Origin of the sequence: Methylomonas sp. (assembly GCF_023228165.1) — a bacterium.
Lineage (GTDB): Bacteria > Pseudomonadota > Gammaproteobacteria > Methylococcales > Methylomonadaceae > Methylomonas.
Genome location: NZ_JALOBS010000009.1, coordinates 114,748 through 159,967 on the forward strand (window position 1 = coordinate 114,748; position 45,220 = coordinate 159,967).

The 45,220-nt window shown below is 50.0% G+C and carries 44 protein-coding genes and 3 pseudogenes (1 of these 47 cut by a window edge); 23 read left to right on the forward strand and 24 right to left on the reverse strand.

Annotated features, from left to right (window positions below):
- A protein-coding gene (locus M0R33_RS08700) for a GGDEF domain-containing protein (RefSeq protein ID WP_292567870.1) crosses the window boundary here: on the forward strand, positions 1 to 247 show its final stretch. The gene continues 788 nt to the left of window position 1, outside the view; the window shows 247 of its 1,035 coding nt (coding positions 789-1,035); its start codon lies off the left edge, out of view; its stop codon occupies positions 245 to 247.
- Positions 248 to 321: 74 nt separating this feature from the next.
- On the opposite strand, the gene fabG is transcribed toward M0R33_RS08700, so the two are convergent.
- From fabG to M0R33_RS08730, 6 genes are all read right to left on the reverse strand, one after another.
- Positions 322 to 1,050: a 3-oxoacyl-ACP reductase FabG gene (fabG, locus tag M0R33_RS08705; protein WP_292567872.1), complete on the reverse strand. Its 729-nt coding sequence runs from the start codon at positions 1,048 to 1,050 to the stop codon at positions 322 to 324.
- The gene (fabD, locus tag M0R33_RS08710; protein ID WP_292567873.1) at positions 1,043 to 1,993 is read right to left on the reverse strand and encodes an ACP S-malonyltransferase; all 951 of its coding nucleotides are present in this window, start codon (positions 1,991 to 1,993) and stop codon (positions 1,043 to 1,045) included. The genes fabG and fabD overlap by 8 nt, the downstream gene beginning before the upstream one ends.
- 9 nt (positions 1,994 to 2,002) lie before the next feature.
- Positions 2,003 to 2,971 carry a beta-ketoacyl-ACP synthase III gene (locus tag M0R33_RS08715; protein WP_292567875.1) on the reverse strand — a complete coding sequence of 323 codons (969 nt, stop codon included), beginning with the start codon at positions 2,969 to 2,971 and terminating at the stop codon, positions 2,003 to 2,005.
- Entirely contained in the window at positions 2,968 to 3,996 is a 1,029-nt protein-coding gene (plsX, locus tag M0R33_RS08720; protein WP_292567877.1) for a phosphate acyltransferase PlsX, read from the reverse strand. Before plsX ends, M0R33_RS08715 begins: the two co-directional genes overlap by 4 nt.
- A 203-nt stretch (positions 3,997 to 4,199) precedes the next feature.
- Complete coding sequence (rpmF, locus tag M0R33_RS08725; protein WP_292567879.1) at positions 4,200 to 4,385, reverse strand: 50S ribosomal protein L32; 186 nt, start codon at positions 4,383 to 4,385, stop codon at positions 4,200 to 4,202.
- 2 nt (positions 4,386 to 4,387) lie between these two features.
- A complete protein-coding gene (locus tag M0R33_RS08730) occupies positions 4,388 to 4,981 on the reverse strand; it encodes a YceD family protein (RefSeq protein WP_292567881.1) in 594 nt (197 codons plus the stop codon).
- Here M0R33_RS08730 and M0R33_RS08735 point away from each other — a divergent pair.
- Entirely contained in the window at positions 4,976 to 5,554 is a 579-nt protein-coding gene (locus M0R33_RS08735) for a nucleoside triphosphate pyrophosphatase (RefSeq protein ID WP_292567883.1), read from the forward strand. The two genes, M0R33_RS08730 and M0R33_RS08735, sit on opposite strands and share 6 nt — an antisense overlap.
- Positions 5,555 to 5,562: 8 nt before the next feature.
- Here the strand turns inward: M0R33_RS08735 and M0R33_RS08740 are convergent, their stop codons facing one another.
- The 8 genes from M0R33_RS08740 to parC form a co-directional block, all read right to left on the reverse strand.
- On the reverse strand, positions 5,563 to 6,414 hold the full coding sequence (locus M0R33_RS08740) for an HDOD domain-containing protein (RefSeq protein WP_292567885.1): 852 nt from the start codon (positions 6,412 to 6,414) through the stop codon (positions 5,563 to 5,565).
- A gap of 2 nt (positions 6,415 to 6,416) precedes the next feature.
- Positions 6,417 to 6,992 carry a transglycosylase SLT domain-containing protein gene (locus tag M0R33_RS08745; RefSeq protein ID WP_292567887.1) on the reverse strand — a complete coding sequence of 192 codons (576 nt, stop codon included), beginning with the start codon at positions 6,990 to 6,992 and terminating at the stop codon, positions 6,417 to 6,419.
- A gap of 22 nt (positions 6,993 to 7,014) precedes the next feature.
- Positions 7,015 to 8,217, reverse strand: a complete 1,203-nt coding sequence (gene purT, locus M0R33_RS08750) for a formate-dependent phosphoribosylglycinamide formyltransferase (RefSeq protein ID WP_292567951.1) — start codon at positions 8,215 to 8,217, stop codon at positions 7,015 to 7,017.
- Positions 8,217 to 9,812 carry a DNA mismatch repair protein MutS gene (locus tag M0R33_RS08755; RefSeq protein WP_292567889.1) on the reverse strand — a complete coding sequence of 532 codons (1,596 nt, stop codon included), beginning with the start codon at positions 9,810 to 9,812 and terminating at the stop codon, positions 8,217 to 8,219. Before M0R33_RS08755 ends, purT begins: the two co-directional genes overlap by 1 nt.
- Before the next feature lie 28 nt (positions 9,813 to 9,840).
- The gene (gene hemH / locus M0R33_RS08760; protein WP_292567891.1) at positions 9,841 to 10,818 is read right to left on the reverse strand and encodes a ferrochelatase; all 978 of its coding nucleotides are present in this window, start codon (positions 10,816 to 10,818) and stop codon (positions 9,841 to 9,843) included.
- A gap of 5 nt (positions 10,819 to 10,823) precedes the next feature.
- Entirely contained in the window at positions 10,824 to 11,369 is a 546-nt protein-coding gene (folE, locus tag M0R33_RS08765) for a GTP cyclohydrolase I FolE (RefSeq protein WP_292567893.1), read from the reverse strand.
- A gap of 39 nt (positions 11,370 to 11,408) precedes the next feature.
- The gene (dusA, locus tag M0R33_RS08770) at positions 11,409 to 12,380 is read right to left on the reverse strand and encodes a tRNA dihydrouridine(20/20a) synthase DusA (protein ID WP_292567895.1); all 972 of its coding nucleotides are present in this window, start codon (positions 12,378 to 12,380) and stop codon (positions 11,409 to 11,411) included.
- 197 nt (positions 12,381 to 12,577) lie between these two features.
- On the reverse strand, positions 12,578 to 14,824 hold the full coding sequence (parC, locus tag M0R33_RS08775; RefSeq protein WP_292567953.1) for a DNA topoisomerase IV subunit A: 2,247 nt from the start codon (positions 14,822 to 14,824) through the stop codon (positions 12,578 to 12,580).
- Between the two features lie 180 nt (positions 14,825 to 15,004).
- On the opposite strand from parC, the gene prsT reads away from it, so the two are divergent.
- Both prsT and xdp1 read left to right on the forward strand, forming a co-directional pair.
- Positions 15,005 to 17,830 (forward strand): XrtA/PEP-CTERM system TPR-repeat protein PrsT, encoded by a 2,826-nt coding sequence (gene prsT, locus M0R33_RS08780; RefSeq protein ID WP_292567897.1) that lies wholly within the window; start codon positions 15,005 to 15,007, stop codon positions 17,828 to 17,830.
- A gap of 233 nt (positions 17,831 to 18,063) precedes the next feature.
- Positions 18,064 to 18,954 (forward strand): exosortase-dependent surface protein XDP1, encoded by an 891-nt coding sequence (xdp1, locus tag M0R33_RS08785; RefSeq protein WP_292567899.1) that lies wholly within the window; start codon positions 18,064 to 18,066, stop codon positions 18,952 to 18,954.
- 114 nt (positions 18,955 to 19,068) lie between these two features.
- On the opposite strand, the gene M0R33_RS08790 is transcribed toward xdp1, so the two are convergent.
- Positions 19,069 to 19,485: a DUF2721 domain-containing protein gene (locus tag M0R33_RS08790; protein WP_292567901.1), complete on the reverse strand. Its 417-nt coding sequence runs from the start codon at positions 19,483 to 19,485 to the stop codon at positions 19,069 to 19,071.
- A 207-nt stretch (positions 19,486 to 19,692) separates the two neighbouring features.
- On the opposite strand from M0R33_RS08790, the gene M0R33_RS08795 reads away from it, so the two are divergent.
- A complete protein-coding gene (locus tag M0R33_RS08795; RefSeq protein ID WP_292567903.1) occupies positions 19,693 to 22,092 on the forward strand; it encodes an ATP-binding protein in 2,400 nt (799 codons plus the stop codon).
- A gap of 64 nt (positions 22,093 to 22,156) precedes the next feature.
- Here M0R33_RS08795 and M0R33_RS08800 read toward each other — a convergent pair whose 3' ends face one another.
- The 3 genes from M0R33_RS08800 to M0R33_RS08810 form a co-directional block, all read right to left on the reverse strand.
- A complete protein-coding gene (locus M0R33_RS08800; RefSeq protein WP_292567904.1) occupies positions 22,157 to 22,516 on the reverse strand; it encodes a hypothetical protein in 360 nt (119 codons plus the stop codon).
- 762 nt (positions 22,517 to 23,278) lie between these two features.
- Positions 23,279 to 24,205 carry a PilZ domain-containing protein gene (locus tag M0R33_RS08805; protein ID WP_292567906.1) on the reverse strand — a complete coding sequence of 309 codons (927 nt, stop codon included), beginning with the start codon at positions 24,203 to 24,205 and terminating at the stop codon, positions 23,279 to 23,281.
- 256 nt (positions 24,206 to 24,461) lie between these two features.
- A complete protein-coding gene (locus M0R33_RS08810; RefSeq protein ID WP_292567908.1) occupies positions 24,462 to 25,307 on the reverse strand; it encodes an aldo/keto reductase in 846 nt (281 codons plus the stop codon).
- Positions 25,308 to 25,522: 215 nt separating this feature from the next.
- Between M0R33_RS08810 and nifE the strand changes: the two genes are divergently transcribed.
- The 7 genes from nifE (at position 25,523) to M0R33_RS08845 (ending at position 30,136) form a co-directional block, all read left to right on the forward strand.
- On the forward strand, positions 25,523 to 26,962 hold the full coding sequence (gene nifE / locus M0R33_RS08815; protein WP_292567910.1) for a nitrogenase iron-molybdenum cofactor biosynthesis protein NifE: 1,440 nt from the start codon (positions 25,523 to 25,525) through the stop codon (positions 26,960 to 26,962).
- Position 26,963: 1 nt separating this feature from the next.
- The gene (gene nifN, locus M0R33_RS08820) at positions 26,964 to 28,361 is read left to right on the forward strand and encodes a nitrogenase iron-molybdenum cofactor biosynthesis protein NifN (protein ID WP_292567912.1); all 1,398 of its coding nucleotides are present in this window, start codon (positions 26,964 to 26,966) and stop codon (positions 28,359 to 28,361) included.
- Positions 28,362 to 28,405: 44 nt separating this feature from the next.
- Positions 28,406 to 28,837 carry a nitrogen fixation protein NifX gene (gene nifX, locus M0R33_RS08825; protein ID WP_292567954.1) on the forward strand — a complete coding sequence of 144 codons (432 nt, stop codon included), beginning with the start codon at positions 28,406 to 28,408 and terminating at the stop codon, positions 28,835 to 28,837.
- Positions 28,838 to 28,900: 63 nt separating this feature from the next.
- Positions 28,901 to 29,374, forward strand: a complete 474-nt coding sequence (locus tag M0R33_RS08830) for a NifX-associated nitrogen fixation protein (protein ID WP_292567914.1) — start codon at positions 28,901 to 28,903, stop codon at positions 29,372 to 29,374.
- An 11-nt stretch (positions 29,375 to 29,385) separates the two neighbouring features.
- Entirely contained in the window at positions 29,386 to 29,601 is a 216-nt protein-coding gene (locus M0R33_RS08835; RefSeq protein WP_292567916.1) for a CCE_0567 family metalloprotein, read from the forward strand.
- 10 nt (positions 29,602 to 29,611) lie between these two features.
- The gene (gene fdxB / locus M0R33_RS08840) at positions 29,612 to 29,929 is read left to right on the forward strand and encodes a ferredoxin III, nif-specific (RefSeq protein ID WP_292567918.1); all 318 of its coding nucleotides are present in this window, start codon (positions 29,612 to 29,614) and stop codon (positions 29,927 to 29,929) included.
- Positions 29,930 to 29,956: 27 nt separating this feature from the next.
- A complete protein-coding gene (locus M0R33_RS08845; protein WP_292567920.1) occupies positions 29,957 to 30,136 on the forward strand; it encodes a hypothetical protein in 180 nt (59 codons plus the stop codon).
- A 188-nt stretch (positions 30,137 to 30,324) separates the two neighbouring features.
- Here the strand turns inward: M0R33_RS08845 and M0R33_RS08850 are convergent, their stop codons facing one another.
- Positions 30,325 to 30,576 (reverse strand): hypothetical protein, encoded by a 252-nt coding sequence (locus M0R33_RS08850; protein WP_292567922.1) that lies wholly within the window; start codon positions 30,574 to 30,576, stop codon positions 30,325 to 30,327.
- Positions 30,577 to 30,634: 58 nt separating this feature from the next.
- On the opposite strand from M0R33_RS08850, the gene M0R33_RS08855 reads away from it, so the two are divergent.
- The 6 genes from M0R33_RS08855 to M0R33_RS08880 are packed head-to-tail and all read left to right on the forward strand — an operon-like array spanning position 30,635 to position 34,531.
- Complete coding sequence (locus tag M0R33_RS08855; protein ID WP_292567924.1) at positions 30,635 to 30,958, forward strand: (2Fe-2S) ferredoxin domain-containing protein; 324 nt, start codon at positions 30,635 to 30,637, stop codon at positions 30,956 to 30,958.
- A 3-nt stretch (positions 30,959 to 30,961) separates the two neighbouring features.
- Positions 30,962 to 31,468, forward strand: a complete 507-nt coding sequence (locus M0R33_RS08860) for a hypothetical protein (protein WP_292567926.1) — start codon at positions 30,962 to 30,964, stop codon at positions 31,466 to 31,468.
- A complete protein-coding gene (locus tag M0R33_RS08865; protein ID WP_292567928.1) occupies positions 31,465 to 31,842 on the forward strand; it encodes a hypothetical protein in 378 nt (125 codons plus the stop codon). The genes M0R33_RS08860 and M0R33_RS08865 overlap by 4 nt, the downstream gene beginning before the upstream one ends.
- 8 nt (positions 31,843 to 31,850) lie before the next feature.
- A complete protein-coding gene (locus M0R33_RS08870; RefSeq protein ID WP_292567930.1) occupies positions 31,851 to 32,825 on the forward strand; it encodes a DUF364 domain-containing protein in 975 nt (324 codons plus the stop codon).
- Positions 32,826 to 32,829: 4 nt separating this feature from the next.
- Positions 32,830 to 33,273 (forward strand): hypothetical protein, encoded by a 444-nt coding sequence (locus M0R33_RS08875; RefSeq protein ID WP_292567932.1) that lies wholly within the window; start codon positions 32,830 to 32,832, stop codon positions 33,271 to 33,273.
- A gap of 1 nt (position 33,274) precedes the next feature.
- Positions 33,275 to 34,531 (forward strand): (Fe-S)-binding protein, encoded by a 1,257-nt coding sequence (locus M0R33_RS08880; RefSeq protein ID WP_292567934.1) that lies wholly within the window; start codon positions 33,275 to 33,277, stop codon positions 34,529 to 34,531.
- 63 nt (positions 34,532 to 34,594) lie between these two features.
- Here the strand turns inward: M0R33_RS08880 and M0R33_RS08885 are convergent, their stop codons facing one another.
- A complete protein-coding gene (locus tag M0R33_RS08885) occupies positions 34,595 to 34,891 on the reverse strand; it encodes a hypothetical protein (RefSeq protein ID WP_292567936.1) in 297 nt (98 codons plus the stop codon).
- A gap of 540 nt (positions 34,892 to 35,431) precedes the next feature.
- On the opposite strand from M0R33_RS08885, the gene M0R33_RS08890 reads away from it, so the two are divergent.
- From M0R33_RS08890 to M0R33_RS08905, 4 genes and pseudogenes are all read left to right on the forward strand, one after another.
- Positions 35,432 to 37,837, forward strand: coding sequence for an EAL domain-containing protein (locus tag M0R33_RS08890; RefSeq protein ID WP_292567938.1), 2,406 nt, complete (start codon positions 35,432 to 35,434; stop codon positions 37,835 to 37,837).
- A gap of 396 nt (positions 37,838 to 38,233) precedes the next feature.
- On the forward strand, positions 38,234 to 38,938 hold the full coding sequence (locus tag M0R33_RS08895) for an MASE1 domain-containing protein (protein ID WP_366043432.1): 705 nt from the start codon (positions 38,234 to 38,236) through the stop codon (positions 38,936 to 38,938).
- Positions 38,939 to 39,033: 95 nt separating this feature from the next.
- A complete protein-coding gene (locus tag M0R33_RS08900; RefSeq protein WP_292567942.1) occupies positions 39,034 to 39,459 on the forward strand; it encodes a PAS domain-containing protein in 426 nt (141 codons plus the stop codon).
- A 12-nt stretch (positions 39,460 to 39,471) separates the two neighbouring features.
- Positions 39,472 to 39,870: pseudogene (locus M0R33_RS08905) on the forward strand (PAS domain-containing protein); the annotation flags it as partial.
- Positions 39,871 to 40,099: 229 nt separating this feature from the next.
- Here M0R33_RS08905 and M0R33_RS08910 read toward each other — a convergent pair.
- Positions 40,100 to 41,468 (reverse strand): annotated as a pseudogene (locus tag M0R33_RS08910) (IS1380 family transposase).
- Positions 41,469 to 41,663: 195 nt separating this feature from the next.
- The gene (locus M0R33_RS08915) at positions 41,664 to 44,198 is read right to left on the reverse strand and encodes a glycogen/starch/alpha-glucan phosphorylase (RefSeq protein WP_292567944.1); all 2,535 of its coding nucleotides are present in this window, start codon (positions 44,196 to 44,198) and stop codon (positions 41,664 to 41,666) included.
- Positions 44,199 to 44,415: 217 nt separating this feature from the next.
- Between M0R33_RS08915 and M0R33_RS24400 the strand changes: the two genes are divergently transcribed.
- Positions 44,416 to 44,511 carry a PAS domain-containing protein gene (locus M0R33_RS24400; protein ID WP_366043439.1) on the forward strand — a complete coding sequence of 32 codons (96 nt, stop codon included), beginning with the start codon at positions 44,416 to 44,418 and terminating at the stop codon, positions 44,509 to 44,511.
- Between the two features lie 125 nt (positions 44,512 to 44,636).
- On the opposite strand, the gene M0R33_RS08920 is transcribed toward M0R33_RS24400, so the two are convergent.
- Together M0R33_RS08920 and M0R33_RS08925 are read right to left on the reverse strand one after the other, a co-directional pair.
- Positions 44,637 to 44,909, reverse strand: a complete 273-nt coding sequence (locus M0R33_RS08920) for an ATP-binding domain-containing protein (protein WP_292567956.1) — start codon at positions 44,907 to 44,909, stop codon at positions 44,637 to 44,639.
- Between the two features lie 24 nt (positions 44,910 to 44,933).
- Positions 44,934 to 45,038, reverse strand: a pseudogene (locus M0R33_RS08925) (hypothetical protein); the annotation flags it as partial.
- Between the last annotated feature and the right edge of the window lie 182 nt (positions 45,039 to 45,220).

The following is a 45,220-nucleotide window of genomic DNA, read 5'->3' on the forward strand; positions in this document are numbered from 1 at the left end:
GGAATTAGCCATCATCATGCCGAATACGCCGAAGCAGAAAGCGATTGAGATCGCCGAAAATATCCGCCTTGAAATGGAGAAAAGCCGCTTAAAACGGAAAACAGATAACTTAACCTTAGGCCGGATTACCATTTCAGTCGGTATAGCCGAATTACTTGCCAATGACGACCCGGAAAGTTTTGTTACCCGCGCCGACACGGCCCTTTATCAAGCCAAGGAAACCGGTCGAAATAAAGTGATGCATTAATCGACATACAAAAAAACCGGTTGCGCTCAAGGTGAAACCGGTTTTTAGCCACACTGCGCCTAGCCCAGGATGTCTTAAGGCATGTACATGCCGCCATTCACATGCAAGGTCTCGCCGGTAATATAAGATGCTTGCTCGGAAGCCAGGAAAGATACCGCATTAGCAATTTCTTCCGGCTGCCCCAATCGGCCCAATGCAATTGAACTCAACAAGGCGTTTTTAATCTCTTCCGACAATTCCTTGGTCATATCGGTATCGATAAAACCCGGGGCTACGGTGTTGACGGTAATGCCGCGGGAACCCACTTCCTTGGCCATCGATTTTGCAAATCCGACCATCCCGGCTTTAGCGGCCGCATAATTGGTTTGTCCGGCGTTACCGGTGGAACCGACCACTGAAGAAATATTGATGATACGTCCGTAACGCACCTTCATCATGCCGCGCAGAACGGCTTTACTCATTCTAAATATCGAGGTCAGATTGGTGGAGATGATGTCATCCCATTCCTCATCCTTCATTCGCATCAATAAATTATCGCGGGTAATACCGGCGTTGTTCACCAACACGACTGGTGTGCCGTGAGCATCACCGATGGTTTTGATGAAACTTTCAATATCGGCGGCATCGGCCACATTCAATTTATAGCCTTTGCCGTTTTCGCCCAGATAGGCGGAAATCGCTTCCGCACCGTTACCGGACGTGGCGGTCCCTACTACAAAAAAGCCGTCCGCAACCAATTTTTCCGCAATGGCACGCCCGATGCCCCGGCTGGCGCCGGTCACAATAGCCAGTTTTTTATCCATGAAATTGCTCCACAACAGTATTCAATGAGTCAGGGTCAAACATCGTGAAATGCACCGCATCCGGGGAAATACGTTTATTTAACCCCATCAATACTTTGCCGGGCCCACATTCGACAAATTCGGATACGCCTTGCTCGTGCATGAATTTAACAATTTCAACCCAGCGTACCGGGTTAAAAAGCTGCTCTTTCAAAGCATTGCGAATCACTTCGGGCGAACCGTGGGATTTGACATCTGCATTGTGAATCAAGGTGACATCCGGCATCTCCACGTTGATATCCTGCAATATCTCATTGAGTTTATAGGACGCATCCTCCATTAACAGGCAATGCGAGGGTACGCTTACCGGTAATTTTAAGGCCCGCTTGGCCCCCAAGGCTTTCAGTGCATCGATCGCTCTATCAACAGCCGCTGTATTGCCGGCAATCACAACTTGGCCAGGCGCATTAAAATTGGCCGCCGCCACCACTTCACCATTCGCCACATCCAAGCAGGCGTTCACGACTTGATGATCTTGCAAACCTAAAATCGCCGCCATGGCGCCGACTCCAACAGGTACTGCTTCCTGCATCAACCGCCCGCGCGCTACGACTAATTTTAAAGCATCTTCAAACCCAATGGCCCCCGAACAGACCAACGCCGTATATTCACCCAAGCTGTGTCCGGCCATCCAGGCTGGGCGAATCTTTGATTTATCGCACCAGACTCGCCAGAAAGCCACACCCGCGGCCAACATGGCGGGCTGGGTATTTTCGGTTTGATTTAAGTCCGCTTCAGGCCCGTTTTCAACCAAATGCCACAGATCGAATCCCAGCGCATCGGAAGCCTGTTCGAAGGTTTGCTTGACTTGCGGAAACGCTGCCGCCATGGAGGACACCATGCCGACCGATTGCGATCCCTGCCCTGGAAATACAAATGCTAAGTTATAATTTTGTTCGCTCATAGTCATGTTTTAGTATTTGATTAATGCTGAACCCCAGGTAAAACCAGCTCCAAACGCCTCCATCAGAACCATCTGGCCTTTTTTGATCCGGCCATCGCGCACGCCTTCGTTAAATGCCAACAATACGGATGCCGACGACGTGTTGCCTTGGTTTTCCAGGGTCAAAATTACTTGATCCATATCCATGCCCAATTTTTTGGCCGTTGCGGCTATGATTCTGGTATTGGCCTGATGCGGTACCAGCCAGTCTATATCGCTCTGCTGCAAATCATTGGCTTCCAAGGTTTCATCCACAATACGCCCCAGGGTATTGACGGCCACCTTAAAAACTTCGTTGCCGCGCATGTTGATATATCCGGGTTCTTGTTGATTGACTAGCGCGGCCACTTGCGGATTGGGGCAAAAAAGTAAGTCTTCGTACCCGCCATCCGAATGAATGTGCGTCGACAAAATTCCGGGTCGCTCCGAGGCAGACAGCAATACAGCCCCCGCGCCGTCGCCAAACAAAATACAGGTACCTCTGTCCGTCCAGTCAACGATACGCGAGCATACTTCCGCACCCACCACCAGCACTGTTTTGCAAAAACCAGTTTTGATGTATTGATCGGCAATGCTTAACGCAAATACCGACCCAGAACAGGCCGCCTGCACGTCAAACGCCACGCATTGCTTAATGCCCAAACGTTGCTGCAAAAGACAAGCCGTACTGGGATAAACCCTATCCGGCGTGCCGGTAGCGACAACAATCAGGCCGATATCGTCCGCATCGATACCCGCCATGTCCATGGCTTGCCGCGCGGCAATTTCAGCCATGCTGGACGCGGTTTCTTCGGGACCGGCAATCCGCCGGCTTTTAATGCCGGTACGTTCGTAAATCCAGCTATCCGAAGTATCCACCATGGCCGATATATCGTCGTTGGTGCGGACGGTGGACGGCAGGTAACCACCAGTGCCGATTACATTACTCCAGCTACTCATTCCGCTTCCTTCCGGGCAAGGGCGATTTGCAGCTTTTCGCTGATTTTGCGAATAACATCTTTCTCAACCTCTACTTCCGCCAAGTGAATAGCTGTTTCAAAGGCAAGGGCATCGGCACCGCCATGACTTTTAATGACTAAACCGCGCAAACCAATAAAGCTGGCCCCATTATAAAGTCGCGGATCGATACTATCTTTAAATAATTTTAATACCGGGTAGACAACCAAGCCGGCAAGTTTTGTAAAAATATTGCGGGAAAAGGTCTCCTTCAGTTTGACGGCAATCATTTTCGCCGCGCCTTCAATCGACTTCAGCGCCACATTGCCTACAAAACCGTCCGTAACAATCAAGTCAACTTTGACGCTGCCGGCATTGATGGAATTCCCTTCTACATAACCGATGTAATTCAAGCCCGAACCTTCCAACAATTTGGCTGCCGCCTTGACTTGTTCGTTGCCTTTCATGTCTTCTTCGCCGATATTCAGCAATCCGACCCGAGGCCGTTCAATATTTTCAACCGCCTTAACCACTTCCTCGCCCATGACCGCGAATTGGTAAAGATGTTTCGCACTGGAATCGACGTTTGCGCCTAAATCCAACACATGCGTATGCCCAAACACCGAAGGCAGCGTGGAAATGATGGCCGGACGTTCAATACCCGGAATCATTTTCAGCACAAAGCGGGCAGTAGCCATCAAAGCCCCCGTATTACCCGCACTGACGCACGCATCGGCCCGGCCGTCTTTTACCAGATTAATGGCCACCCGCATTGAGGAGTCTTTTTTGTTCTTCAACGCCTTTTGCGGCGGTTCGTCCATTTCGACTACCTGGGAGGCATGCTGAATACTGATACGATCTTTAAATTCAAGCAGGGCCTCGGACAACATGTCGTTTAGCACAGCCTGATCGCCGACCATGATCAAACTTAATTGGGGATTTTTTCGTAAACAGGCTAGTGACGCGGGAATTGTCACTTGGGGACCAAAATCCCCGCCCATAGCATCAATCGATAGAGTTGAGCTCACGCTTAGGACCTAACCCTTGAAGTTGAAAGGAGGAGACACGTTAAATAAAACGTGCCGTCTTTGATAATTAACAAATCCGTTACCCTGTCGAGAACCGAAAAGATGCAAGCCTGAAAAAGCGAAAAGCCGGTGTAACCCGGGCTTTTCACTGAAATATCGGCCATTTAAACTACATCATCGGCATCTAGCAGGCTGGCAATTTATTATTCTTCGTCGATGTTGCTGGCAATAATTTGGCGGCCTTTGAAAAAGCCGTCTGGTGTCATGTGGTGACGTAAATGCACTTCACCGGTCAACGGATCGTTGGCCAGGGTTTTGCTTGTTAATGAATCGTGTGAACGACGTTGACCGCGTCTTGAACGCGATACTTTGCTCTTTTGTACTGCCATTTTTACTCTCCAGTTTTTTTAAGTTTGGCTAAAACAGAAAAAGGGTTATTCGTTTCGGTCCGGCTATTATCGTCAAAAGCAGGATCTATCGACTGGTGCTGCGGGATACAATCATATCCGTGTTTGGGATAATCCGGTATGGCCAACAATATTTCGTCTTCTATCATCTCATTCAAAGAGACTTTTTCACCATCCAACAACAATGGTTCGCAATCAATCTCCAGCTTATCCGCCTCTTGTAGCGAGGACACTACAGCCAACTTGAATGTAAGCTCTATTGGCCATGCCAACGCCTGCAAACAGGATTGACATTCCAGCTCCAGCACCGATTGAATCCTGCCGAAAACCACCGCGCGCTTGCCTTGCTTGGCAAACTGCACTTCGACATTGATATCGCTATCAACGTTTACGACCATGTCAGACAAGCGCTTAAGCACACTTATTTTTAAGGCACCCGCCAAGATGCTCCGCCTTTCGGCGAACAGTAACGGATCAATAAGATTAGGAAGTTTGTCTGACATAACTGTACAATCATACAGATAACTCGCTGTTGCGTCAAACAGACAACCATTCAACATTGCGCTACCGATATGCAAAATCTTGTTCTGGCCTCAAGCTCGAAATACCGCGGCCAAATCCTGAATAAACTCCAACTGCCGTTTACCAGCTGCGGCAGTGCCGTTAACGAAAACCCTTTCCCGAATGAACGTCCAAATTGCCTGGCGCTGAGATTAGCGACCGCCAAAGCCCAAGCCGTGGCAAACACACACCCTCGACACTTGATAGTTGGCTCTGATCAAGTGGCTGTATGCGAAGGTATATTGTTAGGTAAGCCGGGCGATAGAGAAGGTGCACTTCGGCAACTAAAGCTGCAGTCGGGCAAAAAAGTCACGTTTTATACCGGTATATGCGTGCTCGATAGCGGCAGTGGAATTCTTAAAACCGACCTCGATACCTGCCATGTGTTTTTTAGGGACCTCAACGAGGCGCAAATAAACCGCTATCTGGATAAAGAACAACCCTACGACTGTGCGGGCAGCTTTAAATCGGAAGGCTATGGCATTGCTTTATTCAGCAAAATTGAAGGTGAAGATCCTAATGCCCTGATCGGCCTGCCATTAATCAAATTGATCAACTTATTGAATCAATTTGGCATGGCAATTCCCTAAAGTACAACTCATCTCGGCAACAATTGCTCGAAAACATCAAGAAATTCAACGGCTGCCTGCTCCATAACCGATTCTATTTGCTCGCGAGTCAACCGCATGGAAACCAATGTCTGATCGGGTAGTTCTACAAGAGTCTGCTCAATTGGCCTGCCAAACTCCCTGTCATCAATCAGCCGGGCAGTCAACCATAACAATTGCGCATCGAATTTATGCGTCGCAACAACATCCGGATTCAGAATTCCGCCCACAACCTCATGTAACGAATCCGGCAAGTGCCAAGATTTCAACAACTCACGCCCTACATCGGCATGGGTAAACCCGATGATCTCTTGTTCGAATCCCCCCAATAAGCGTCTATCCTGCCGAATCGACAACAATACTTGGCTTGCCTGCTCGGGCATGATTTGATACAGCACCAGCGAACCGATATCATGCAACAAACCCGCCAAAAACAAGCGTTCCGTATTCAATGACGCGCACTGTTTACCCAATAACTTGGTCACCACGCCGCAATGAACGCTGCGCATCCAAAACGCCGTCATGTCGACTAAATCGGAAGGAATTTTGGAAAAACGATCGACTACGCAGGTTGCCACGACCAAATTGTACAGATCATCGATACCGACAATGGAAATAGCCCGCGAGATCGTATCAACTTTGGATTGAAAGCCGTAAAAAGAGCTGTTCACCAATTTCAATAGCCGGGCAGACAAGGCCGGATCTTTTCCGATCACCTCCCCGATATCGACCATAGAATATCGCGGGTCGCGCACCATTTGATTCAGTTGAAAATAAATATCCGGCAAGGAAAATAAATCCTTCACCTCCGTAACCACATCCAATGCGCTAACAGGTTTCATATTCAACTCTTCCCATATAGCCTGAGAACCTGCTGAACATAATTTTGGGTTTCCCGATAGGGCGGAACCGTGTAATTATATTTCATAACAGCGCCCTCTCCGGCGTTATACCCAGCAACAGCCAACTTCAAATTAGAATTGAACATGGCCAGCAGATCCTTCAAATAACGCGTACCGCCGTCGACATTCTGCTCGGCGTCGTGCCTATCGGTCACACCATAGCGTCTTGCAGTGTCCGGCATCAACTGCATTAATCCAACCGCTCCCGCCGAAGAAACCGCATGCGGGTTATAGGCCGACTCGGCTTGAATTACCGCATGAAGCAATTTTGGATCCATTTGATGTTTAGCCGCCGTCTTGGCAATTAAACTTTGGTATTTGAGCTTATTGCCCGCCATGAACTTAACGTCCCTGGCATACGTTTTAGGCCTGGTCCGGATGATTAAACGATAGTTAAAGCCTTTTTTCGGTTGATCGGTGTAATACACCCGACCATCCGGAGCCACGTATTTAAAAATATCCGCGAAAGCAAAAGATGAAACGCATAACAACAATAGAATAGTTTTTAGCAATTTCAACCGCGTCACCTTTTCGATAAATTTAACTCGCCTCAACAATGCTTATCATTGCCGCCGCGGAAACCGCCTTTGCCCGCGCATCACTCACAGTATCGGCGGTAGTCAGTGCCACCCCCATCCGCCGCGCCACAAAAGCCTCCGGCTTTCCAAACAGGCGGATCTCACTGTCCGCCACCGCCAATGCCTGACTCAAGCCCCGATACATGACAGCTTTAGCATCGATACCACCCAAAATCACGGCACTGGCGCCGATTTTATCCAAGGCTGTATTGACCGGCAGACCCAAAATGGCGCGGGCATGTAAATCGAATTCGCTTTGAACCTGACTGACCATGGTCACCATCCCGGTATCGTGAGGGCGCGGACTGACTTCGCTAAACCAGACCTGGTCGCCCCGCACAAACAATTCAACCCCGAACAAACCCAAACCGCCCAAGGCCTCGGTTACTTTAGCGGCAATCTGCTGGGATAATTGAATGGCTTTTTCGCTCATGGGCTGAGGCTGCCAACTTTCACGGTAATCGCCATTCACCTGCACATGACCGATAGGTTCGCAAAAATGTGTCTGAATTTGGCCGACCGCATCCTTGGCTCTAACCGTTAACAGAGTTATTTCAAAATCGAATTCGATTTTGGCTTCAACAATCACCTTACCGGTAGCGGCGCGGCCAGCGGCTTTGGCATAATCCCAGGCGGCTTGCAGTTGGTCGGCACTTTTCACCATTGATTGCCCTTTGCCCGACGACGACATGGTGGGCTTGATAAAACAAGGATAGCCGATACCACCGTCAACAGCACTTTTCAATTGTTCATAGGTTTCGGCAAAAGCATATTTCGAAGTCGGCAACCCCAACTGCTCGGCAGCCAACTGACGTATACCTTCGCGATTCATGGTCAACTGAATGGCCCTGGCGTTCGGCACAATGCAGAGGTTTCCCACCGCCTCGATTTCAGCCAAGGCGCCGGTGGCAATCGCTTCTATTTCCGGCACGACCAAATCGGGCTTTTCAACTGCGATCAAGGCTTTAACTGCCTCCGCGTCGGTCATATCGATGACATGGCTTCGATGCGCCACTTGCATGGCGGGGGCATGAGCGTAACGATCGACCGCGATCACCTCAACGCCGTAACGCTGCAAGGAAATGGCAACTTCCTTTCCCAATTCGCCGCTGCCTAACAGCAGCGCCTTGGTTGCGGTTGCACTGCCTGGCGTTCCTATTTTCATCATGATTTGGCCAAATAATTTTCGATGTCCTGTTTAGAAAAACCGATTTTTTTTGCCACCCGATCGGCATGACTCACTCTGGAAATACCCGAAATCAATCTAAAGGTAGGCATTTCATCGGCAAATTCCACCTGTTTAGGCGTTGCCGTACCCCTTTTGATAAATACATCTACCAATTGATGGTTGTGGGTAATCAAAATGGTGCTGTTTCCCTTGCGATAAAACCCGTCCAGCACATCGATAGACGATTGCATCTTCTCTTCAAAGGTAGTGCCTTCCGCCATTTCGTCAAGCACCAGCAAACTTTTTGCCGTGGTAGCCAGGAAAATATCCCGAGTGCGCTTCAATTCGGTACCAAAGCGGCCTTCACCGTCGTCTAGATGGCTGATTTCCGGTGCCTGATAGAAAATCTTATCGGCGACGCTCAAGTTGGCCGACCGAGCCGGCACATAACAACCGATTTGCGCCAAAAGCTGGATCTGGGTGATAGTCTTACAAAACGCGGTCTTACCGCCGCTATTGGGTCCGGTAATACAGACCAGCCGCTCGGAACTCATCTCAAAATCGTTGCCGACGTAGTCCGGATTTTTGTGTCCCAGCACCGGGTTTTTCGCCGCAACCAAATGCATGGTATGCCGATCGGCGGACTGCAACTCCGGAAGCACGGTTTCGCTGCCGTAGTCTTCGGCGTATTTGATGAAAGACAATAATTCGTCGAGCTGCCCCAACCCATCCAGCATCTCGCCCAAGGCCGCCGAGTTCCGAAAAATGTTACGCAACGGAATGATGCAATTATCCCTATCGTAGCCACCTATCACCGGAATATAAGCCAACATCAACGGCAGGAAAAAAACCGATGCCACCGAAACGCCGTCCTTGGAAAACTGGAACATATCGGTAGGAAATATCATCACCAGGCCCCAAATAATCGCCAGCAGCGAACCAATCAGCAAGGGCTTGAACAATGTGGGTCGAAAGATGGTTGCCGGTGCATAGGAGTTTTTGCGTTCCTCCTTGCTTTGCAGGCCTTTTTCACTGTTATAAACCGGCCCGACCATCAACGAATAATCGTTACTCTGGGCGAAATTGCCGATTTTATTGAACACGCTCTGCAGATATGGCGTCTGCGGGGCACCGGAATTATGGATGGCGCCGACCAGATTCAGCGCCGCATTGATGCCGCGCCGATACTGTTTATAACCGTAGCCCTCGATTTGATTATCTTCCCGCGCCGTGCCGAAGCCGCCCAGAAACTCGCCGAACAGCAACAGATACAACCGATTTTCGGTATTAGCGGCATTGGTGACTATGTTTTCCACATTGGCCCGCACATCCGGGTTATCGCGAATTTCCCGCACCGCCGCTTGTTTGGCGGCAATAGCATCCAGATCCGCCAACGGTTGAGTCAAGGAACGATATAACACGGTCTGGCCGGCAATAGTGCTGGCGTAATTAACCGTATCGAACAACTCATCGACTTCTATGGTATTGAATGCGCCCTGATCCAGCACGCCTTCCCCAGTGGGTAGCGGTAGGCTTTTTCGCACCACCGGCCATTCCTCGTCGCTCCAGCTTTGTAATACGTTTTGTTGCATGCTGCCTCCCCGGTTATTTTTATTCCGCTTAACGGGCGGATTTTATTAATTCGGCCATTACCTCGACATGGGCATCGCAATCATTCAGCGCCGGAATGTAACGGTAACTTTTACCGCCCGCCGCCATGAAAATTTCCTTATTGGTGATGGCGATTTCTTCCAGGGTTTCTAGACAATCCACGGCAAACCCGGGACACACCACGTCCACTTGTTTAATATCCTGTTTGGGCAAATCCTGTAACACTTCTACGCAATAGGGCTGCAACCATTCGGCACGTCCGAAGCGGGACTGAAACACCAATTGCCATTGTTTATCCTTTAAGCCTAACTCATCGGCCAATAATCGCGCCGTCGCCTGACAGTGATAAAAATAAGGATCGCCCCACTCTGTCAATTTGGCCGGCAAACCATGAAACGACATCACCAACAAGGCCGCTTGACCATGATTCAGCCAGTGCTGGCGAATCGAATCCGCCACCGCTTTGATATAAGCGGGTCTTTGATAATAATCGCCGACAAATCGCAAGGACGGCATATGCTGCCAGCGAATGAATTCATCCGCCACCACATCGAAAATAGACGCCGTGGTAGTCGATGAATATTGCGGATACAGCGGCAGGATAACGATGTCTTGCACACCTTGCTTTTTAAACGCCTGCAATTTCTCGCGTAAGGCCGGCTTACCGTAACGCATCGCACAATCGATCAGCAATTTTTCGTTACCGTAACGTTTTGCCAGTTTCATAGTCAACTGCCGGCTAAACACAATCAGCGGCGAGCCTTTCTCGGTCCAGATGGTTTTATAGGCATGCGCGGATTTACGCGGCCGAAAAGGCAATATAAACAAATTCAGAATCAGCCACCACAACGGCCTCGGCAAATTCACTACACGCGGATCGCGCAGAAATTCGCCTAAAAAGGCTCTGACATCCTGAGTGCTGGCGCTGGCTGGGGAACCTAAGTTGACCAGCAATACACCGGTTTTCTTTTCCAGGTCTTCGAACATGCTGGTTATTTTCGATTGATCAGATTCAAAAATTCGGAACGGGTACTGATTTCTTCCCGGAAAATCCCGGTCATTACCGATGTCGTCATCACCGAGTTTTGTTTTTCTACGCCACGCATCATCATGCATAAATGTTTGGCTTCAATCACCACAGCCACGCCGCGCGCATTGATGACGGTTTGTACAGCGCTGGCAATTTGCCGGGTCAGTTGTTCCTGAATCTGCAAGCGCCGGCCGTACATATCCACGATCCGCGCCAACTTGGATAAACCCAATACTTTACCTTGCGGCAAATAACCGATGTGACATTTGCCGATAAACGGTAATAAATGGTGCTCGCACAAGGAATACAGCTCGATATCCTTGACGATGACCATGTCTTCGGTATCGGCCTGAAAAATCGCCCCATTCAGCACTTCATCCAGGTTTTTCTCATAACCGTTATTTAAAAATCTAAAGGCTTTTGCCGCCCGCTTGGGCGTATCGCGCAAACCCTCACGATTGACGTCTTCACCTATTGCTTGAATGATTTTGGAGAAATATTCTTCCATCGCCGACCCCGGGTAAAAAAATGGTGTGAGTATACAGCATCAAACCGTAAACTCTAAGGCATGCAAAAGTACTTGCTCATCGGCCCCCGGTTTATTGGCGTTTTCGCTAATATGGCGGCGCCAGGCCCTGGCACCCTCCACACCATGAAACAGGCCCAGCAAATGCCGGGCGATGTTGTTTAAGCGCACCCCTTGTTGCAGCTGTTGCCGCACATAAGGCAGCAAAGCCAAAATTACTTCCTGGCGAGTCTTCAGCGGATAGTCATCGCCATACAGACGGCTATCTACTTCGCTAAGCAGATACGGGTTGTGATACACCTCGCGCCCCAGCATCACCCCATCGACATGTTTTAACAACGCCAACGACTCATCCAGACTAGTGATGCCACCGTTAATAATAATGTCCAATTCAGGAAAATCCTGCTTCAGTTGATACACCATCTCATAGCGCAAGGGAGGAATATCGCGGTTCTGTTTCGGCGACAAACCGGACAACCAGGCTTTGCGGGCGTGCACGATAAAAGTATCGCAACCGCCGGCACGCGCCGCCGCAATAAACTGCGTCAATTCCTGATAGGAGTCCCGCTCGTCGATGCCAATGCGCGATTTTATGCTGACGGGTATCGAAGCCGCCTGCCGCATGGCGGTCACGCATTCAGCCACCAATTCGGGTTCCGCCATCAAACAGGCCCCGAACCGGCCGTTTTGCACCCTGTCGCTCGGGCAACCGATATTCAGGTTCACCTCATCGTACCCGTATTGCTCGGCAAGCTCCGCGCAACGAGCCAAATCCCGCGGATGGCTGCCGCCCAATTGCAAAGCAACGGGTTGCTCCTCCGGATTAAATTGCAAATGCCGTTGCTGGTTGCCCTGCAAAATGGCGCCGGTCGTCACCATTTCGGTATACAACACAGCCTGGCGCGACAATAAACGGTAAAAATACCGGCAATGCCGGTCGGTCCAATCCAGCATCGGCGCGACACAGAAGCGCCTGTTGACTTTGTTATGCATGCATTACGGAAAAGTTTAAATTAACATATTGACAGCAGCCAGGCAGTCTTTCGAATCGCCAAAACATACCTTGTCGAGCCCAAAATCAAATATGGGTGTTACGCGACATGCCTTATGCGATTCGGTCGACCGGACAAATCATCTATCGGCCGAATCCTTACGATTAAGCGTGGACCCTGCGTTTTCTGGACAGGGAATTATTCGGATTTGGTCGGCACCGACTCCAAGCCATCCACTTTTTGAAAACCGCGCGGCAAGGCGGTACCGCGATTGGCGCGGTTACCGCAGTATTGGTCGATGTCCATGCCTTTTAAAGTAACATGCCGCTTGCCTGACAAAATTTTCAACTCACCGCCAACCGGCAATGCCGTTATAGCGGCCACCGCATCCTTTCCGGAAACAATGTCCCCATTCGGGATTTGAATCAATTTATTGCCCTTACCCTTTGCCAGCTCCGGCAAATCCTGGGCGGGAAAAATCAACAAGCGGCCCTGCAAGGTGGCCACGGCCAGTAAATCGCTAACCTGAGGTATCGCTGTCGGAGTGATGACTTTTGCACCGCTCGGCAAACTCAAAACCGCTTTGCCGGCCTTATTTTTGCTGTATAGCTCTTTCAACCGTACCCGAAATCCATAACCAGCATTACTGGCCATCAAAAGCCAATCATCCGGCTGACCGGTAAACACATCGGTAAACAAACTGCCGGGCGGCGGATTCAAGCGACCGGTCAACGGTTCGCCCTGACTGCGCGCGGATGGCAAATCGTGGGTAGTGATGCAGTAAACACGACCGCTGGAATCCAACACATAAGCCGGCTGCGTGGTACGACCCCTGGCCGCAGACAAATAACCGTCGCCAGCCCGGTAATTAAGCGCTTCGACTTCGATATCGTAACCCTTGGCAGCCCGGATCCAGCCTTTTTGCGACAGAACGATGGTCACGGGTTCGTTAGCGATCAGTTCGGTGGTATCCAGCGCTTGCGCAGCGTCTCGCGCCACGATGGGCGACCGGCGGTCATCGCCGTATTTTTCTGCGTCGCGCTCGATTTCTTTTCGAATCAAACGATTCAGCAATCGTTCGGAGCCCAGGGTTTTTTCCAATGCCCGCCTTTCCTGCTCCAGTTCATCCTGCTCGCCGCGGATTTTCATTTCCTCCAATTTGGCCAAATGGCGTAGTTTCAATTCCAGAATAGCTTCCGCTTGAATATCGGTCAGGTTAAAACGCGCCATAAGCACCGGCTTAGGGTGATCCTCGCTACGGATAATGGCGATGACTTCGTCGATATTCAGATAGGCGATTAATAGACCTTCCAGTATGTGCAAACGCGCCAGCACTTTATCCAAGCGATATTGCAAGCGGCGGCGCACGGTTTCAGTCCGGAAACTGATCCATTCGGTCAGAATCTGCCTAAGATTTTTGACCTGCGGCTTACCGTTCAAGCCGATCATATTCATATTGACCCGGTAGTTTTTCTCCAGATCGGTGGTAGCGAACAGATGCGACATTACCGCATCGACATCGATGCGCTTGGTTTTGGGAATGATCAACAAGCGGGTGGGGTTTTCGTGATCGGATTCGTCTCGTAAATCCTCTATCATCGGCAGCTTTTTCGCCAGCATTTGCGCGGCAATCTGCTCCAATAACTTGGCGCCGGACACTTGATGCGGCAAAGCGGTAATCACGATAACCCCCTCTTCCAGCTCATACTTGGCACGCATTTTCACCGAGCCGTTACCGGTAAGATACAGTTTTTGAATATCGGTGCTGGAGGTGATAATTTCGGCATCGGTCGGATAATCCGGACCTTTGACATGCTCAAGTAAGCCTTCCAGAGTCGTTTCCGGCTGATCCAGCAATTGCAGACAGGCCTTGGCCACTTCGCGTAGATTGTGCGGTGGAATATCGGTAGCCATGCCGACCGCGATCCCCATGGTGCCGTTAAGTAACACATTCGGTAGCCGGGCCGGCAACAAACCGGGTTCTTTCAAAGTACCGTCGAAATTGTCGGTCCAGTCCACCGTACCCTGCCCCAATTCGCTGAGCAGGGTTTGCGCATAGGCAGTCAAACGCGATTCGGTGTAGCGCATGGCGGCAAACGACTTTGGATCATCCGGCGAACCCCAGTTGCCCTGACCGTCGATCAAAGGATAACGATAGGAAAAATTCTGCGCCATCAACACCATGGCTTCGTAACAAGCCGAATCGCCGTGCGGATGGTATTTACCCAACACGTCACCGACAGTACGTGCCGATTTTTTATATTTGGCCAGCGCAGTCAAACCCAACTCGGACATCGCGTAAACAATACGCCGTTGCACGGGTTTTAAGCCGTCACCAATATGCGGCAAAGCCCTGTCCAAAATTACGTACATAGAATAATCCAGATACGCTTTTTCGGTGAATTCCTTTAACGGCAATTGTTCAAAATTTTCCTGTACGCCCATTCTGTGTAAAAAATCCAATATAAGAGATTGTCAATAGTTTGCAGAATGATACCGCATGATGAAACGGCTTGATTGGAAAGCTTGGAAACACCCACTAGTTATCAGTTTGTTTCCATACGCTATTTTTCAATGAGTTTTGACGTTATGCTATAGGCATAGTCACTTCAGTTTATAGCCGACATGTCCACTCTACCGAAACCTAAAACCTCTTCAGCCTTATTAGCCGGTTTATTCTTGGTATCCGCTCTCAACCTCCCCGTTAGCGGGATAGCCGATGAAAATCTGGCCGGCAAATATTATGAAGACGCCTTAGTGGCATACCAAAAACAAGACCTCGATGGCGCCATCATCGAATTGAGAAACGCCCTACAGCAAAATCCCAATTATGTTGCGGCGCATATTCTGTTGGGCGAACTGTTTTTACAAAAAAAGTCGCTTTCCGAAGCGGAGGTTCACATCAATCTGGCCAACCAAATGGGTGCGGACAAATCGCTAACCGTTAAAGCACTGGCGCAACTGTATCTGTATCAACTCAAATACAATCCCTTGTTGAAGGAAATCCAACCCAGCCAATTTAACCGGCAGCTGCAGCCGGATTTACACGTGTTTCGCGGCCACGCTTATTTGCAGCTGAATCAAATCAGCGAAGCGCTGGATGAATACGACATGGCGGCACAAATCGACCCAAGCCGGGTCGATGCCGTGATAGGCCGCGCCAACGCCTTGCTGCGCCGCAACGATCTAGCCGGTGCCACCCAGGCCGTCGAAAAAGCCATGAGCATGCAACCCGACAATGCCGGAAACTGGTATGTCAAAGGCAGCATCGAACATGTGCAGGGTAACCTGGAAAATGCCATTAAAAACTATGACAAAGCCATAACACTGGCGCCAGATTATCAGGATGCACGCATCGCCAGAGCCGGCGTACTGATGGACTTGCACCAAGACCAGCGCGCAGGCGAGGATTTAGCTTATTTACGGGAACACTATCCGTTCGATCCCAAGGCCGCCTATCTACATGCGGTGTTATTGTCCCGCAACGGCCAAAAGGAAGCCTCCATCAAGGAGCTGGAAGCCGCCTCGGATATCATCGTTGCAGTCAAACCGGAATACCTGATCCAACACAGCCAAACCCTGATGCTGTCCGGCTTGATCAACTACAGCTTGCAACGCTTCGATTTGGCGGCAGAATACTTGCGCCAATATGTCAAAACATATCCTGGGCAACCTGGACCATACAAGTTACTGGCATCGATACTGTTAAATAAAAATGATCCCGAAACGGTCATAGACCTGCTTAGACCGGTGGTTGCCAGCCACCCGAACGACCATCGCCTGCTGTTTCTGCTCGGCACTGCGTACATGAATGTCGGCAAACACGACAAAGCCAATGCGCTACTGGAAAAAGCCTCGGCCGGCGAATTCGGCGGCGAAAGCATTCACACCGAAATCGGCCTCAACCGCTTGTCCATGGGCCAGGAAACGCTTGCCATCCAGGAACTGGAAGCCGCGATCCAAAAAAATCCCGGCAATACCCAGGCCGGCATCCCGCTGGTTGCAATTTATATTAGAAACGGTGACGCCCAAAAAGCCTTACGGATTGCCCAGGGCATGTACAAAAAACAGTCGAAAAATCTTACACTTTTGAATTTGTTGGGCACCGCGCAAGTAGCTACGCAAAACTTGAAACAAGCTCGGCAAAGTTTTGAACAGGCTGTTGGACTCGCCCCCTCCTTTATCACTGGTCACCTCAACCTGAGTAAACTCGATGTGGCCGAGAAAAAAATCGACAAGGCCAAACAGCGCTTAATAAAACTTAATCAGGAATTCCCCGATAACGTGGCCGTATTGATCGAATTGTCGACAGTCGACCAAGCCGCCGGCAACAACGACAGCGCTAACCAATGGCTGGAAAAAGCCCGCAGAATCGATCAAAAATCGATGCCGGTGCTACTAGCTCAGATGGATTTAAAAATCAAAAGCGGCCGGGCTTTGGAAGCGCTCAGCATAGGCGAAGCAGCAGAATTAATCGATAGAGAAAACCCACAACTTTTGCAAGCCCTGGCACGCAGCTATCTGGCTGCCGATAATCGCGAAAAAGCGTTGAGTATTTATCGACGCATGGCGGACCAAGCCCGCTTGAATGTCAAAAAACTTTACAGCGTTGCCCGCTACCAAATTCAGGCCGGCGATTACTCTGACGCCATCAAAACTCTGAAAAAAGCCATAGTGGCGGATGAAAAACACATCCCCACCCAGATCGCCCTAACAGAAATGGAGCTTTATCACGGTAAACCTGTTTTTGCCATCAGCCGCGCCAATAATTTACTCAAGGAATATCCGCAACGCGGCTTTCCGCACCGGCTATTAGGCGATATAGCCGCACAGGATAAAAACTTCAGTCTGGCAGTCACCCGTTACCAAACCGCCTTCGACCTGGAACCCGATACCGCCTTATTGATGAAGCTGTATCAAAGCCTTAAACAAACCGGGCAAAACCAAAAAGCGTTCGAATTATTGACTCAATGGACCCAAAAACACCCAAAAGACTTGGTTCCAATAGCGGCATTGGCCGAGGAACTACTGCAACAAGGCAAACTCAAGGCAGCCCAAAAACATTATGAATTTTTATTAAGCCAATACCCGAACGAAGCACAGTTTTTGAATAATCTGGCGTATATTTACTACTCCAGCGGCAACAGCAAAGCCTTATCCTATGCGGAAAAAGCCCAACAATTAGCCCCGGATCAAGCCTCCAGCAACGACACCCTGGGCTGGATTCTGGTCAATAGCGGCCAGCCGGACCAAGGCTTGCATTACCTGCGTAGCGCCCATTCCCGCATGTCGCAAAACCCGGAAATTCGCTATCACATCGCGGTAGCGCTGGATAAATTGGGCCGCAAGGAAGAGGCTAAGCAAGAACTGGACGCGGCACTAAGAACCAATCTTTCCTTTAGCGGCCTTGAGCAGGCTAAAAAACTATTGGAAAAATTAAGTCAGCCATAATCGGTTTAAGCCTGTCGACTTTTTTTACAATTACACCTAAATGCGAAAAACCAACACCACAAAAAAATAACAACAAGTTGAAAACTATATAAATATTATATATGGCACGATGCATGCTTTAACTTAAGCTAAGCAATTCAAATCCGGCTGTTGTCCTTTTGTACAATGATGGCTTACCCAAAATTGCAATAATTTGACCATACAAATTCAAACAAAATAAAGTGGTGACAGAAATGTTCAAACCCAATTACTTGCTGCTAGCAGCACTATTATCTCCGCTAACTGCGCACGCAACGGCTAATTATAACTGGAGCTTCACGTCGTCATCCTGTGACAACAACAACTGCTCTGGCGTAAGCTCTAGTAGTTACGGAAATTCACAAACTTTTGATTCCACGGCAAACACAGACATTTCCGAGGTGAACGTCAGAGCTTTTTCCTCGACCAAAGATATTGATAGCACTGAAACGCGGGAACAATTTGAAACCGCTAAATTGCAGCTTTGGAGCGGCGGCTTAGGCGCGACAAGCCGGGAAGATTACGGGAGTTCACCAGACCATGCTTTCGACAACGGAGGCGGACGTTATGATTCCTACGAAGCGCCCGGTGGAGATGTCGATGCCGCTCTTTTCGCGTTTAACCAAAGCACCACACTAAATTCAATCTCTATCGGCTGGGATAACGGCGCCGCCGATATTTCGGTACTGGCATACACGGGTGCGAACGGCTCAATGACCAACCCAGAGGACATAACCAATAAGTCGTTTCTGGATCTGCTAAACAGCGGCTGGGAATTTATAGGAAACTACCTAAATCTGGACTCGCCATCGAACCCAACAGTTGCTATAAACACCGGCAATGTATCCTCCAGCTACTGGCTAGTAAGCGCCTATACCAGTTGCGCAAGCGGTACTTGCGATGCGTCAGACCCATATTACGGCAATGATTATTTTAAAATATCGGGCTTAGGCGGAAGCACTGGCGGAAGCACTGGCGGCGGCGGCGGCGGCGGTAACAACGGCAGCGTGCCAGAACCTTCCAGCCTATTACTATTGGCTGTCGGTTTGCTGGGCTGGCGCTTAAACCGTAATAGCAAAGTACCAGTTGAAACTATAGCCGCTTAACATAAACGATTTTTCAAATTCAAAACCGTCTTTCCCAAAACTGGAAAGACGGTTTTTTTATACCTAAATCTTGCCGCGGCAACCCTGAAATCCGCCGGCTGCGTAGCCGCCTGATCAGACCGAGCGTGTCGCCAAAGCGATTTCCTTTAAAAAGCATAATAAGCCCGCTATCAAAGCCAGCATTGCAGCGATAAACAACGTAGAAACCGCACCCGACAGATCGAATTTCAACTGCACCGCCACAAACAAGGATGCAATCGACAAACAAACGCACAAGGCGGATAAGGTACACAAACTAATCGCCCGCCGAATCCAGCGGGTGCGTTTGGCCAGATTAACCTCTTCCCTTGAATGACTGTTTCGCATCCGTTCCGCTGTCATCTCATTCAAACGCCGACTGCGATCGATTGCCCTACCCAAACGGTTAGTCAGCACACCAAGAATCGAGCCTATGCCCGTCAATAGAAAAACCGGCGCAACAGCCTGTTGAATCGCCAGAGATACGGTAGGAATATCGGTCAGATTAGGCATGATAAGAAATGAAATTAAAAGGGCGGACAAAAACCGGCATAGTTTCTGCGGAATTATCCTAAATTTAGCGCCGCTCGCCTAAAAATTTGATTCCGATCCCCTACAACCAGCACAATAGCCCTTGCAAGAAGCAAATATATACATAAACGCTTTCCTAAATATACGGCTTGTCACACGCTAAACTCTCAACTTAGGACAACTGCACCCATGACCACTAAGGCCCTCACTCCCGACCAGCTCTACAAATCCTGCAATCTCGAGCAACTCAGCTTCGAGTCGAGCGAAGAACTGGATGACATCGATGCAATACTGGGACAAGAAAGGGCCATAGAGGCGATTAAATTCGGCCTACGGGTGGCAAAACCCGGTTACAACATCTTTGCCATGGCCCCGGACGGCACCGGCAAGCTGACCACCGCGATGCAACTGGCCGAACAGGAGGCACATCATCAGCCGGTACCGTTCGATTGGTGTTATGTGCATAACTTCACCCAGCCGGCCAAACCCAAGGCGATTCACTTGGAGCCGGGACAAGGCCGGGGATTTCAGCGGGACATGGCCGAGTTGATCGACGAACTCAGCGTAGCTATCCCGGCCGCGTTCGACGGTGACGAATACCGCTCCCGCGCCGGCGAACTGGAAAACGACTCCCGCCAACGCGAAGTCGGTGAAATTACCAAACTGCGGGACGAAGCCGAAAAAGCCCACATTATTTTCACCGAAACCGCCACCGGCTACGCCTTTCTACCGGCGGATGACAATAACGAACCCTTAACCCCGGAACAATTCAACAAACTGGATAAAGACCGTCAGCGCCAGTTTCACGATACGGTTTTAGACCTGCAGGACCGCCTGCGGAATGCGATCACAAAATTCCCGCAATGGCGCAAGGAAACCAAGCGCAAATTGCAGGCGTTAAACCGGGAAGTAGCCGAGCTGGCCGTCAGCCATCCTATCGAAGAACTGAAACAAAAATACGCCAAATGGCAGCCGATACTGGATTATTTGCTGGCCGTGCAAAAGGACATCATCGAACACGTGCGCGACTTTATTCCGCACGGCGAAAAAGTATTGTCGTTTATGGAAGTACCGCAAGAACCGCAGCCCTTCAAACGCTACCAAGTCAACTTAATGGTCGACCTGAGCCACAAACGCTCGGCACCGGTAATTTGCGAGGATTTACCCAACCACGGCAATCTCATCGGCCGCATCGACCATCAAGCGCAAATGGGCTCACTGGTGACCGACTTTACCATGATTAAGCCCGGCGTATTGCATAAAGCCAACGGTGGCTATTTAATGATCGACGCGCGCAAATTGCTGCAGCAACCCTATGCCTGGGAAACCTTGAAACGCACCCTAAAAGCCGGCGAAATCCGCATCGAATCGCTGGAAAGAGCCTTGAGCCTGATCAGCACCACCTCGTTGGAGCCGGAGCCCATCCCGTTGGATATCAAAGTCATCCTGCTCGGCGACCCCATATTGTATTATCTGTTGAGCTACTACGACCCGGAATTCCAGGACTTTTTCAAAGTCGCCGCCGATTTCGCCAATAGCGTCGATCGCGAACACAACTGCATGGAATACGCCCGCCTGCTGGCCACCATCGCCAAACGCGAAAAACTGCGTCCGCTCAGCCGTCAGGCCGTTGCCAGGGTAATCGAACACAGCGCCCGGTTGGCCGATGATGCGGAAAAACTACTCACGCATTTGCGCAGCATTAAGGACCTACTCACCGAAGCCGATCATTGGGCCGGCGAAAACGGCCACCCCCTGATCGCCAACAGCGACATCCAGCAAGCCATCGATCAAAAAACCCGCCGCTCGGACAGATTGCGTGACCGGCTGTACGAAAACATTCAGCGCGGCATCATCATGATCGCCAGCGAAGGCGCGGTGGTCGGCCAAATTAATGGCCTGTCGGTATTGCAACTGGGCGAATTCGCCTTCGGTCAGGCCTCCCGGATTACCGCCACCACCCGCATGGGCAACGGCAAGGTGGTGGACATCGAACGTGAGACCGAACTGGGCGGTGCCATTCACTCCAAGGGCGTAATGATTTTGTCCCACTTTATCGCCGCTCGCTATGCCCGCAACACGCCGTTTTCCATGGTCGCCAGCCTGGTATTCGAACAATCCTACGGCCATATCGAAGGCGACAGCGCCTCGCTGGCGGAACTGTGCGCCATCTTGTCCTCGCTGGCGCAAGTGCCGCTGCGCCAGGATCTGGCCCTGACCGGCTCGGTCAATCAATTGGGCCAGGCGCAGCCCATCGGCGGTGTCAACGAAAAAATCGAAGGCTTTTTCGATATTTGCCATGCCCGCGGCCTGTCCGGCAGCCAAGGCGTTATCATACCCGCCAGTAATGTTGCGCATCTGATGCTGCGCTGGGATGTGGTACATGCCGCCCAAGCCGGGCAGTTTCATATTTACGCCATCGAGACCGTCGACGAGGCCGTATCGTTGTTGAGCGGGATAGATGCAGGTGCGGCGGATAGCGACGGCCAATTTCCGGTTGAATCGTTTAACGGCAAAATCGACGCCCAATTACGCAATTTCACCGGCTTGATGAAGGCATTTACTAGCAGAGAAAACCCCGAAAAATAATATCGTCGGCAAAATTTTGGTGCAGGCCATGCATCCGCTTTTGCGGCAGCATGACCCTCAAGGCTTAATCTTGTTTTTTGATACGCTTCATGGTGATGGAAACCAACCCGCCGCCCTGAACCAAAGTATCGTCATCGACAATCTTCCAGGCTTCTTCGGCGCCGTCATCTTTTTTCAACACCAGATACCGTTCGCTGCCCGAATCGCGAACGAAGATATCCTGATATTGGGTGCGGATGCCGTTGCTATCGATGTAGTCCGGGCCGATGACGATGGTCTTGCCGTCTGTCCCTGTCACTTTAGCAAAGGCGTCCAGGAATTCGAGCGACGAGCCGACCTGCTCGGTGTATTCGCCTTCGAAGCCGTGGCCGCAGCCGGCCAGAATCAAGGCTAATCCCAAAATTAAAAGTTTTTTTAGTTTCATGGTGGTGGTTCCTTTTTTTGGGGATTGTCGGCGATATAGCGGAAATGATCAATCAAAACGGGGTTTGTGTCGCTTTTGCGACGGGTGTTTTAAAGTCGGTTTCACGAAACACCTCCATGTATTTCGCCCTTCGGGTGCTAGGCATGCAAATCGGCAATCCTGCCGGTTTGCCGGACCGACGGCCGAGATACTTAGGCTACAACCATCCTTAGTTTTCGCCCTAACGGACCAGCCGTTGGCTGTTCAAATTCGCTCCAGGCGAATTTGTGCGTTGCCAAAAGAAAACATCCAAAGAAAAAGCAACCCGGATGCCGCGTAGCGTATTCCTGCGCACATCAGGTTTGAACGGGGTTTTCCGAAGAGGCTTCCCTGTCCCACGAAAAACGCGGCATCCCTGCATCGCCTCTGCGGGCAAATTCTTCGCTCAAACCCTGCGGTGCTCGGCGCGGCAGAATGGGAAAAAGCCCCGCGCGAAATTTAAAACTATTGCATTAATGCAAAAAAGGCCAATCACGCAATCGCGGGAAATTTCCTATGTCATCCGAAATTCAAATATTCGTCCGATTAAGCTAGGCCAATCGGACCTACGGCCCTTTCAGCGCTTCTGGCTAGCTGGTCAAAAATCCGTAACACCCGGAAGTACTTATCAATCTCGCTAAGACCATAATAAATTCCTCTCAAGCCATCGCTTTACGCCGTTTAAGCGGGATTTCGGCCGCGCCCCGCCAAAAACGATTATCTTGACGGGCGCTACCGTTATGATCAAAGCCCAAACATCACGTAACCACTTATGACTGCAACGCTCAAACTGATTACCTTAAGTTTATCCAGCCAAGATTTCTCGCCCCAGTAATAAAGCATGCTGGCTTTTTTGCGCAGCAAAAATTTGGCAGACTTTTGACTAAACCTTTTGATGGCTAACCAACTAAAGCGCACCACTAGCAACATCGCAATAAACTCTATACCCTGCTGCACATAAAAACCGACAATGTCCGTCAGCCTTGGCGTGGTATGAAACAGATAGGGTATTGAACGTTTTAGGCCCAAGCCCAGATAATCGGAGGCCAGAAACCACAAGTCTAAAATAGCATCGCTGAAACGGTCGATTAGCTCTATTACAAGCCCGAATATGTCTTCCGGCATTAATAATAATACCGTTAAAAAACTCGCTAAAAGCCCGTAGCCGACTAATTGATATTTTTTGCGTTTAGCAACGATACTATTAAGTAATGCACGGTCTTCCGCCGTTAAATTGACAAATTGGGCCCCCACCAAATAAGGATACCGGTCGGTTTCATGAGGATTACTAGGCTTGCAATACACCACTTTGCAGCAGGTCATGACGACTGTCATGCTGGATAACAAAAACAACCTGATCATTAAATAATCACCCGCTTTTAGTTGATCCTTACCGGTAAAAGCAATGCCGCTGGAACTGAGATTGACGTTGAGCGTATCGTTTTCCTGGCTTTGAGAGCCGGGTAGCGATTGAGCAATGGCGAGTTTTTCAACCTCTTTAGCAATTGGTTCCAGGGTTTGGTTTACCGAGTAATCGGTGAAAAGAGCATCGAAATCGGGTTTGGCCGTATTAAGTTGATGCTGATCTATTTTGTGATAGAAAAGATTTACCTGCTCATAAATCCGAAAATCAAGTCTACGATTGGTTTTTTGATTATTTAACTTAAGCATATAGGCGAAGAATTCCTAAAAAGGCGCGGTAAACTCAATTAAGAACAGGAAAATAGCGGTTTAACGTAACCACTTGAACCCGGTTTGACCCATCATGGTTAAAACGGTCTGAAAGACATCCGTAATAATTCGTCACTGCCCCGGCGGGAATCCCGCGGACTGAATTTACCCGCCCCTCACTTCCAGAAAACAGACGAATTTGAATTAGTTGCCCCTAAAGTTTAGTTTCAGCTTTGTCGGCTTCAAGCCATGCATACTAGCCGAGCAAAGCGTCGATACCGGCGCATTCAGCCGGCGTCAATTCAAACTTAAAAATCTCTAAATCTTCCTGCATATGTTGGGCGGAAGTGGTACCGGTTAACGGCACTATGCCGATTTGCGTCAAATAGCGAAACCAGATTTGCGCCGGGGTACGCCGATATTGCTCCGCCAATTTCTTAACTACCACACTGGCTAATATTCCGGGGTTCGCGGTTAATGTCCAGAAGCTTTGATAAATAACCCCATGCGCACGGCAAAATTTGCGTAACTCAATATCGTAATGACTGTCGGCGTAAAAACGATTCTGCAGCACAGCAGGCTTGATGGTTGCCGCCTCATATAAAAACTTAAACAACGCCGGGTCGTAGCAGTTACTGATACCCAACTGCCGGACACCTCCGGACAGCACAATATTTTCCATCGCATGCCACACCAGCATGAGATCCTGCTTATTCGCCAGCGGCGAATGCAACACCCATCCATCCAGATAATGGGTGCGTAAATTGACCAGCGATTTTTGAAAGGACTGCGACACCTGCTCGCCGAGCGCCGCTTGCGGATCGTATGGAAGCTGTTGCGGATCCTGCCCGCTAAGCGGGGTAAATTTGGTCTGCAGATAAATCTGCTCGCGCCCCAGACCCAATTCGAATGCGGCGTATAAAGCGTCGCCCACCCCGGGTTCAAAATAATGTTTGGGCTGACAAGCGGTATCGATGCCTCGAAAGCCGTTTTCCAAAGCCAACCCGACCCATTCGGCGGTCCGCTGTTTTTTCCAGGCGGTGCCGTAAAGCAGGCTCGGCATAGCCACGCCCGCCGAGCTAATTACTACATGATCTTGCATAAGGCCTCCTACAAATCCGGCCATCATAGTAACCGAGATTGCGTTTGTCCGCAGATTGTCGCGATTTTGTGATTTTAATGTAGCTATCCTGGCTTATTCACAGCGCTTTGTAGCATTTACTACAAAGCCTTACTTTAATAAATCTAACAAAGTCAACGTCTTAAACACTGGCACAGCCGTTGCTTTGTTATAAACAAAAAGCGAGGTGTGCTGCCATGAAATCGACCAAAGATATTGCGGAACTGCTGGACGAACCGGCTTGTGAGCATAACAAGAAGGAAAAGTCCGGCTGTGCCAAACCCAAACCCGGTTCGGCCGCGGGTGGTTGTGCTTTTGACGGGGCGCAGATTGCCTTGTTACCCATAGCCGACGTGGCGCATATCGTTCATGGTCCTATCGCCTGTGCCGGCAGTTCCTGGGATAACCGCGGCACGCGTTCATCCGGTTCGCAGCTTTACCGCATCGGCATGACTACCGATTTAACCGAACAAGACGTGGTGATGGGCCGCAGCGAAAAACGCCTGTTTCACGCCATCAAACAAGCCGTCGAAACTTATAATCCGCCCGCTGTATTCATCTACAACACCTGTGTGCCTGCCTTAGTCGGTGACGATATTAATGCGACCTGCAAATCCGCCGCCGAACGCTGGGGCGTGCCGGTAGTGCCTATCGATTGCGCCGGTTTTTACGGCACCAAAAACCTGGGTAACCGGATAGCCGGCGACGCCATGGTCAATCATGTCATCGGTACCCGCGATCCCGATCCGCTACCGCTTGGCACCGAGCGCCCCGGCATCAAGGTTCACGATGTCAATCTGGTCGGCGAATACAACATTGCCGGCGAATTCTGGCACGTGCTGCCGCTACTGGACGAAATGGGTCTGCGGGTGCTGTGCACCTTGTCCGGCGATGCGCGTTTCCGTGAAGTGCAAACCATGCACAAAGCCGAAGTCAATATGATGGTGTGCTCCAAAGCCATGGTCAACGTGGCCCGCAAACTGCAGCAAAGCTACGGCACGCCCTGGTTCGAAGGTAGTTTCTACGGTATCACCGACACCAGCCTGGCGCTGCGCGACTTTGCCAGGGTAATCAACGATGCCGATTTGATCGAACGCACCGAAGCCATTATCGCTCGCGAGGAGAATCGCATTCGCGCAGCCCTGGCGCCGTGGAAAGAACGTTTAAAAGGTAAACGTGTACTGTTATTTACCGGCGGCGTAAAAAGCTGGTCGGTAATCTCGGCGTTACAGGATTTGGGTATGGTGGTGGTTGCCACCGGTACCAAAAAATCCACCGAAGAGGACAAAGCCCGCATTCGCGAACTGATGGGCGAAGAGACATTGATGATAGAAGACGGCAGCCCGAAAGCCTTGTTAAAAGTGGTTGCCGATTACAAAGCCGACATCTTGATCGCCGGCGGCCGCAATATGTACACCGCGTTAAAAGCCCGCATTCCTTTCCTGGACATCAATCAGGAACGCGAATTCGGCTACGAAGGTTATCAAGGCATGCTGGAACTGGTCAGGCAATTGGCCTTGACCCTGGAAAGCCCGGTTTGGGAAGCCGTGCGGGCGACACCGCCCTGGCGCAGCGCCGGCTTGAAAAAGTCGAATACTGTAGTCGAACAAGAGCCGGTAGCGGCTCGGGCGGCTTGAAATGGCTGAAATCGTCAAACGCAACAAAGCCCTATCGGTCAATCCTTTAAAGGCCAGCCAGCCTACCGGCGGTTCCCTGGCTTGTCTGGGTTTTGATCGAGCCATACCGATGCTGCACGGTTCGCAAGGCTGTACCGCATTTGCCAAAGTATTCTTCGTACGGCATTTTCGTGAGCCGATTCCGTTGCAGACCACGGCAATGGATCAGGCCAGCTCGGTGCTGGGCGCCGACGAAAACGTCATCGAAGGCATCAAGGCCATCGCCGAAAAATCCAATCCGGCCCTGATCGCGGTGTTGACCACGGGTTTGGCCGAAACCCAAGGCTGCGACGTGCATCGCAACCTTCGCGAATTTCGCGAAAGATACCCCGAATACGCCCATGTGGCCGTGGTAGCTGTCAATACCCCCGACTTTACCGGCTGCGTGGAGACGGGTTACGCCGCCACCATTTATGAAATCGTCAAGGCCTTGGTGCCGGACGCCGCCAGTGCCGGCACCCAGCCCGGCATTCGCCAGCGCCAGGTGAATTGTTTGGTCAGCCCGATGCTGACGCCAGGCGATCTGGAAGCCTTGCGCGATTTGATCGAACAATTCAATTTACGCCCGGTGCTGGTGCCGGATTTATCCGACTCCCTGGACGGCAGCTTGACTGACGACGATTTTTCACCGGTGACCATAGGCGGCACGCCGGTATCGGAACTGGCGACGCTGGGCGAGGCTAAAGCTACGCTGGTGATTGGCGCCTCCCTGCGTAAATCCGGCCAGTTATTGCAGGAAAAAACCGGTGTACCCAGCCATTATTTCGACCATTTGTATGGCTTGCAAGCCAACGATGCGCTGATCATGGCGCTGGCCGACATCAGCGAAATGCCGGTACCGCAAAAGATTGAACGTCAGCGTGCGCAGTTGCAGGACGCCATGCTGGATACCCATTTCATGCTCGGTCAGCTAAGGGTTGCCATAGCCGCCGATCCCGACCAGCTCAACGCCTTGATCCATTTAGTGCAAGGCATGGGCGCCGAGGTAGTTGCCGCTATTTGCGCCGGCAACACCCCGGTGCTGGCGTCGGCGCCGGTGGACAGTATCAAGATAGGCGATCTGGAAGATTTGGAAGTGATGGCCAAGGAACGCAAGGCGCAACTGCTGATCGGCAACTCGCATGCCGTGGCCAGCGCCGAGCGTCTGGGCATTCCGATTTTGCGTATTGGTTTTCCGCTTTACGATGTCATCGGCGGTTATCAAAAAACCTGGATTGGCTATCGCGGCAGCCGCCAGAGCTTATTCGATCTGGCCAACCTAGTGATTAATTTCGCCCATGAGGAGATCGAGCCTTACTACTCGCCGTATGCGCAAAAACCCGAGTCCGAACGTCAAACCTGTGCGCCGTCATGTCATTAACCCGTCGCATGCAGGTCGTGCATCAATCCGAACAGGAGATCCCGATGGATACCGCCATCAAAGTCGCTTTTGCCACCACCGATATGGTGCATGTGAATCAGCATTTCGGCTCTGCGAAATCGTTTGCCGTCTATGCCGTCAATCCGGAACAGGCAGAGCTTATGGAAGCTGCCCAATTCGGTCAATTGGCGCAGGATGGCAACGAGGACAAATTGTCGGTGAAGCTGCAATTGCTGGACGGCTGTTCGGCGGTGTATTGCCAGGCGGTCGGTGCCTCGGCGATTAAACAAATCATCGCCCAGGGCATACAACCGATCAAAGTGCATGAGGGCAGCACCATAAAAGACTTGCTAAGCGATTTACAGACTGAAATGAAAGCCGGTCCATCCAGTTGGCTGGCCAAAGCCATCAATCAGAATAAAGGCCCTGATCCACAGCGCTTCGACGAAATGGAGCAGGAAGGCTGGGATGAATAACCGGCAACCTATTACCGTTGCAAAGCAACCCAAACAACTGAATTCAACAAACAGGAGATCACCATGTCCCAAGCAGCTTTAGCCGTAGAAACCGGCGAACCCTTCATGACGTCCGCTGTCGTCGTCGAAATGCTCAAACAACTTCGCGCACTCGATACCTACGACACGTACGAAGGTTGGTCGGACGAAAAAATCATCGACCCGCTGGTGATGACCAAGGAGCGCAAACGGGAAATCCCCATCATCGGCGACCCGGACGAAATCACGCTGGCCCGTATCAAAGCCTATTACAACAGCATTGCCTCGTTGATCGAAAAACGCGCCGGCAAAATGGCCGTCCCGGTGATCAATATCACCCACGAAGGCTTCGGCCGGGCGTTTGTGCTGGTCGGCAAATTGATCGTGGTGGATAAAACCCTGCGCGATGTGCACAGGTTCGGCTTTCCAAGCCTGGAAGATTTATCCACCAAGACAGAAGCCGTTATCGAAAAAGCCGTTGCTTTGATTGAACAATATAAAGAAGTAGCGGAAGCCTGAGGAGAAATCTCATGACTGACGAAGAACTGAAAAAATTGGAAAAAGAGGTCAAAAAGACCAAGCGTTTGGCCAGCGAAGCAGCCATGGAATTGCACGACTTGATCGAGGATAGGCTACCGGACGCTTACGGCGAACTGATGGGCATCGCTCAAAACACTTACGAAGCCTGTAAAGCCTGGGATGAAGCCAACCAAAAGCTAACGGCCGCGTCCGCGGCAACAGCGTGAGGTAACGGATATGAGCGAATTTGTAACCGGCACCACTTTCGGCGGCACAGTGTGGACACCGTCGTATGTAGCCGACATCAATCAGCGCAACTGCATCGGCTGCGGCCGCTGCTTCAAAGTCTGCCCACGCGATGTATTCGATCTGGTGGAAAAAGACGAGGTGCTGTCCGCCGAGGATTTCGGCGACGACTACGGTGACTTTGAAGACGAGGACGATAACAGCATGGTGATGAGCCTGAAGAATGCCGCGGACTGTATAGGTTGTGAAGCCTGTTCCAAGGTTTGTCCCAAGGATTGTTTTACCCATGAGCATAAGGCTGCTGCTTGATTTGTGTCGCTGACGCGACGAGTTTTTATGTCGGTTCTCGGACCGACAGCCGAGGTGCTTTTCTTTGCTTGTCCAAAGAAAAGCACCCAAAAGAAAGGACACCCCGATACCGCGATGATCCTGCGCGCCAAAGGCTTTGAACGGGGTTTCCCGAAGGGGCTTCCCAGCCCCGGCGGGAAACACGATGCATCCCTGCATCGCCCCTAAGGGCTGATCCGCTCAAAACCTCCGGTGCTCGGCGCGGTATTAGGGGAGTTTACACTCCGCGAATAACAAAGATTGTTCGATACGAAGGGTAAAAGCAAAAACTTTATTTAAACCAATAGAGCAACTCAGTGCGATTTTAGTCCCGTTATTTCGCCCCGAGCATCGCAGATTTTGACGAAAAAGGCCCTTTAGGTGAGCGGCAGGAAGCCGCTCGTTTTCGCAGGGCCAAGGACGGCCCTTCGAAAACCTTCGTCAAAATCGACAAATTTGCCAGGAGCAAATTTGAACAGCCACATGGCTGGTCCAGAGGGCGAAAACCATGGATGGTTTTCGTAAAAGCGCAGGAAAAAGGCGAAATTCGGGTCGCCTTTTCTTTGGATACTTTCTTTTGGCGAAGCAAAAGAAAGTATCGCGGCTGTCGGTCCGCGAACCGACTTCAATATAACCGTCGCGATAGCGACACCTAAAAGTTAAACCCAACAAAAGAGGAAAGCTATCATGCCACGCCCAGAAAAACACGTTTTCGTCTGTACCCAAAACCGTCCCGAGGGACATCCGCGCGGCTCTTGCGCCGCCAGTGGTTGTGCCGAGGTGATGAATGAATTCATGAACGAAATTCAAAGCCGCAACCTGTTCGAAAAAATCGCGTTAACCAACACCGGCTGCATGGGACCCTGTATGATGGGCCCAAGTGTGTTGGTTTATCCGGAGGGTGTCATGTACGGAAAAGTGGCTAAAGACGACGTCAAAACCATCATCGAACAGCATCTGCTTGGCGGTGCGCCGGTTGAGACCCTGGTCGTGCCCGCCGAGGTTTGGTAAGCCATGACTCAAAGATTACTCTTTGAAGAACGGGTGCTGTTTAGCCCTCATTTGCCCAAGGCAGTCAACCAATTGCTGCAACAGGCCGTGGCGGCCAGCCATGCCGAAAAACCGCTGGCGGAAAAACTGTTTAAACAGGCACAGCAACTCGACCCTGGCTGTCTGCAAACCTATTTTGCCTTGTATAAATTTTATTTTTATCAAGGCCGTTTGCAGGAAGCCGAACGCGAAGTGCTGGCCGGCCTTGGTCAGGCCGCCCGGCAAGGCGAATTTCCGGTCGATTTTCGGCAACTCGCCCGCCAAGCCGCCGAATGGGACATGTATGCCAGCGAAACCGCGCTGTTTTATCTGTATACCCTGAAGGCTCTGGCCTTCATCAAGTTACGCCAGGACCTGGCTGATGAAGCCCGGGCCATTTTGGCGGCAATGGAAGTGCTCGATCCGGACGATAAATCCGGCGTTTCCGTGATCATGCAATTATCCGCTGCTTTGGAGCCGGAGGCCGGATGATACTAGCCCTCGAACAACAGATAGCCGCTAAACGCGACTTCGGTACGGCGGTTTGCCGGCGCATCGGCGAGAATATCGCCAAGTTGGGTTTTTCAACGCAAACCAACATCAACCCGCCTAACTTCGACGCGGCCGAGTTTAGCTTGGTAACCGACCCTTTCACGCAAAGTCAGGACTTGGTCGGTTATTGGTACAAACCCGGTAAACAACGTATAGGACAAATTAAATTTCATGGTGACGGCAGTTTTTATGCCGAATACGATGTCGTCCAGCCCCACCCCAGCAAAAAGCACTTCTTCGTGGAGGCCATTAATGCCTGGGGCCAACAGGACAACATCAAAACCGAAGCCAAATTGCTCGACATTCCCCAATAGGTATCGTCATGGCCAATCCCAAACATGTGTATGAACTGTTGCTGGATCACTGCAGTAGTGAAGCGGTGGTGGACAATCTAATGATAGGGTTGGTATGGACCATTTGTAAAACCAAGGATCAAGCCGGCCTCGGCCTGGCTATGAGCCCCGGTCACGCTACCCGCACCCTGTCCTGGTCCGGCAATCTGACCGGCAAGCCGATTACCGATCTGGCGTCCTGGATTCTGGACTGGAACCCGTATCAGGCGGCGGTGGCCATGGCCGCGATCAACAGCTGCATTAACAGTCGTCCCTTGCCGGAATCAGTGATTTTACAGCCTGAGGCCGGTCACGCCAATCTCGCTGTCTTCGATTACTTTTTACCGCAACTGCATCATAAAAAAGTGGTGGTGATCGGCCACTACCCCGGCATTGAGCGCTATCAAGATTTGATGCAACTGAGCGTTTTGGAGAAACAACCCGCCGCGGATGACTTGCCCGACTCCGCCTGCGAGTTTTTATTGCCGACCGCCGATTGGGTGTTTTTGACCGCCAGCTCCATTCCCAACAAAACCTTTCCGCGCCTGGCCGAATTAGCCTGGAATGCCAAAACCGTATTAATGGGCCCCACCGTACGCTGGTTGCCGCAGTTACATGAGTTCGGCGTCGATTATCTGGCCGGGGTGGAGATCACCGACCCCAGCACCTTGTATCACACCGCGGCCCAAGGCGGCGGGGTAAAAATCTTCAGCCAGGGCTTGCGTTACCGGATCGCGGAACTGACTCCATCGATCAGCTTGAGTTGGTTGAAACAACAGATTGCCGATTGTGCTTCGGAAAGAACCCAACTCAAACAGCAAATGGAAAGCTGGTATGCCGCCGGCCAAAACCAGCGCTTCGCCAAAACCCAATTGCTGGAACGGGTGGACGCCCGGCTGTCCCGGCTGGATAGCAGCTATAAAGTCTTGTGGGACCGTTACGGTAAACAGCCGGGTATCAATTAATTTTATGAGCGACCCGATGGACTTTGCGCGGCATCGTCTGCTGCTGATGTATAAAGGCGATATCAGCGCCCTGGTCATGTTCGCCCAGCAATCCAACGGCAGCGTTTGTTTTCCGGAAGCCTTGCCGGCCTTGTCCAGCCCGCTGGAGCCGGAAGAGTTTGCGGAAGTTAAAGTCAATATCCTTCCCTCGGTACTGGTCAATCAAATCAACCAATTGTTGCAGCTGGATAATGATTTACTGCGTGTCGAAGCGGGTTTTAGCGAACAAATCGATACGCCCGGTGGCATCATAACAGTGCACATGGCCCGCTTTACCTTGCTGGACCCACCCCATCAGTTAATGCAAAGCCGCGACTGCCGGATGCGCACCCTGCCGGAACTGCGCGGCCGGCCACCGGCGGAAATGGAATTACTGAGACGGGCTTACACTACAATGATGGAAGGCTGAGATGTTCGATTTTATGGAGATGGATTTCAACGCCGCCGGCAAAACCAGCCAACCCATCGGCAGCGGCCCGTATATCCCCGATGCCGCTGAATGCATGCGTTGCGGCATGTGCGTCGGCAGCTGCCCGACCTTTCGGCTGTTTCAAATCGACGAAGAAACGCCTCGGCGGCGGATTCGTAGCATCAGCAAGCTATTGGTCGAAAACCAGCCTCTCAGCGATATGGAACATCAACACCTGCATAATTGCCTGCAGTGCCGAGCCTGCGAATCGGTCTGTCCCAGCCGCATGGCCTATGGCAACTTATTCGATCAGGCTCAGGCAGCCTTGCAAACCCCACGGAATTGGCTGGCGAAACTGGCTTTCCGCGTCATAGAGCAAAAACGCCGGCGCAACCGTTTAATGCCGCTGTTGGGCCTTTATCTAAAATCCGGCATGCGGAAACCGTTACGCAAAACCGGCTGGTTGAAAAAACTGCGGCTGGCCGAAGCGGAAGCACTGCTTACCCCACCCGCTTTAACCCCTTTAAAGCCGGCTTACCCGACTGCCGTAAACCGACGCGGCAGCGTGGCCTTGTTTACCGGTTGCATTGCAGAGCAATTCGATCGTGATACTTTGTTAGCCAGTATCACACTATTGAATGCCATCGGCTTTGAGGTCTCCGTGCCGCCGCGACAAGGCTGCTGTGGCGCCATTCATCAACACAACGGCCAAGCTGCCGCAGGCTTGATTGCCAACAATCTGCAAGTCTTTAATGCATTGCCCGTCGACGCAGTGATCCACACCGCTAGCGGCTGCGGCGCCATGCTGAGCGAATACCGGGCCGAGGATGAACAAGCCGTGCAACTGTTCAGCAACCGTTTGGCCGACATTAATGAATTTTTATTACAACATTGGCCGGAAGATTTGGTATTGAAGCCGGTCGATAGCAGCGTGGCCGTGCATGAACCCTGCAGCCAGCGCAACCTGCTGAAAAACCAACACGCGGTCTATGCCTTGCTGGACAAAATACCGGGCTTGTCGGTCGCGCCGCTGCCGGACAATCAAATTTGTTGCGGGGCCGGCGGCAGCTATATGCTGAGCCACCCGGAGAATGCCAAGGCACTAAGAAGCCTAAAAACCCAAGCCATTAGCGCATCCGCCGCGCGGATGCTGGTGAGTAGTAATTTCGGTTGTATGTGTTTTCTGAATGCCGACCCGGCCTTGAACGAGCAAAAATTTGTGCATCCCCTGCAACTGTTAGCCGCATCCTTGCCTTGATCTCTTGATAGTAAATACCAAACGGTTTGCGGCGTCCCTGCCCGCAAATCCGATTACCTGCGATTATTCGGCCATCAACGCCAGCCGATTTTGCAGCTCAACCGCCACCAGGGCATCATAATGTCGACGCAATACCGAGTCGGTTGGACGTGGAAACAGCTCGGCTTCTACTTCGGTTTTTAAGTGCATTAAAAACGTGTAGCTTTCCGCGGATTTGCCGGACTGAATCACGCTGGGCGCGGACGGGCCGTCTTGGCGGGATTCGGATTGGGTAAAATACCGAACACAATTAGCGAACGGGGTATATAGGCATGCCGCGAATAAAAACAGCATCATGGCCAATACAACGATTTCAAACATATCAACACCTCACGACGAGAAAATAAATTGCCGATCCGGCTTGCACGTTTTGAGCATAACGGCACGGCCCGGCACTTGCCTAAAAGCAATTAAAATGCCAGCTCCATAATTAATAAGACGTTGATTTATAAGGCAATATAATCGTCATGTTTTTTAACAAATGGGGTTTTGGTCCATTTTGTAGTAAAAACACCAATAACCTTACAAAGTAAGCAGAAATAACACAAAATATGAGCTGCGAAAATCTATTGCTTACCTACTCTGTATATCGGCGTTTAATTCCTTCCGCGTTACGCTAACGTTGATAATAGACAAATGACTCCCCTGCAGATGCACTGAGAATTCGCGTTAAAATGATTTTTCAGGATTTAGGCAGGCAATCCTTAACAAGTTTCCATAAGGATTTAAATTGTAAGTATTGGTATCTTGGCTTGTTAAATTAAACTGTTAATTACAGAGCTTGTGTTCCACATCATCTACTTTCGTCAGACAGACAAAACAATCACTATAAACAGCATTTCGCTAGAGGCCGATTAAGCCATGGAAGATCATTTTCACGCCGATTTTTATGGCTTTGTGATAGACAGCGAGCTAGGCCTTTCCTTTGCCGGCAAGCCCGTCGGCCTGCACCCTAAGGAATTCAACATGCTGCTTGAACTGGTGAAGCATGCCGGCAAACGAGTCTCCAAGGATGATTTAATCGCCAGAGTCTGGAATAACACCCCCACCTCGGATGAAAGTATCTCCCGTTGTCTGTCTATATTGAAATCGACGCTACGCCAGACAAGCCCCGGCACGGAATTATTGATAAAAACCGAATATGGGCAGGGTTATCGTTTTATCGGTCAAATCGGCAAACCGGCAACATTTGTCAATGAAGAAAACTTTTTTTTGTTGATCAATACCACTAGAAACTTAATTACGTTAAAGGATGGACAAAGCCGATGGCAAATTGCAAACAACGCCTGTCTAGAGCTATACGGATTAGTCGGAAAAGCGTGGCAAGGCAAGACCTGCGCTGAACTGACCGCTATTTGCGATGAGAAATGCCGCCACTATTTTGAAATTAGCCAACAATTTGATAAGCAGGCATGGCAAACGGGACAACCCGTTGAATTGACCCTGTCGACCCCCCCGTCGAAAGAAAACAACCTGTACCGTAGCCGTGTGTTTGAAATGATTAAAACACCTATTTTCGAAGCAAACGGCAGCCGTAAAGCCTTAATCACTTTGGGGCAAGAAATTACAGACCGGCTGGAAAATGAGCGGCAGGGACGTCTGATGAGCAAAGTGCTGTCGAATAGCGATGAGGCCGTATTGATCAGCGATCAACACAACAACATCGTTTATGTCAATGATGCTTTCACACAAATAACCGGCTATACCTTAAATGAAGTAGCCAATAAAAATCCGCGTATTCTGTCTTCCGGCCGGCATGATAAAGCGTTTTACCAGGAGATGTGGCAACACATCCTTACCGAAGGCACCTGGCATGGCGAAATATTGGATAGGCGCAAAAACGGTGAAATCTATCCTAAATGGCTGAATATCAGCACGGTGCATGATAGCGACGGCACCTTATGTAATTATGTTGCAATCTTTAGCGATATTTCCAAACGTAAAGCCGATGAAGCCATGCTCACTTTCCTGGCTTATCACGATCCTCTGACAAAATTGCCTAACCGTCTTTTGTTGCGCGACCGATTTGATCAAGCGGTGGGCATAACCCACAGGCACGATGCCGGTTCTGTAGCCCTGCTTTATCTGGATTTGGATCAATTTAAAAACATTAATGACACTTTGGGACATGAAATTGGTGATCGCCTGCTAATAGCCACGGCCAAGCGTTTAGAAGCCAACGTGCGGGAGGTTGATACTGTCTGCCGCTTGGGCGGCGATGAGTTTGTCATTGTGCTCACTGATATGCCGGATTCTCATTCAGTATCGCTGGTGGCGCAGAACATTCTTATCCATCTGGGCGAAGTATTTGAAATCGATGAATATCGGCTGACCACAACTGCCAGCATAGGTATTGCCCTGTATTCCGTTGATAGCGATGATTTTGAAACCTTGTTAAATCTAGCGGACGCGGCGATGTATCACGCCAAAGACAGTGGTCGCAATACCTATCGATTCTATACCGATAAATTGAATATCGATGCGATGGAACGCTTGCGCTTGCGTAACGGATTGGCGAATGCTCTACTGAAACAACAGTTTGTTTTGTATTACCAACCGCAATTTAATTTGAGCAGTTCTCAATTGGTTGGGATAGAAGCATTGATACGCTGGAATCACCCGGAAAAAGGCCTGATGCTGCCCGATAAATTTATCCCGCTTGCCGAACAGACCGGACAAATCGTTCCGATTGGCGAATGGGTGATAAACGAAGCCTGCAGGCAGGCAAAGGCTTGGCAAAACCAAGGCTATGCACCGGTCAGAGTGGCTATCAATTTATCATCGCTTCATTTCAAACGTGGCGACGTTATCAAAATGATTACCGGCCTGGCTCAACAGCACGATCTAGACCCTCAATATATAGAACTGGAACTCACCGAAGCCATCATGCTTCAGGATGTTGATTATATTATGGAAATTATGAAAAAATTCAAGATGTTACACTTCACATTATCCATAGACGACTTCGGTACAGGCTATTCAAGCCTGGCGTTTTTAAAACGGTTTCGTGTCGATAAACTTAAAATTGATAATTCATTTATCCGTAATTTGGAAGTGGACGACCGTGATCTTGCCATCATTCGTTCAGTTATCCAGTTAGCGAATGGGTTTGATATGCGAACCATCGCGGAAGGCTTGGAAACCCAAGGACAACTTGACATTTTGCGGCGGGAAGGATGCCAGGACGGGCAAGGTTATTTTTTTAGTTACCCACTACCCGCCGACCAAGTCACAAAATATCTGCATCCCGGCCCGGTTCCAGGCTAGCATTTTCGTATCCATTCAAACCCCTTTCAAACACAGCCGCGGACGCAAATAGGCACACGCCTACTCCCGTCTCATTCTACCTGTAGCACAAACCCAAGCTTGTAACGTACACACAATCAAAGCAATTCAGGCATTAAAAAAATGCCGTCGATTCATGCCAATAAAAACCTAACATTGCCTATCTGCGAGAAAGACTTAGGCGTCTCCATAGCCGCACGGATTGATTCAAAAAAATTTCGGCCAATTACCTTAACTCTAATAATGTAATGATTTTGTAACATTTCCATTATCAAAGATTAATGCCTCCTGTGCCGATCTAATTATCTAAGAGAAGAATTTTTGAGCCTTAACTCCACCTATCGGATAGCTAACCTGTTACGGCTCGCTGGATTGGCGATGGCTTATGTTACCAGCGCATATTTGATGGCAATTCCATCTATCATCAATCACCATGGCACGGTTATTTGGATGCCTAATGGCGTTGCGCTTGCCATTATGTTGATTTCAGGACGGCAAACCTGGCCTGGAATAATCATAGGCTCGCTAGCCGCGGGATTAGTCCTTGAACCATTATCGATTGCGGTGTCCATAGCCTTCGCGAATGCTTTGGAAGTTTATTGCGCATCAGGCTTAATCAAAACCTACAACCGCGATTTCGATAGCGACTCACTGAGCACTAGCGACTTCATCACCCTCTTCGTCGTCACACCGTTAACCTCCTGCATTAGTGCGCTATTCGGCAGTTTCGCCCAGGGCTACCTTGGCCTTTTGGGGACGGACAAGCTACTTGTTAACGTTTTTCATTGGTGGCAAGCCGACATATTGGGTATTGTTGTTTGCACGCCTTTTGTACTGGTCTGGCGGCATCTACCCAGCGGATGGTTTAATCGCACCAAGCGTATATTCGAAACACTTATTTATATCCTGCTGTCATTTATCGTTTCCATGATGCTATTTTTGGATTTATTTAAGGAAACTTTCGGCGAGCTTTCGCGCGGGTACTGGGTATTTCTGCTGATTTTATGGGGAGCATTTCGATTCGGCTGCCATGGGGGTAACACTGCTTTTAATGATGGTCGCCGCCATTGGCTATCTGGGTAGTGATCTAAATACCGGTTTTTTTTGCGAAAAACCAGCAACGCAGCTTACAAAATTTTTGGTGTTACCTGCTAGTCATAGCGGTTACCGGCATTTTGATGGCGCTAAATGTAAGTACTCGCCAGCAAGTCGAACAAGCTCTTCGGTTGAAAACAGAAGAGTTGGACGCTTATTTCAATAATGCCTTGGATTTGTGCTGTATTGCGGATATGCAGAGATACTTTCGTAAAATGAATGTTCGCTGGCAACAACTACTGGGCTATAGCGTAACCGAACTTAAAAGCAAACCCTTTTTAGAATTTGTGCATCCAGAGGATGTCCCTGCCACTAAAGAGGCCATGACAGTTCTTTCCGCGTCAACCTCGATGAATAATTTCGTGAACCGATATCGGCATCAAGACGGTTCATGGCGCTGGATTCAATGGAACGCTTGCCCTAAGGGAGATCTTATCTACGCTGCGGCCCGCGACATAACCGAGCAAAAAATTGCGGAAGACGAGCTACGCCTAGCCGCCTTGGTATAGCAAAATAGCAGCGAGGCCATGATGATCACCGACGAAGAAAATCGCATCATCTCCATTAATCCGGCCTTTACTACCTGCACGGGTTACACCACAATAGACGTCCTTGGCAAAAATCCCGGAATTCTCAGTTCCGGCAGACAATCACCGGCCTTTTACAAAGCCATGTGGCATGCGCTAAACACAACGGGCCGTTGGCAAGGCGAAATTTATAATCGGCGCAAAAATTCCGATACTTACATGGAATGGGTCATTATCAATACGGTTTTCAATGACGACGGCACGGTACATAGGCGGGTCGCACTGTTTTCCGATATTACCGAAAAGAAAAAATCCGAGGAACTCATTTGGTTTCAAGCCAATTACGACCCATTGACACACTTGCCGAATCGCCGCCTGTTTATTGATCCCTGAATCCGTGACTCCGCATATTGCCTGACATTTTATCTTGCTGCCTATTCCAAAATTCGCTTGGTTTAAAAGTGCGTTCCTTGCAATCGAGTTTGACGGCCGGAAATTTACCCTATTATCAGGCGCATTTTCCCGGGCGGGATAAAGTGGCTGGATTTTAAACGAAGGATTCTCTCACCGCTGTGTTTCGCAGTGATGGATTGCGGGCTGTCGATGCTGGATCAATCAGTCGCTAGCCGACGGCGAGTTTGGCGTAGGTGGCTTCAAAGGCGATGAAGCCGGGACAGGCCTGCGAGAACCGGAGTTTTAAACGGTGACCCGTACGAATGAGTCGCGCAGCCAGATACATGAGTTCCTGAATCACGGTTTTGATACGGCGCCGTTTGGCGGGATGCCGGATAGGACTTTGTTCACCGAGCAAGCCAATCAGGCCGATCCAGCGCAGGATATTGTACCCTGAAGGGCATAAATAGCTGTAAGCGCTGAGCGTCATGATCAGGTCATTGGTGGCGAATTTGCCGGACGGCAGGCGCTCGATATCCAGATCAGTTTTGAATTCGCTGTGGAATTGTTCGGCGGTGGCATGGTCGCGATAGAGGGCGATGATCCGTTCATCGTCATACTCGGCTGCATCAAGACTGCTCCACCAGCCTTCGATTTCGATGTCGGGCATCAGCAGCAGTTGGCCTTGCGGTGTCATCGTGCGCTCGGTAATTTGCACTTGTGCCCTGTGGATATGACCCGGCGGCAGGTATAGGTTTTGCCGTGTCGGCTGTGTTGTTCCATGACACTGAACAAGGCAACGCGTTTGCCTTCGCGCGGAGCAGTCCTTTCACCGCGTTGTTCCGCGTAGGCTAGTCAGGCGTCTTTATCCTGTTTGCGCGGATTCCATTTGATGATGAAATCCACCCGGTCGGCTGCGTGTAACACGATACGATTGTCGAGTGCATCATGACCGCCGTCCAAGCGCACCAGTAAAGGTAAAGCCGTCAAGCGTTTCGCCGCTGCCAGCTCGCGTTCCAGCGCATAGCGGAATTCATACTGGCAATGCTGCTTGCCTTCGCGCAGTTCATTGCCGATGCACCAACCTTCTTTGCCCAAGTAGAGGGCAATCGGGGCGTACCCATCAAAACCTTTATAGGTTCTGGAAACGCCTTCCTTACGGGTTTTTTCGTTGTTCATGGGGTAAACATCGATATCCAGCGCGACATGCCCGGTGGCAAACGGCGTCACCGGCACCTGGGCGTGGGCCAGAAAATCGATGTTGCTGTGATAAACGATCGGCAACAAGGCGTCGGCATGTTCGTCCAAGCGTTGTCTGAGACGGGCGCTGGACGGCACGTGCTGAATCGACAACGCGGCCTTGAAATAGTCGTCATTACGATGGTTTTCGATGGCTTCGAAATCGCTTTTGCCCAGACAAAGGGTGCCGATAGTGCTTTTGATAATATCCGCATGAGAATGCAGTGTGGTAGTGGAATGCCTTTTTCCAAGGCCTGATTAAGCTTGCCATACCGATTTAAACATAAACCGACCAAGGCTAATCCGGAATGGCTGGTATAAAATTCAGTTTCGGATTGATCCAGGATAAACCGCTGCATGACTCACTCGCTGGTTGAAAAATGGAATAGGCGTATTATCCAAAAATAGGCCTTCTAAATCATTAAGATAGGGGCATTTTCGGCTTTTTAAGTCACGGATTCAGATCAATCACTAAATTAGTAGACCTGTCTTGTATGCCACATACTAATTATGTTAGAGCAATACTTCGTGTAAATTCCAGAAGTTGCGATTAATCATAAAAAAGCTTGCATACTTTTTTTCACATCCTCTTGCGTTAACAAGTCAATCTTGACGGGGTTTACTTTCCAGATATCCCGAGAATATTCCTGGATAGTGCGATCGGAGGAAAACAAACTGCTACGGGCCACATTTAATATAGACATGCGTGTCCAATGTTCGGTATCTAGGTAAGCCAGACCTACTTGATTTTGGCAGTCGACAAATGACTGGTAATCAGCCAGCAGCATGTAGTTGTCACCCTGCAGTAGAGTGTTAACGATAGGTCTAAATAGTTCTCGATCGCCCCCCGAAAAATAGCCGTCTGAAATCAGATCTATAACGGCTTTAAGTTCGGGGTTGGAATGATAAATATCCATAGGGTTGTAACCCTGAGATTTAAGCGTTTGTACTTCGTCTGCATCCAAACCGAATAGAAAAAAGTTTTCCGCACCCACTTGTTCACGTATTTCAATATTTGCCCCATCCAGCGTACCAATAGTCAGTGCGCCATTCATGCAGAACTTCATATTCCCGGTGCCTGATGCCTCTTTGCCGGCCGTTGAAATTTGTTCTGATAGATCGGCTATAGGATAAATTCGCTGACCGTTGCTGACGTTGAAATTGGGCATGAAAACCACTTTCAATCTATCCCTGACGGCTGGGTCATTATTAATGACATCGCCCACAGAGGTAATGAGTTTGATGATCAGTTTGGCCATGTAATAACCGGGTGCCGCCTTACCGCCAAAAATAAAGGTACGCGGTACGAAGTCCTTATTGGGATTGGACTTCATGCGGTGATACAAGGAAATGATGTGCAAAACGCTGAGATGCTGCCGCTTGTATTCGTGGATACGTTTAACCTGAACTTCGAATAAGGACTGCGGATCGATGATGTAACCGGTGCTGTGGCGCAAATAGGAAGCAAAATCTTCTTTGATCGAACGTTTAATATAGCGCCACTCTGAACGAAATGACGGTTCTTCCGCAAAAGGTTCCAGTTGTTTTAAATGACTAAGTTCTTTGATCCAGGATTCACCAATGTTCTGCGATATAAGCTTGGTCAATTTAGGGTTAGATAAAGCCAGCCAGCGCCTGGGCGTTATACCATTGGTCTTATTGCTGAACTTTTCCGGCCACAGGGTATAAAAATCGGCTAACACGTCTTTTTTGAGCAATTCGGTGTGTAATGCCGCTACACCATTGATGGCATGACTGCCGACGCTGGCCAAATGCGCCATACGAATGTATCGCTCGCCGGCTTCATTGATCAACGACAAGCGAGCCAGACGTTCGGTGTCACCCAGAAAGCGGATTCTGACTTCATTTAGAAAACGGCTATTAATTTCAAGGATAATTTCCAAATGCCTGGGTAATATGCGTGCGAACAGATTCAACGGCCATTGCTCAAGGGCTTCCGGCAGCAAGGTATGGTTGGTATAGGCAAAGGTTTTTTGCGTGATGGCCCATGCCGAATCCCACTCCATGGCATGCTCGTCTACCAACAAGCGCATCAATTCCGGGATGGCAACCGCCGGATGGGTGTCGTTAAGTTGAACAGTGAATTTTTCGTGAAATTGCGTTAAAGGAATTTCCTGAACCTGCATGATGCGCAACATATCTTGCAATGAGCACGAAACAAAAAAATACTGCTGTTGCAGACGTAATTCTTTTCCTTGAATTTGCTCGTCGTTGGGATACAAAATCTTGGTGATGTTTTCAGAGACTAGTTTTTTTTGTACAGCGCCATAGTAATCGCCGCGATTAAAGTTACCTAGATCGAACGATTCGGTCGCCTCGGCTTTCCATAATCTGAGGGTATTGGCGGTATTGTTGTGGTAGCCCAGAATCGGGGTATCGTAAGGCGTGCCTAATACGGTCCAGCCAGGTATCCAGCGCACCCGCATCGTTTCTGTGGTATCCAGATAGGTTTCGGTATGTCCGCCCAGTTTGATTTCGACGGCCCATTCTGGGCGCTGAATTTCCCAAGGGTTGCCAAAACGCAGCCATTTGTCGGTTTTTTCTTCCTGCCAACCGTTGATGATTTCTTGCGCGAATATGCCGAACTCGTAGCGAATACCATAACCCAGCGACGGAATTTCAAGTGTCGCCATAGAATCCAGGAAACAGGCAGCCAGTCTGCCCAAGCCACCGTTTCCAAGCCCCGGCTCTACTTCTTGCCTCAATAGTTCGTCGTAGATTAAACCCAGCTCCGGAAGCACCTGACGCACCTGCTCCGCTATACCCAGATTGAGCAGGTTGTTCCCCAGATGCGGACCGAGTAGAAATTCGGCCGAAAAATACACTACGGTCCGCGCTTTCTGGCGGGTGTAAGTTTCAGCCGTGCTAATCCAACAATGCAACAAGCGATCCCGTACGGTGTAAGCTAAGGCCAAATAATAGTCATGTTGCGTAGCTAGCTCAGGAAATTTTCCCTGCACGTAGAATAAATTATCTAAAAAAGCGTGCTTTAAGGCTTCTTTGGAGAGGCCGGTATGAGGATCTTCTTCAGCCGCGTTTATGCTTTGGAGGGTAGCCTTGTCTTTCATAAGAAAATCACTGATTTAGATGGATTTATTAAAATCTGCAACCTTTAGGCCAGAAGTTTGCGCTGGTCATCTATACCGCGAAGACTTAGAAAACAAACCTTAAACCAATGACCTATAAAAACCCGAACATGAAAATGGTCACATTGCTTGCAAACCTTGGCGCACTATTTTTGTGCGAAATTTTCTGATGTGGTGCAAATGAGCGTGATGGGAGAATATAGATAAAGACGAGCTAGTAATATACTGGAACACTGACGCTGAAAAAATATTCGGCTCTGAAGCACAGATGGCAATTGGTAGAAATTTACATTAGGTTGCTACATTGAAGAGTTTTCGTGATTCGGCTCACACCCGACGGCCCCCATTCTTATTCAGGGTGCAGAGGACGCTATAGTCAGGCTCGGTTTAGCATATAGCGCCTTAAAGATAACTGTATGATTATTTTTGATTCAGCCTGGCGACCAAGTGTGTGATTCTACGTTGTGAGCGCTGATTTTTAACCGCCATCGCTAATGCTTTGGTTTGGGCAATCACCACAACGAGTTGTTTGCCGCGTGTTACACCGGTATAAAGCAGGTTTCGCTCCAGTAGCATGTAGTGTTGCATAGCCAGCGGAATGACCACGGCCGGGTATTCGGAACCTTGCGCTTTATGAATGCTGGTGGCATAGGCCAGGGCAATTTCGTCAAGATCGCTGAATTCATAATCCACCAACCGTTCATCAAATTGAATTTGGACCTGGCTTTCTTCAATGTCGATGCTTTTGATGATGCCAATGTCGCCATTAAACACATCCTTGTCGTAATTATTGATGCGCTGAATTACTTTATCACCGGGCGCATAGGTCGAGCCAAAGAATCATCAGAAGAATCATCAGGGTCAAATCAACAGGGTCAGGCCTTACAATTGACATTCACCCCCCGCGTCAAAATAGTTGTCGCCTCAAATTTTTAGAACCCTTTAAATTTGAGATAAAAAATGAATCTTTCCAAGAAACAGTATGCTGACGAGTTCAGAGAGCA

Excerpts from the sequence above, each read along its gene's own strand:
- nifN (WP_292567912.1), top strand. The coding sequence starts at position 26,964 with ATGGCTGAAATCGTCAAACGCAACAAAGCCCTATCGGTCAATCCTTTA.
- folE (WP_292567893.1), bottom strand. The coding sequence starts at position 11,369 with ATGGAAGAATATTTCTCCAAAATCATTCAAGCAATAGGTGAAGACGTC.
- M0R33_RS08900 (WP_292567942.1), top strand. The coding sequence starts at position 39,034 with ATGGCGCTAAATGTAAGTACTCGCCAGCAAGTCGAACAAGCTCTTCGG.
- M0R33_RS08740 (WP_292567885.1), bottom strand. The coding sequence starts at position 6,414 with ATGAAACCTGTTAGCGCATTGGATGTGGTTACGGAGGTGAAGGATTTA.
- M0R33_RS08855 (WP_292567924.1), top strand. The coding sequence starts at position 30,635 with ATGCCACGCCCAGAAAAACACGTTTTCGTCTGTACCCAAAACCGTCCC.
- M0R33_RS08880 (WP_292567934.1), top strand. The coding sequence starts at position 33,275 with ATGTTCGATTTTATGGAGATGGATTTCAACGCCGCCGGCAAAACCAGC.
- xdp1 (WP_292567899.1), top strand. The coding sequence starts at position 18,064 with ATGTTCAAACCCAATTACTTGCTGCTAGCAGCACTATTATCTCCGCTA.
- M0R33_RS08805 (WP_292567906.1), bottom strand. The coding sequence starts at position 24,205 with ATGCTTAAGTTAAATAATCAAAAAACCAATCGTAGACTTGATTTTCGG.
- M0R33_RS08865 (WP_292567928.1), top strand. The coding sequence starts at position 31,465 with ATGATACTAGCCCTCGAACAACAGATAGCCGCTAAACGCGACTTCGGT.
- M0R33_RS08885 (WP_292567936.1), bottom strand. The coding sequence starts at position 34,891 with ATGTTTGAAATCGTTGTATTGGCCATGATGCTGTTTTTATTCGCGGCA.
- M0R33_RS08795 (WP_292567903.1), top strand. The coding sequence starts at position 19,693 with ATGACCACTAAGGCCCTCACTCCCGACCAGCTCTACAAATCCTGCAAT.
- dusA (WP_292567895.1), bottom strand. The coding sequence starts at position 12,380 with ATGCATAACAAAGTCAACAGGCGCTTCTGTGTCGCGCCGATGCTGGAT.
- M0R33_RS08890 (WP_292567938.1), top strand. The coding sequence starts at position 35,432 with ATGGAAGATCATTTTCACGCCGATTTTTATGGCTTTGTGATAGACAGC.
- hemH (WP_292567891.1), bottom strand. The coding sequence starts at position 10,818 with ATGTTCGAAGACCTGGAAAAGAAAACCGGTGTATTGCTGGTCAACTTA.
- M0R33_RS08895 (WP_366043432.1), top strand. The coding sequence starts at position 38,234 with ATGGCTTATGTTACCAGCGCATATTTGATGGCAATTCCATCTATCATC.
- M0R33_RS08915 (WP_292567944.1), bottom strand. The coding sequence starts at position 44,198 with ATGAAAGACAAGGCTACCCTCCAAAGCATAAACGCGGCTGAAGAAGAT.
- fabG (WP_292567872.1), bottom strand. The coding sequence starts at position 1,050 with ATGGATAAAAAACTGGCTATTGTGACCGGCGCCAGCCGGGGCATCGGG.
- M0R33_RS08800 (WP_292567904.1), bottom strand. The coding sequence starts at position 22,516 with ATGAAACTAAAAAAACTTTTAATTTTGGGATTAGCCTTGATTCTGGCC.
- M0R33_RS08860 (WP_292567926.1), top strand. The coding sequence starts at position 30,962 with ATGACTCAAAGATTACTCTTTGAAGAACGGGTGCTGTTTAGCCCTCAT.
- M0R33_RS08790 (WP_292567901.1), bottom strand. The coding sequence starts at position 19,485 with ATGCCTAATCTGACCGATATTCCTACCGTATCTCTGGCGATTCAACAG.
- M0R33_RS08830 (WP_292567914.1), top strand. The coding sequence starts at position 28,901 with ATGTCCCAAGCAGCTTTAGCCGTAGAAACCGGCGAACCCTTCATGACG.
- M0R33_RS08845 (WP_292567920.1), top strand. The coding sequence starts at position 29,957 with ATGTCGGTTCTCGGACCGACAGCCGAGGTGCTTTTCTTTGCTTGTCCA.
- prsT (WP_292567897.1), top strand. The coding sequence starts at position 15,005 with ATGTCCACTCTACCGAAACCTAAAACCTCTTCAGCCTTATTAGCCGGT.
- M0R33_RS08875 (WP_292567932.1), top strand. The coding sequence starts at position 32,830 with ATGAGCGACCCGATGGACTTTGCGCGGCATCGTCTGCTGCTGATGTAT.
- M0R33_RS08870 (WP_292567930.1), top strand. The coding sequence starts at position 31,851 with ATGGCCAATCCCAAACATGTGTATGAACTGTTGCTGGATCACTGCAGT.
- M0R33_RS08715 (WP_292567875.1), bottom strand. The coding sequence starts at position 2,971 with ATGAGTAGCTGGAGTAATGTAATCGGCACTGGTGGTTACCTGCCGTCC.
- purT (WP_292567951.1), bottom strand. The coding sequence starts at position 8,217 with ATGAAAATAGGAACGCCAGGCAGTGCAACCGCAACCAAGGCGCTGCTG.
- nifE (WP_292567910.1), top strand. The coding sequence starts at position 25,523 with ATGAAATCGACCAAAGATATTGCGGAACTGCTGGACGAACCGGCTTGT.
- M0R33_RS08755 (WP_292567889.1), bottom strand. The coding sequence starts at position 9,812 with ATGCAACAAAACGTATTACAAAGCTGGAGCGACGAGGAATGGCCGGTG.
- nifX (WP_292567954.1), top strand. The coding sequence starts at position 28,406 with ATGGATACCGCCATCAAAGTCGCTTTTGCCACCACCGATATGGTGCAT.
- M0R33_RS08735 (WP_292567883.1), top strand. The coding sequence starts at position 4,976 with ATGCAAAATCTTGTTCTGGCCTCAAGCTCGAAATACCGCGGCCAAATC.
- M0R33_RS08835 (WP_292567916.1), top strand. The coding sequence starts at position 29,386 with ATGACTGACGAAGAACTGAAAAAATTGGAAAAAGAGGTCAAAAAGACC.
- fabD (WP_292567873.1), bottom strand. The coding sequence starts at position 1,993 with ATGAGCGAACAAAATTATAACTTAGCATTTGTATTTCCAGGGCAGGGA.
- M0R33_RS08810 (WP_292567908.1), bottom strand. The coding sequence starts at position 25,307 with ATGCAAGATCATGTAGTAATTAGCTCGGCGGGCGTGGCTATGCCGAGC.
- rpmF (WP_292567879.1), bottom strand. The coding sequence starts at position 4,385 with ATGGCAGTACAAAAGAGCAAAGTATCGCGTTCAAGACGCGGTCAACGT.
- parC (WP_292567953.1), bottom strand. The coding sequence starts at position 14,824 with ATGGGCGTACAGGAAAATTTTGAACAATTGCCGTTAAAGGAATTCACC.
- fdxB (WP_292567918.1), top strand. The coding sequence starts at position 29,612 with ATGAGCGAATTTGTAACCGGCACCACTTTCGGCGGCACAGTGTGGACA.